The organism is Litorivivens sp., from assembly GCF_041624475.1.
Lineage (GTDB): Bacteria > Pseudomonadota > Gammaproteobacteria > Pseudomonadales > Spongiibacteraceae > Litorivivens.
The window spans coordinates 1-57671 of the sequence record NZ_JBFJUX010000001.1; the positions used below are offsets into that span (position 1 = coordinate 1).

Here is a 57671-nt window from a genome sequence, read left to right on the forward strand (position 1 = left end):
AGAGTGTCGGCGACGTTGCCGCTTAACAGGTGGTGGGAGTAATCCTTGAGTAACCATTTTAGGTGTCCACTTAAAAATAGGTGGACACCATCATGTTGATCCCACGACGGCAGTGAAAGGTGAGTTCACCGGACGCTTACACTCCGAGTGCTGAGGAGCAGGTACTGCGGCAGAAGATGATCGATGTGCATGCCGCCAGTAATGGTTCTGCGGGGGCTCGCAGCGTGGCAAAGATGGTGACTCAGGCAGGAATACCGCTGAGTCGCTATCGTGCCGGTAGGCGAATGAAACTGCTCGGACTGGTTAGCACTCAGCCACCAAGTCACGCTTACAAGACGGCAGAGCAGCCTCACCTGGATATCCCGAATGTGCTCGACCGGGAATTCAATGTAGAGGCCCCTGTAATCCCCCCATTACTAACCGTCTTTTTGAGTAGAGGGTTAAGCAGCCTGTAATAGCTGCACTGGCGGCACACCTCCTATCGCCATGTTCGGTCGCTCGTTATTATATTCCCAGAGCCACTTGGTCGCTAATAACTGAGCATGCGCAACACTAGTGAATTGATGGAGATCCAGCCATTCATGCCGCGCCGTGCGATTGAAGCGTTCAATGTACGCATTCTGTGTTGGTTTGCCGGGCTGGATATACATCAGCGTAATCTGATGACGATTTGCCCACTCAACCAACGTTTGCGATATGTACTCAGGCCCGTTATCACAACGAATCGCAGCCGGCTTGCCACGCCACTCGATGACCTGTTCCAAAGCTCTGACTACGCGTGCCGAGGGCAAAGATAAATCCACTTCAATACCCAGCCCTTCACGATTGTAGTCGTCGATGATATTGAAGGTTCGCAAACTACGCCCATCCATCAGCTGATCGCTCATAAAATCCATCGACCAGACCTGATTCAGCGCCGTAGGCACCGTCAGCTCCCCTGGATACTCTCGCTTTATTCGCCGCTTGGGTTTGATGCGCAAGTTCAGCTCCAGCTCTCGGTAAATGCGATAGACCCGCTTGTGGTTCCAGCCGTAGCCCTTCACATTGCGCAGATACAGGAAGCAGAGACCAAAACCCCAGCGCTTATGGGCCTGCGTGAGGCGCAGCAGCCAATCTGCGATCAAGGCATTCTCACCATCCAACTTCGCCTGGTAGCGATAGCAGGTCTCACTGATACCAAATACCACACAGGCCAACCGGATACTGATGCCGCGATCAACCGCTTTCTTCGCCATCTCTTTACGCTGAGACGGCGCTACAGCTTTCCCTCAAGGGCTTCCTGGCGCAGCTCGGCTTTGATGCGTTCTTCGGCATACATCTTCTTGAGCCTGGCATTCTCAGCGCGCAGCTCCTTCATTTCCTTCATGAGGGAAGCGTCCATACCGCCAAATTTAGAGCGCCACTGATATATCAACGCGGAGCTGACGTTGTGCTCTCGGGCCAGCTCCGCGACGGACACGCCGCCCTCATGTTGCTTCAATATCGCCAATATCTGGCTGTCGGTAAAGCGTGATGGTTTCATAGATGACTCCTTTGATCTTCATCATAAAAGTCTCTACTCAAAACCTCGACTAATTTCTGGGGGGATTACAGCAGCATTGATGTAATCCGGCAAGCACCTGTCATCAAAAAGCTCCGAAAATCGCATAGTACAATTTTTCGAATACACCTCCCTCAAGTCCGAATTTTGCAGCAACGCATTAATGTTTCTTGCGATATCGGCCGGATCATCGCAATCATGATAGCTTCCCGTTACACCTTCTATATTGACGTAGTTGGCGCCACTCCCTGGCAATCTTGAAGTGAGAAGCGGCTTAGCATGCGAGAGCGCCTCGATGAGCACCACTCCAAACGCCTCAGCCCTAGTATTAGAGTTCAGTACGAACGCATCACACTCACTATACAGCGCATTTAACTCAGAAGCGGAAACGCTACCGAGGAGTTCAACCTTACCCCTCAACCCAAGCTCATGTACCAGACCCTCAAGTTGAGCCCTCAAAGGACCCTTACCAACAATTTTAAGCTTTACATCACCTTCGACTAACCGCATAGCCTCTATAAGTTTTTCCAAGCCCTTATACGGCACTAATCGTCCAACAGTAAGCAAATACCTATCGCACCGACGGGCAATGATTTCTTCAGTTTCGTTTGCACGACAAGTTAGTGGAGCAATAAATATTTTTGACTTAAACTTCCTCACAATATCCGAGGATTCAGCGTATTGAGGAGATGTCACAATAATTCTTTTTGCCCTCTTACACGCCAACCTTAAGATTGAGCCACCAACCAACAAAAAAAACTTATTTTTATTCAGCAAGTCTGCGTGCCAATGAATAAGCACTTCCTTGCCAGCCGGCGCAAAAAGGAGCAACAGCGCAGCAATAATATTGGGGAAATGAGCATGCAAAATATCGCAATCTCTGACGTTACGAAAGTACTCAACACAATACCCAAACGATATAGGCTGGGTATTAATATGAAATTGGGCAGGCGCCAAGCATTCCCCTTCTGCCGCAAGAGGCTCGACTTCCGCCGAACTTTTTGTTGCTATATAACATACCTTGCCAATATCCTCATGTTGCCGCAGGTGCTGCAGCCACTTCCTACTAACTTGCTCTACCCCCCCATTGTAGTTGAGTTCATATTTCCCGAGCACTAACACATTCTTCAAGAAAGTATCCCCAATAATTCCATACCGTACTCCGCATCACATCGCCCGTGAAAAACAGGGCGACCGTCTGGCTGGAGCAAGCGCTCAACGTCTACCCCCGCCCCGATGACAAAAAAACCACGGTACTGTGACCATAAAGAGATCATTTGCGGACAAGCCACCGAGCAAACGAGGCCTCCTGCGGCCAACCATTCACCTATCACCAAAGAAAATGTTTCTGAATAGCTAAAGTTAAACAAAATATACTGCGACACATCTAATCTTGGGAGAGAATCATAACTTCTGTAGCTCGCAACTCCCGCTCTGTCGAAGTCAGATGTGTCGCTTACAAGCACAATATTTGTTATTGTCTGCGACTGATCCTTCAAGAACTGAAGCCCAAACTCCAAGCGCTTTTCTGGAGAGCTTCGACCTATGACAATCGCCCCAAATTTACTTGCAACAGCTTTCGAATTAAAAAAGCAGGCATTGCTTGTTATGGGTTTTACAGGATTTTCGACTACCGCCACTTTATTTGTATCTAGAGAAAAGTGATTCAAAAATTTTTCCTTAACAGCCGGATTAACAACAATAAGCTGTTTTGCATTTTTTATTGCTCTTTTATAAAGCATAGAGCGCAGCCTGCTTTTTTCTAACGAAACTAAAACAAACGGGTCTCCATGCTCATAAAGATATACGTTCGATTTTTTTCTTGATAAGCCATAAATTAGTATCGGACCAGTTAAAACAACTAGGGTAGGCCTGTGATTTCGGAACTTTTTTAGAAAATAGAAAAAAAATGAGGTCTTCCACGAACGGCATATAGTCTCTGACACGCCACATAAATCAGCCTTCTGCTGCGAATATACTCTAACATTAACCCTACTTTCTGAAGCAACAAGATACTCTACAAAACGACGAGTAAGCGCCTCCCCTCCCCCCAGCTTAAAGTCTGGAATAAGCACATCTAACGAAAACATCGTCTTAAGTCCCCGACAAATCGCTCGAAGCTGTATTCTAGGGCGGCCTTAGCGCGGGCGTCTACAGACGCAGAAATCATATGCGGTGAGAGAGACTGTATAATCTCTACGCAACTTTGAGGGTCTTCTGAGTTAAAGACAAGTTTATCACCCTCCAACAACAACTCTCTATGACCATTGCAATCAGAAAGTAGTACTGGAATTTTCAAGGCCGCCATCTCTAATACTGCATAAGGCAACCCTTCGAATCGACTAGGTGCCACAAACAACATATCACCACGAAACTCAATTTCGCTGATATGGCGGTAGCCGCAAAAATCCACATCAAGCCCTTTGCTACCGATCAAGCCCTCGCAATACTGCCTCATCTGCTCAGACTCCCAGTCGCCGTAAGCCTTTATTGGTAATCCAGTCAACTCTGCCACTCTAAGCAAAATGTCGAATCCTTTTTGATAAGAAATACGACCAAAAAAAACTAAACTTCTGGCACGCCTTGGTCGCACTGGAAAAGCTTCAAAAGATGACGCATTTATTCCGTTTCGAACCAAATAGCACCTATTCCAAAGACACATTTTTTTATTTAACTCATGCTCTTGCAACCCGCATCCAATTACTCTTAATCTCGGGATATTCATACTTAGCCTATATAGCACTCTCCTAAAAAAGCTCTGGTGCTCAAGACCATTTGAAAACCCATGAGTCACATAATAAGCCCCCCTGAGGAACGGAATTAGAAACGCAAGAGATAAAAGCGTTCGCTGAGAGTTAACCAAGAACACTCTTCGTGAATTACGAAGCGCTGTAAAAAAAGACAATTTTAAAATCGGAACTCCCAAATTTCCGCAAACACGAATCTCTTCTATAGAGGGGTCATTCGTTAAGACAAGTATATCGGAAAAAACCTGACTCTCGATTACGGCCTCAAGATAGCGTCGACCACCGCCATATGAAACATCCGTTATTATGAAGCAACACTTCAATACTCTAGCTCCCACGCACATCCATTCCAGCCGCCCCCGCCCCAGCTAAGCCACGATAAATGGCTAGAGCCGTAGAATACACCGAGTTAGTATGACTCCTAGTGTAGTCATATATAACTTCCAGCTTTTTTAGATAATCAGCGCGCGGCATATCCAAACAATAATCAATGCATTCACTGATCGAGCTAAAGTTATCAAGCAAAACGAACGAGCCCTCAGGAACTATCCTGGAAACATTAGAATCACCTGAATAGATAGGAACGACTCCTGCCATAAAGCAATCGTGAATTTTTTCTGATATATAACCGTCACTGCCACGATAATTTTCAATGGCAAAAGAAAACTTATAGCGCGCCAAACAGTCAATTTTATTATCAGCCACCCCCTTGTAAGAAGTTGGGGGCGTGTGCCGCAAAATCTTCTTTAGCCTGTTCGTATACGGAAGACCAAAGCAATGATGATTACCCCATCCCGGGCCAAAAAGGTGAAACACTTCTCTTGATAAATACTCAAATTCCTTTATCACTTTTCTTCTAAGGCTATACAACTCGTTAGAACTAGACGAGTACTTGTTGGCAGCCATCATAGAAAAATCGAAGCGCTTAAAATTAAGACATTCTTCTACACTACTAAAATAAAATTTATCCGCTTTCGGGTACGGTAAATACTCATGCTTCTCGTGATTTACATCAAAATGCCATGACAATAGCAGATCAACATTTGTCAACAAAAATTCCATATCTGGCTCTACGATGGCCGGGCTCTCCATCACAAAACAAACCTTTCTCGCATCAGAGAAATCACGTTGGACTGCTTGAAACTGCTTACCAGTAGGCGCTTCCACAAACAGAACTGCATCTACTAGACCAGATGCCGAGCCGAAACAAACTTCAATGCCGCTACCTGTCAGTAGCCTGTACAACTCCCTCAGTATTTTCGCTCCATCGAATACGCCCAACGGCTGTTCACCTGTAAAGTACCCTCTGTTGCAGAGCTCCTTGTCTCGCGGAGAAATCATCACTCGCTGCATTATCAATCGTCGCCTTGACCAAAATAACAAAATATATAAAAAAATCTGTCCGCAAAAGATCACCACCAACCAAACAACTCAGTATCCACCCCGGCACGAAATAGTTTAGCGCTTTCGATAAAACAACTACGAAATCATCTAACCCATTCGTCCGCGAAACAAAAGAGAGTTGAAGAAGCAGAAACCCCACCACCCCAAACAATCCTAATTGGACTGCAGCGGTAAAATACAAGCTTTCAGAATTAGCGAATCCATGCCTTAGGAATTGAATAGATTCAGAGTATCCGGTACCAAAAAGAAATGCAGGCACATTACTAAATAATATCTTTACACTTTCAACCCAGTAGCCAATTCTGATCGAAGAACTCGAATCAGAGAAATCACTAAAGCTAGCGAGCTTGGATACGACACCCAAAGCATCGCCGTACTGATAAACAATCGGGAGCAGCGAAAAAAAACCTATCAGCATCCGTATCGAAATAGAGAGCCTGCCGGCAAGAAATATAGCTTTCAAAATAAAGTAAACTGCAATCACCACGATCCCACTACGCGAATAGGTAAAAAGTGTCGCTGCAAGCAGAATCACGGTAGCAAACAAACTCATCATTGGCTTTAAGCGGTACCACTCAAAGGAGATTATGACTAGGAAACTGAGATATACACCAAAAGCAACTGAGTTGTTTCCAATCGTGGTTAACCCTCCCACGCCCAAGGAGAGCCCAGTCATTCCAATCACTCTCGAGTCATGAGCATAGCCCCACATTGCATCTGCCACACTCACCCCGCCCATAAAATAGCTCAATAAGACGTACAAAAAATTCAAGACTACAAGGAGAATTAATACTAACAATGAAGCCTGGTTGAAGCTAACCCTCTCCATTCGCAAGATGCTATATAGGAATACTGGCAAAAGATACTTAACAAGAAGTAGAAATTCCTCTATGAAAAACACATCTAGAAAAACAGAGGCGACGATTAAAGACACAAGAGAATACAAGGTGACAGCCACAAGTATTTTTGTATACATACAAATAACTAAGCTACGATAAAGTGGCAGTAAAAGAACAGTAAGCAACTCTAACGGATAAAGTGGTATGCCAACATCAATCTTTGGCATAAACGGCGTTAGCAATATTAATCCGCTAAGACCTAGAAACATATAAAGCCCCAATCATTCCAACCGAGGCTCCAACAATCGATCCGATAGCAACGCCAATGGCACCCAGCCAGGCCCCTATTACAATAGAAAAAATTAGATTTACTCCTGCTTCCGAAGCAGATAGCAGAGTAATCTTAGCGAACCCCTGAAGAACAATAAGCTTAGAGACCAAAACAGAATTAACACTAAAGATTACGGCATAAACCATAATCAATAGCGCAAGTAAAAAATCTACACTTCCCTCGCTAGATATTAACCACTGGACGACCACGTCTACAAACAGCAAAACCACGGCTCCTATACTCAAGGTAGTAATCGCAGCCTTAAAAATGTAGGACCGTGCCTTGCTTATTTTTTCTTTCATACCAACAAGCATGACTGGAGCCAATAGGGTCGAGACCGAAGCGACTAATATGAACACTCTAAATAAAGCATTATACTCATTTATACTTTCTCCCAAGCCTAGCGCCGTCAACACAAAGTTGTCGCTATTCCAAACTAACGCCGCTGCAAAACCGGCCGGGAACAGCTGCACCCCACCCCTGCCTATCTCGCCCCACCACTCACGAACGACACTTCTTTTAAAGATGGACTTCGAAAAAATTGACTCACATCGGAATGCAACCCGAAACCATATTAAGCCAGAGAGAAATATTCCCCCACCCGCGCAAAGCAACGCTAGAACGAAATCGGCCAAGCTAAGATTGAAAAAATACAGCAAAAAAAATGGCGCGCTAAATCCAATTACAAATATTAGGTCATATGTTTTAGCCTCTATTACTTTTCCTCGACTTAAGGATAGCGATTGCATAACTTGAAACAGTGAGCGAGAGAAGAATACCCCCCCCAACGCTAAAACAAAGAGAAAATTGCCTTCAATAAAAATTGCAATCCCTAGCAAGTAAAAAGCCAAAAAACCGATGGCAGCGAACGCACCGAGGAAGATACTAGCGCCAACGATATTATTATGTATATCTCGCTTTGCGCTAATTACACTGGATACAGACCCAGTTGAAGTTAGTATATATTGTGCGCCGCTAAAGACTAGAAACCAAGTAGTGAGTACAATCTGACCGTAACTTTCAGAAAGAACCCGAATACTCAAAACTGAGAAAGCCAAGTTTATAGCCGATACAAAGTATATGAACAGCGAGGATTGCATTTATCGCCAATATACTTTTGTCAGCATAGCTATATCAAAAGAGCTTTCGCCCTTTATAATCGACTTGAAAACACGCCACCATATTCTCGAAAAAATATGACGATCTATTATTTTTTGAGCTATTTTTGACTCATTATTCGCAGAATATTGCGACATATCAGTTGCCGCCCATAGCGCGCTATTAATTTCTTTGCGGCCTGTTTCATTAATCCATCGTTTTGCCGTATCTAGCTCTACAAAACCCTTTTCAGCCAAGGCTATATAGCTAACTTTATGATTAATCGTAGAAAATAGCACCCCTAAATGGGGCCAGAATGCCCAATCTTTCTCTTTACCCTCTACCCAGAAAATTTCCAAACATGTGCGACCAAAAATACTGGCTGCTATTCCACCTACGCGGAACTCGACATACTCCAAAAGTTCTGACAATTTTTTTGTTTCTAAAATATTTTTTACCGTTGTTTTTTGAGTGTAGCCCCCTACATATAGGTAATCCGGCTGATGCTCGATCAGTGTTTCCACGATCACTGGTAATACTCCATCGCATATTTGGTCATCATCGCCAATCACCCACGTGTAATCACACTGATTTTTCAATAGGCCTAAATAGTTACCATCAAAACCAATATTTTCAGGCCTGACAAATATTTCAAATTCATATTTAGATTCGCGAGCTATGCTCTTTAAAGCATCGAGGTAATAAAAACCATCCTCACCGTTTACATGAACTGCAATACTAACCAGACTCCACGATTGATATTTCTCACAAACTTCGCAGACCTGCCTATCAAGCTCTCTAATTATTGTTATAAATTTCGAGCTTGCAGCTCTAGTTGGTATGCCTATTCGCAGAAGGTTCTTCAAGTTCATTACTTCCAAAAGATAGTTGCTAATTGATCAGACTCTGAGTAACGCACTTTCAATTCTTTCCATTACACGAGAACAAAATCTAAATCTAACCTTAAACAAAATAACCAGTTTTAGCTTACCTTTACTTAAGGAAGCCAAGGTCCTTTTGTACCCATTTGGATATTTTTTAAGGAATATTGTCTTGTCAGCATCATAACGTGTGGTTGTTGAAACACTGGTCGTGCACTTTCCAAGGTGCGTAAAGCTTCCTAAATCTACCATAAGAATCCGCAACCCGAGCCCTACAGCACGGATATGGTAATCACAGTCATTGAAGTATCCACTCATTTTTTCGTCTAGAAACCCTATTTTTTCGATCGCTGATTTAGGAAGCACATTGAAGTTGAATGTGTATCCTGTTGCGATACTAGCTTTGGATTTAAAGACATTGTAATCAAAGATTTGGGGGCGATGATCAGAGTTGGAAAGCAAGGGGATGTATAAAGCCTCACCATATTCTTCAATGTAATTCTTAACTTTCAAATCCCAATTGCTAGAAACGAATATGTCATTTGCCATAGTAACAACGTAAGCCCTATTAGTCTTGGTTATACCTCTATTGTAAGACTGAGCCATGTTTTCTTTAATGCTGGCTGGCATGTACTCAACGCCTAGATCCTTAAGAAAATCTCGAAGTTTGCAATCTTCCCACCCGCTGCCGTCTACTACTACGTACTGGTTATCTAGCACCGAACTCTTTATTAGCCTGAAAACTACGCTTTGAGTGAGAATCCTTAGGTCTGCCTGATCGGTTGGGTTGAAATAATTAATAACAACACTAAACATTTTTAAAGACTCTTAATGACAAAATCAATCCGGAAATAGAGGCTTTCAAGCACCTTCTTAAGCCAACAGAGAACAACCTCTGAAAAAGATACCTCCTACATTTTTTTTTAGCCAGAATATCTTCATTTTGTGAATCTTGGTCACAATGAATTCTGTAAGCGAAGATAGCACTTGGTAGTATTGTCAACTTCTGAGATGCGAGCTCCATCATAAGCTTTACATCTGAATACTTCCCAAGTTCCTGGTCAAGAAAGTTAATTCTATTTAGTAGATTAACGTTGTATATTACCGCCGGAAAAGCAACAGCGTGCCTACCTAAAAGATATGAAAAGGCTAACTCTTCAGCCTTGACTAACCTAGGTTTATCGAATGCCCATACGGGCCATTTAAGCCTTCCACGAACACTAACTGCATCTAGCAATGCGTAGTGAGATTGCGCATCCAAAGTCGCACGCTGGAGTTTCGGCGCAAGACTTTCCAAGAAGTAGTCATCATCATGCAAGGCAATAAAATATGGCGTATTGCAACAATCATTGATCTTAGCGAAATGCTCAAAAAATGAATTGCATGCATTCCAGAAAAACTCCATCCCAGAAGTAGCAGAAAAATCGCGAAGGAAAGCAGCCTCTTGTGCATCGAGCCCGTTATATGATAACGCCACTTTACAGCCTCGAAGCGTTACCGCGTAATTTTCGAGCGAAGTATTTGTAATATCACGCAACTTATTAACCAATATATAGGCGGTTACATTTTCGATATTACTCTCCACTTAAACACACCTATATTTTTCGCCGATTGTTAAATATCACACTAGACGGCAGAGATGAAGAAAGCTCGGACTGTGGCTTGTAAGCTAAACTTCGAAGGGATAGCAGAGAGAATACGCGCAAGAAAATTAGGTTTAACCTGCGCTTATCACACCACAATGGAGCAGCCTTGGCAGATAGCTTTCTGATGAAAATTTATTACGCCTTTTTATTGCTTTTAATGCTCACTAAAACATGTTTAACCAAATTAAAAGAATCGCAGCTCGGCGAGTAATTCAGGCGCCCTAGGCTCCGATCTTTAGGTTGATAATCGTAACGTTTTTTTGCTGGCTCATAGTCTACACGCTCGTCCGTATACTCTACATTGAGCTTTAGCTGATTTATCAACTCTGACTTTTTTACAGCACCCATACTGTATAATTCGAACGGCCTATTCAAGAAACCGGAGTGCTTATATATGCATGAAATAGCATTAAACACATCCCTTTCGCCTACGTAGTCCCTTACAATTTCCACCTTAGTTGTTTTTAACGCACTACCCGTGGCGTACGCCCTATAAATATCGCCTAGAAAAAAGCTTGACGTAGCGTCAAAACCCAAGCTGAAGTAGCCGTATATTCTTAAATCAACGACCTTGAAAGCATCCAACATCCTGTGTCTGCATTCGAGTGAAAACTTTGAAAGCGTATAGGGGTCAACGTTATCGAAGCCCATCGTTACTGCAGAAAAATTAAGTTCAGACCCCTCGCTAAACTTAATCTCTTCTATTTCGCGAACAGCCCCAGAGCTCATATTTATATATAGCGTCTCATTATTCAGAGCCAAATAATCAATAAGCATTTGGTCATACGCTAGAGACGCGCAAAATATCTCACGCCCCTGCTCTCGCACTCGGTAGGGATCACCGCCGCCAATAAAGTTAAGAAGCAAATTGTACTTTATCCCACTATTGAAGGATGCGTAGTCTCTTACCTCAAACCTGTTTGAACTATGTAGTAAAAAATTTATCTCTTCTTTAAAACCGCTTGTATTACGAACGTACAAGTGACAACGCCCAACAAAACCAGCTGCATGCAAGTTTTTGAGAAAATCCTTGCATATGGTCGAATTAGCTCCAAAGCAAGCAATGCTAGCCTCATTCATCTAACGGTTTCACTATCATGTTATCGGAGAATACTTTTCGGTCTAGAAATGGGTACATATCCTCTAGAGGTTTTGAAACCATAGAGCCGTCTTCTCTCTTAAGAGCTGAAACGTTGGGGATTACCTCTTGAAACTCAGGACAAATAACCTCGATTAGCACCGGTCCGCTGGCATCTAAGATCCCGCGCAACTCAGCTCGCAACCGAGACGGCGTGGATATGCAGTGATATGGTATCCCGTACGCGTCTGCTATTTTTTTAGTGGAAGGAAAGGAAAGACCACTATTTGTACCGGTACCTGCAAATCGATCACTGAAGAATTTTCTTTGCGTAGTTTTTATAGATAAATAACCACCATTATTCCAAACTACTAATTTAATATTTGGCTTATGGTGTGCGAGCAGCTGCAACTCTTGTAAATTCATCTGAAGCGAACCATCGCCTGTTATAGCTATAACGGCTGCTTCTTTTTTAGCCATTGACACACCTATAGCTGCCGGCAAAGTAAACCCCATATCAGCCTGGGCGCCCGATGTATGATAGCGCTGGGTCTCTGATAATTGTATGGCTTGAGAGCTGACGTAATATGCCGACCCTGCATCAGAAACAAAATGAGCATCATCAGGGGAAAACTCCCTAAGCGCATCTACGAATTCATACATGTTTACTTTTTCTTCTTGAGCATACTTCTTATCGTAAACAGGCCACTTCTTCTTCCATACTTGGCATTTTCTCAGCCATTTAGGATCTGCATGGTCAAATTCAAGTCTCTCTACTTCGAAAAACTCCCGCAGATCACCTTGAATGAAGCTATCTATTCGAACCGTATCTTTCGAATGTTCAACAGGGTCTATATCGATAACAATAATTTTAGCTTCACGAGCAAATAACTTATACTCGAACCCTGTTAACGGAATACTTAGTCTCGAGCCCAAAACTAGAACCAAATCGGCATTTTGAATTGCAAAGTTACCTGCCCGATCACCCTTAGTACCAAGCCTACCGATATTCAACTCATGGTTTGATGGTAGCAGGTCTATAGAGAGGTACGAGAAAACGGCGGGCACATTAACTCTTTCAATAAATTCTTTAAATTTTTCTCTTTGACTGGCCAAACGAATCCCATTACCAGCCAAAACAATCGGCCTGGCCGACTTGTTTAATTCATCTTGCAAATTGGCTAACGCTTTCGGGTCTAGACTTATTTTTTTATCTTCAGGTGAGTATGGTTCTAATTCATCCCATTCTACTTTGGCCCCCTGAATATCCTGAGGGATATCAATCCAAACCGGGCCGGAGCGGCCATTCTGGGCAATGTGCGAAGCTTTTTCGAGTTCATATCTTATTTTCTTAGGGTCACTCAGCATAACCGAATATTTCGTTATACTTTTTACAATCTCGATGATATTTGCTTCTTGAACCCCAAGTTGCCGTATTTTTTGCTTCGTACCATAAGTCGTGTCTCTAAATTTAACCTGTCCAGAGACAAAAATCACCGGGACGTTGTCCTGCCAAGCGTCGAGGAGACCTGTTATCGCGTTTGTACATCCGCAACCTGTTGTAACACAAACGGCGCCCAACCCATCTCTTGCCTTAGCATAACCTACTGCAGCCATCGCAGATGCTTGTTCGTGGTGATTATAAACTGCTTTGAGGAAGTCATGGTTGCCAAACGAATCATTAAGAAACATCGCACCGCCACCAGTGACAGAAAAGATAGTATCTATCGCCAATGTGTAGTAAAGGTAATCTGCTGTATGATCTGCAACCGTTTTGTTAGCCATTAAATTTTCCTCTAAGCGACTCTAGCGCTTTTTCAATCTGGGTTCTGCCAGTCACGACAGAAAATCTCACAAATCCTTCACCATTTGCGCCAAAAAAATTACCCGGAGTGACGGCGATCCCGCAATCTTCCAATATCACCCGAGAAAAATTTTCGCTGCTCAGTCCTGTACCTCTTATATCTGCAAAGACATAAATTGCACCATCAGGCACTTCACATTGAATCCCTTTAACTTCATTAAGGCCATTAGCTAGCATGTGTGCCCTCTTGGAGTATTCAGCAATCATTTTGACTATTGAGTCTTGAGGCCCCCCAATAGCGGCGACTCCAGCTTCTTGTATAAATGGTGGTACACATGAAACTATCGTCGAAACCAGCAACGACATTTTATTAATTAACTCGCTCGGACCGATCGCGACCCCAAGTCGCCAGCCGGTCATTGCAAAAGCTTTGCTAAACCCATTTAACACTATCGTTCTGGACTGGCATTTATCTAAAACCGACGGTGAGAAGAAAGTTTTTCCGGAAAATAACATACGCGCATAGATTTCATCACTCAGAAGAAATATATCTCGCTTTTCACAAATTTCGTAAATTTTTTCGATACTGCTTCTTGAAATAACGGCCCCAGTAGGATTACTTGGTGAATTTAATATCAAGAGCCTAGTTTTTGACGTTATTTTATTTTCAACCTCGGCGGGATCAAGCGCAAAACGATTCTCTTTGTCCAGATTAAGAGCAACAGCTTTAACGCCACACGCCTGAGCAGCCAAATAATAAGTTGGAAAACCCGGATCTGGGACTAAAACCTCGTCACCCGGATTCACTAAACATTTCATTGCCAAATACACCACCGCATTAGCGCCTGGTGTTACCGCTACCTGATTTGCATCAGGGCGGAACCCTCTTGATGCCTCAGTGGCGCTTATAATGGCTTCTTTAAAGCTGTGCAAACCGCTTGAGGGCGCGTAATGTGTATTGCCAGATCTCAATGAAGATACACATGCATCAACAATGTGTTCTGGTGTATCAAAATCTGGCTCACCTAACTCGAAATGGATGATTTCTCTTCCAGCTCTCTCAAGCTCCTGAACGCGTTCAAGTATTTTGAACATAGGCTGGCCATCGATGTGCTCAGCTAAGTCAGCTAATTTCACGCTAGAATCCCAAACCAAAAAATTGCTCGAGCTTTTCACCCACAAACTCAAAGTGCTCTTTATTTAAAGAAGGCTGCACCCCAAGCCAAAAAGTCTGATTCATCGTTCTGTCCGTATTAACCAAGTTACCAACAACGCGGTGCTCTACGTCTTTAAAATATGGCTGTCTCGTTAAGTTACCTGCGAATAATAATCTGGATCCAATTTTATGCTGGTCAAGGTACTTAAGTAGATCAACTCGCTTTATGCCACTACTTTCTCTTAAGGTTACCGGGAAGCCAAACCAAGACGGGTCAGATCCAGGCGTTGCTTCTGCCACCTCCAAAAAGTCAGTGAGCACTCCCAATCTTTCTTTTAGCAAGGCAAAGTTACGTTTACGCTTCGCGATAAAGTCTCTGGCCCGCTCTAATTGAGCTAATCCGCATGCAGCCTGCATGTCGGTAATTTTCAAGTTGTAACCCAAATGAGCGTACACATACTTGTGGTCATATCCTGACGGCAATGTTCCAAATTGCTGGCCGAATCGCTTTCCACACGTATCATCACAGCCGGGCGCACAGTAGCAATCCCGCCCCCAATCTCTAAATGACTCAGCTATCACCGCGAGCTCTGGGCTATTTGTAAACACGGCACCACCTTCGCCCATCGTGATATGATGCGCAGGATAAAAGCTCAAAGTAGCTATATCACCCCATGTGCCAACCATTTTTCCTTCATACGTCGACCCGAGAGCATCACAGCAATCTTCAACAAGCCAAAGACCATGCTTATCGCAAATCTCTTTCACCTTTCTGACATTAAATGGATTACCTAATGTGTGGGCCAGCATGATGGCTTTGGTTTTTTTCGTGATAGCAGCTTCAATGAGCTCTACATCAACATTGTGCGTCTTCAAGTCTACGTCTACAAAGACAGGAACTGCACCAAATTGAACAATAGGGTTGACCGTTGTCGGAAAACCAGCGGCAACTCCTATAACTTCATCGCCTTTTTTTATTGCTCGCTTTCCAAGCTTAGGTGACGTCAAAGTGCTAAAGGCCACTAGATTTGCTGAAGACCCCGAATTCACAGTAATAAGGTGATCAACACCTATAAACTCTGCCAATTTAATTTCGAACGCATCATTATATCGGCCAGTTGTTAACCACCCATCTAATGAAGCGTCAACCATCATTTGAAGCTCTAAAGCGCCGATGACTTTGCCGGAAGGAGGTATGACAGACTCCCCTGGAGTAAAAGGCTTAGCCTCTAATGCGCTCTTGGCATATTCGCCAACCAATTGACGTATCTGTTGACGTAAGGACTCTTCACTCATGCTATACCCACTTAATCAGTATTTGTTTAATACGGCCTTTAGCGCTGATATTGCGCTATTTGGTCCATAGTTAAAGTTTTAATATTTACATGGTCTAGCCAGCCTTGGTGCCATTCAACAATACTGTCAAGGGCCCTAGGCAATCTCCATTTTGGGTGCCAATTCAAGCGCGATATAGACTTGCTAATATCGAGTTTCAACGACTGAGCTTCGTGAGGCTGCGAGCTGGAATCGACTATCCAACTAGCGCCTTCACCCCATTTTCCAACCATGTAATCAAGTATCCATTCGACTGGTAAAACATCCCCGTCTTGTGGCCCGAAGTTCCATCCTTCGGAGTAGCTTTTTCCATCGGAGAATAATTTTTCCGCTAATATAAGGTAACCAGCTAGCGGCTCAAGGACGTGCTGCCAAGGACGTGTCGCTCTTGGATTTCTAATCAAAACAGGCTCACCTTTTTGAAATGCTCGCAATATATCAGGTATCAACCTGTCTTTTGCCCAGTCTCCCCCACCAATGACATTTCCTGCGCGGGCGGACGCAACAGAGGCAACATCTGTTTTATTGAAGAATGATTTTCTATATGCAGTTGTTACCAATTCAGAGCAACCTTTACTACTGCTATATGGATCATCCCCACCCATCGGCTCATTCTCACGATAACCCCAAACCCACTCACGATTTTCATAACATTTATCAGTCGTCACATTGACGATAGCCTTAACATGTGTGCATGCTCTAGCCGCCTCTAAGACATGAACTGTACCCATAACATTAGTCGCGTATGTGTCGACGGGTTCGAGATATGACAGTCTAACTAGCGGTTGCGCAGCCATATGAATAATTATGTCTGGATTAAAAGACGTCATCGCTTTCTTCACAGCAGATAGATCGCGAATGTCACCAATTACCGAATCCATCTCTTTAGCGATGTCGGCAAGTTCAAATAACGAATCTGGGCCCTCGGCATCAAGGGAAAAACCTTTTACTTCCGCCCCCATACTCTGTAACCACAAGGACATCCAACTCCCTTTAAAGCCAGTATGTCCAGTTAAAAACACTTTTTTACCGACCCAAAAGTCACGACTACCGGAATAACTCATCAACTAATCCCACACTTTCCAAGGCGCCCTACCATCACTCCATAATTGATCGAGAAGGTGCTTGTCACGGAGAGTATCCATTGGCTGCCAAAAACCATCGTGGTGATACGCCATCAGCTGACCCTCTTCCGCTAATTTCATCATTGGTTCTTGTTCCCATACTGTTTTATCGCCATCTAAATATGACAAAACGCGAGGCGACAAAACAAAAAAGCCTCCATTTATGCGCGCGCCATCACCTTTCGGCTTCTCCTTAAAGCTGACAACCTGATCACCCTCAACATCTAAGGCACCAAACCTGCCGGGCGGGAAAGCCGACATCAAGGTAGCGACTTTACCGTGTTTACGATGAAATGCTATGGATTCGCGGATATCAATATCGCTCACACCGTCCCCATAAGTGAAACAAAAGGCCTCTTCATCCTTAACATAATCTGCGACGCGCGCGAGCCTTCCTCCTGTCATTGAATCTTCACCAGTATCTACTAGCGTAACTCTCCATGGCTCTGCCCGTTTTTCATGCACATGCATTTCATTTGAAGTCATATCAAGTGTGACATCCGACATGTGAAGAAAGTAGTTCGCGAAATACTCCTTAATTACATAGCCCTTATAGCCACAGCAGATAACAAAATCATTAATCCCATAATGCGAGTATGTCTTCATAATGTGCCACAATATTGGCTTACCGCCGATCTCCACCATAGGTTTTGGGCGAGTATCCGTTTCTTCACTAATACGAGTTCCCAGACCACCTGCTAATATAACCGCTCTCACAATTTCTCCTATACTCTCTTCTAACTCGAACTAACAAAAGCATCTGAATAAAAATTACTACTGTGTAGCCCAGCCGATATTAAAAGGCTACTTGCGCTACGTATCATGTCTTCTGATCCACATGCATAGACAACTGAATCATCAAGACTTATTTTATCGTCCAGCACCGCTTGTTGCACATAACCTTTCCGCCCGCCCCAACTTTCCCGCGACAGAGTTGGTACAAAGCTCAATGGTAGCGTCTCAAATTCTGGAGCCCAGTAAATGTCTTTTAAGTAGCGCCCGCCCCAGTACACAAAGATTTGGTCAAAATGATTTGCATCACCCGCAATTAAATATTGCTCTAGCATGGCTTTAATTGGGGCTATGCCTGTGCCTGTCGCCAAGAAAATCAAACTTCTGGCTTTACTCTTACGAAGACAGAATGTACCCATTGGGCCTTCCAAGCGTAAAAGGTCACCCACCCTAGCATCGGAAAACCAGTAATTGCTCATCCTTCCATCTTGCACTCTCCGCACATGAATGGAGACTTTACCATCGACCCTAGGGGCATTCGCTATCGAGTAACTTCGTCGCAGCCCTTCTGCGCCAATTATTTCAATATACTGACCCGGCAGATAATCTAGGCTACTATCAGGAGGGGTTCTAAAGGTTATGCATAGAATGTCATCAGCTAGATAATTCATTGAATCAATGCGACAGGGTAGTGTTTTCGCCTCTTTAATACCAAGCGCACCCAAGTCCTCCGCTTCTAAATGCAATGTGGAGGCAGCAGCCCGACAGCAAGTTAGAATATAACCTTCCTCGCTCTCTGAATGAGAAAGCGAGTCTTCACTCTGAATAACCGATGTTTCGCCCTGAATGACTTTAGTCTTACAAGCACCACAGCGACCGGTTCGACAGCTGTACTCCATTAAAATGCCATTCTTGCGCGCAGCGTCTAATATTGATTCTTCAGTCGTACATTCGAACGAGCTTGAGTCTACTAATTTTACTGTAGCCATACTGATTCACTTCTAATGGTAATACGTAAGCCGATAAGCCCATTCACCGGCCCTAAACAGCTCCGACTTGACCCTAAAATATCTCCGCACTTACTTATGGTCGTGAAAAGTATCTGATCAAAACGAAAAATATTGATACCAGCCCTCCCAACATTCCACCGAGAATACAGATGATCGCTCTTTTTGGACCGTATTTAATTTCTGGAACTACCGGAGGGTCGATCACCTTAAAAACATATTCATCTTTAACTTCCGCCAGCATCACGGTTTTCATTTGCTGCTCAATCAATTGAAAGAAAATATTTTGCATTTCAGCTATAGGAGTTTTCTTTATCTGCCCTGAAAGATATTCAATTATTGCGTTAGCCTCCTGAATATCACCTCTTCTCATATGTTCATTTAAATCTTCAACCAACATACTCAGCCATCGCTTGCTTTCCAGCGGCGACTGCGAAACTATAGCAATATTCACCAGCCCAGTTTCCTTAGACTGGCTTATCGACAACAAGCTAATAAATTTTCTGTACAATTGTGAAGACGAGGGCTCAGCGAGCTTTTCATCACCAAAGCCAAGCCAAGATTGCTCCGCTTCGTTATAAATCTCTGAATCAATGATCCACTTTTCCGAATTGGCATCCCAACCGCTGGACGCAGCAAGAGGAACATGCAGCTTATGTTTTTCGATAAACTCAGCAATAAATGCTCTGGATCTCACAATTTCTAATGCCAGCACTGCCTTGTCAGCCCTGCCGCTAGATAAGTTGAGCCCCGCTAGGCTTGCCAAACCTCCAAGACCTGAAAACGGTGTTATTCCAGATTGATCCGAAGTTGAAACTGGGGCCAACAATACTTCCGAGCGATATATATTTGGCATAGACAATGCGTAAATCATTGCGGCTATGGTAAATAGCAATGTTGTACCAACGATTATCCCTCTGCCCGACCAAACACCAGCCCAGACAGCCCTCAAATCGAGGACATCTGTGTAGTAATTGACACCTGTTCGATCTTCTGTATTTTCCCCTAAACTCTCTCTCATCTCACCGCAACTCTAGAACGTCAATCTTTAATGACATCATAGGCAATCCCCAACTGATACAAAATTTGCGTTACGCTTGCGAAGAGGCTTAGTTTATCTGTGTATTGCGCATCAATCGGTACAACAACTGTATCACCCTCGCGAATTTTACTTCCGAACCAGCTGTTCTTCGGCACGACCACTTCTCCGTTAGCTCTAATAACATAAACACGCTGTTTATCCGCTCTTGCTCGCACACCACCTGCCTTTGACAAATAGTCTTTATAGGATAACCCCTCTTCAAACAAATGACTTGAGGGGTACTGTACTTCGCCTACTACCGTCACTGTATCGACTTGAGTAGGGATATAGAGGTAATCATTATTATCAAGCCTTACATTATTGACGTCTTCATTTGCCAGCGCGGAGGGCAGATCTATAACCAGACGTCCCAAAGCTTCAATTTCACTGAGTGCATCTACGGCGCTGAGCGCTTCTACTGGTGATACGCCCAGTCCAGACATTGACGTGGTTTTTTGCAGAGACAGACTGGCCACCTCCTGCTTGAGATTCTCTCGTAGACGAAGTAGTTCTTTCGCTTCTTTTTCTTTGAGACTCTCACGCGACAGTACCGCTCCAGCCGGGAAAGCAAACTCTGTCAACCCTCCGGCACGCTCCACTACATCCACTAGTGTTTCACCTCGCTGAATCGCGTAGCGACCGGGGAAGCGAACTTCACCTGCAAGTTCTACCGTCAGGTCATTACGCCAGTCCGGGTGCTGGAAGACGTTAATTCGGTCACGTGGCTGGAGCATTGATTGCGCTAGGGTCTCGTTATCCAGAGCCATACTGGAATGGCGCAACTGCAAGCGCCCACCTTCGCGGTGCACGCGTGTAAGCTCCACTTGTTGCTGATAGGTGCTTTCTTTAGTGCCGCCAGCCAACTGCACGAGCGCGCCAACACTCATACCGTGTGAATAGGGGTAAATGGCGGGGAACTTTACATCGCCACGAATTTCTACAATGCGCTGAAATTCTTCACCATTCGCCTGCACTCGCAGTTTGGTGAGCAAGGGGGCGAGAAGAGCTTTGCGCTCTGCGCTGATAAGCGCCAAAGCTTCGTCCTGCAGTTCGGCAAGACGGGTGGAACCCTCCTTTTGTAATTGCGCGTAATCACGTTGAAAAGCCAGACCGGGGTTGTAGTTTGAACGCAGGCCACAATGTACGCGCTTCAGAGCAAGCTTTTCTTTTTGCAGCTTGGCGTATTGCTGCTGGCGTGCAAGCTCTTGCGCCACATCTATATTCTTTGATACTGGTTGCCCGGTTCGAGCCGAAATCATTAGCGCTTCTTCTTGCTGAGCTGCGATTCGGTTTAGAACGTTTTCAATTGCCTGCTCATCGAACTCACGCTGTTTTTCACCGTAGAGGTCATCCGCGGTACACCGCAAGAAACCTGTGCCAGGCAGAACAATCAACTCGTCATATTGATTTAGCATGTAGTTCGTTGAGTGCTCGGGGTTGACCAACACCTTAGCCAATTCTACGTAGCGCACATGAGTGTGCTCGCCATTATCGGAACTCACAAGCAAAGCGAGTTCGGTATCAGCATCATCACGCAAGGCATCCGCCGCTACTATGTCTGAAACACGCATGCCCTCAACAAAGCCTCGACGCCCACCCTCGGCAAAGGCCCCTGAGAGGGTTACCGCCCCGGCATAGCTTCGAGCCTTGCGATGCACTGCGACTGAATCGCCTGCCTGAAGGGTGAAGCCCGCAGACTGGGATAAGCTGCGCGTAATGACTTTCACTCCAGTATCTGCGGGGCGCTTGATAGTAATATTACTGTGCATCGCTGTCGGCTTTAGCCCTCCAGCAATGCGCACGATGTCGGTCAGATTGGTATTTGGCGTGATTTCATAAATCGCCTCACGAACCACTTCCCCCTCTACCCTTACGCGATTGCCCGCAGGGCGGATAAACACGGCATCACCGCTGCGCAGTCGAACATCGCTGGTGTTGTCGCCGTTAATCAGCAGATCATACAGATCAACTTTCTGAACAAGCTGCTTGCCCCGGCGCACTTCGATGTTTCGCAAAGAGCCTGACTCCGCAACGCCACCGGCGGCAATAATCGCTTGTATAACCGTAGCAAGCGAGGAAAGGTTATAGGCACCCGGGCTGTTAGCATCGCCTAACACATAAACCTGCATCAGGCGCAGTTCGCCCATGGCAATGGCAGCGTCGGCGCCGATGATCTGTTTTTTAATGCGGAGGGTTAAATCGTCGCGCACTTGTTTAAAGCTTTTGCCGGCGACAGAAATAGGTCCCAGCTTTGGCATGTTGATGAAACCATCGCGCCCAACCGGCAAGCGGTAGTGCTCATTCTCCTTACCATAGAGTTGAATACTGAGTTCGTCGCCAGGGCCAACAATATAGTCACTGGGCACGGGCAGATCCGCGATAGGCGTAAAGGAGGTTGGCTGGCCAGCGAAGACATCGTAGCCAAAAAGCGGAAGCGCATCGTCATCGCCTTGTTTTTTAGGTTCATATTTGCGCGCATAACCGTCAGTAGGCTTTTCTATCGTTTGAGGCAGCTCTTTGCTTTGTTGCTGTTCGCCGCGACTCCGTGGAATATCGACGCCATACTGTTTCGCCAAACGCTGCTGATCTGCTGGGCTCATAGAACTGAAACGGGCAATCTGCTCAGGACTTAAACCCTGCCCAACAACAACAGATGAAAGGCCTGCCGCGATGAGCAAAGTGGCGATAATTCTAAGTGATGTCATCTTAATCATTCGCTTTTTTGTCACAGGATCGAGGTGCGTTTTTTAACAATGGTCGCGAGCCGCCTTGCTTTTAACAGCCAGCCTTACCATGTGTATTCCATCGTAGCGGCAACGGTATCGTCACCTGTATCCAGGCCTCGCAGTTGCAGGCCATCGTTGTAGTGTTCATAAGCAACAGACGCACGCCATCCCGCTGCACTGTAGGTGTACTTAAGAGTTGCTGAATAGTCGTTGCTGCCACCAAAGCTCACGCTGTTGCCATTGGCAAAGGCTATCCCCCGACCGTCCGTATTGAGATCAAACTGGGACAACCGCAGGCGCAGGCTTTGTTGTGAATCCATCAGCCAATCCAGAACCACATGGTGGGCACGAGAGTCATTATCAATACTTGCTCCGATGGGCCGGTTGCGAAAACGATAGCCACTGCGATAGATACTATGCTCATAAGCTACGTTGTATTCAGCCTCACCCTTATCGAACCTTCGGGTCGCGGTATCGGCGGTTTCAAACACTAGCCTCAGCTCGGAATTTGGCAAGGCAATAACCGTATCAATACCCAGCATAACAATACGCTTTGACGGCTGGTAACCGGCCTCGTCTTCGCCAATCATCTCGCCGTAAATGGCCGCGGGCAACTTGCCATCGATAGAAATACGCCAGTCGAAGCCGGCCAATTGATTTCCTGGTTCGTTATTAAGATTAACGCCGCTGCTACCCCGATTATCGTTCCCGAGAACCAGATCCTTAAACGAAGAGAAAGCCTGAGGCCGCCCCTTACCGCCCCACTGAGCTGTGCGCGAAGCCCCAAGCTCTAGCCAAGGTAAAGGCCTGAAGCTGAGTCTCGCTCCGACGAGTTTCGCATCGGGTATAACACGATCACTTTCCAACTTTCCGGCAAAGGCCGTAAATTGCCAGGGCCCTATCCAGCGCAACCAACTCCAACTGAAGGGCTCTGAGTTGTTGCGCTGGAAACTGATGCCTGGCACAGGCCGTGCGCTGTTAGAGAGAATAAGCCCCGACTCCCAGGCAGGCCCCCACCAGCGATCGATGGCCCCCACAGTAAAAGCCCAGTTACCCCAAAGACCAGTGAGATAGCTACCATCATAGTGAGTGTACTCACCGTCGAGCGGGTCGCCGATATTGTTAACTTGCAGCTTCCCGGCCCAGCGCTCACCGATCACTTCACCAGCCAGGTAACCCTGTACTTCATCGCGGCGACTGTCGCCAAAGCCCCTGATCGGGTTCACTTGTTCGGCGTAGGCATAGCCTACAGAAACGTTTGTTTCAGTCTCGCGATCAAAGGCCTGCTCTATATAGACCACAGCCCGGCGCTGGGCGGGTGTAAGCGACTTGTTTTTGACACGTTTGACTTCTGATATGACGCCACTCCACATCAGCGGCCAAGTGTTAACCGGCACTCGAATGAGCGCAGCATCCGCCAAAACGTGGATGTGATGACGCAAGCGGGCATCGTCCGGGGTAATCCAGGGAGCAGCCTGCAGAGAACCCGCCAACAGCAACGTGGCCGCACCCAGCAGCCAGGAGGAATGATTTGTGATAAAACGTAACAACGTAGAGGCCCCAAAGGTCACAGGCAATGCCATGGCATTGCCTGCAAATACTTTATTCTGAGCGAGGATTATAGGGCTGCGGGGATGAAAATGCAGCGATTAGGGGAGTTTTCTTTGGTTGCCCTCGCTACATTACAGTATGAGAGACGTTGCATCTTCCGTTACTCCCGTCATTGCGAACACAGAGAGGCAATCTCATCATGTATGGCAGCGGAGTCAGGAGATGCCGCGTCGCGTTGCTCCTCGCAATGACGCACGAAGTGCTTTGGGTACGCGACGACGAGGGCTCAATCAATCCTCCGCGTCTTTATACTTCACCCGCGTACACCCCAAACACCGAATAAAGGTATTCGCGGCCGGTTGCACCATCAGGGTATCGGCGGCTTGGCCGACATTGCCGCCCAGCACCGAAAACGGCAGGCTGACCACAAAGAATGCGGTGCCAACGACAGTAACGGCCAGCATCACAGGGCGCACCAGCACGGTGTCGCTGACCATGGCCAGGGCACTAGGCTCTTCCTTGACGGTTTCAGCCAGTGAAATCTGGGGGATGACCAGAGCAATGGAAAGGCACAATACGTTGAGCCAGCGGGTAAGCTGTTGGCGGGCAGTCATGGGTGTTCCTCCCTGTTCTTATCTCGCCGCGCGGCCTGTTCGGTTTAGCGGCTGCGCGTGGGTATACTTGCGCTCATAATAGCGCGATGATTTGGAGCTGTCTGCAGCTAAATCGAGAAATGGCTTGCATATCACAGGATTAGAAGGGAATGTTTAGAGGATACCCTCACTCTCTCTAGGCGAGACTTGAGGTAAAAGCCACCCCATGCAGCTACTCAAAACCCGGCTCGGCCGCAGCCAAGCCGCTGACACAAAAGCAGTTTTCCGGCGTCTGCAGCACTTTAACCAGCAGCGGCTGGAGCGTGCGCGCTCGCTTTTAGGGCCGCGCCAGCAGCTGTTTCTCGATTTTCTGCCCCTGCTTTTGCACAGCAATCACCCGTCCCTGCCCGGCTTCAAAAGTCTTGCCTGCCCTGCGGGGATCGTTCAGTTTGATCCGGGCAAGGAGATGGTGGAGCGGGTCAAACGCCACCTGAGCCCGAATTTTCGATTGTCGGCGCCGACCGAGCGCCCAGCGCTGGAAGCGGTCTATCTGATGGGTTCACTGGGCAGCATTGCCCATGCCCCGAGTTCGGACATCGATGTGTGGGTGTGCCACCGCCCGGAGCTCACCTCGAAAGAGCGGCTGGAGCTGCGCGCCAAGTGCGATGCGCTGAGCGCCTATGCGGCCTCGGCACTGGGCCTGGAAATGCACCTTTTTCTGATGTGCGCGGAGGAATTTCGCGCCGGTGAGCGCAAGGCCCTCAGCGGTGAAGACTGCGGCAGTACCCAGCACTTTCTGTTGCTGGATGAGTTTTACCGCAGCTCAATCCGCCTGGCGGGCAAATACCTAGCCTGGTGGCTGGTCCCCCCGGACGAGAACTACAGCCTGACCTTCGAGCGATTACAGCACGGCCAGCGGCGTCTCGCCGCAAACCTGCTGGATCTGGGCAACGTGCACAGTATTCCGGCGGGCGAGTTTGTCGGCGCGGGTATCTGGCAGCTGTTCAAGGCCATTAGCGCGCCCCACAAAAGCCTGATCAAGCTCCTGCTGATCGAAGCTTACGCACGCGAGCACCGTCACCTGCCGCCGCTCTCGGAAGAAGTGCGCAGCGCGTTGCACAGTAAAGCCACAAAGGAGCCGCTCGACCCCTACCTGCAGATCTATCGGCGTCTTGAGGCCTATCTGCTGGCGCGCGAGGAACACGAGCGGCTGGATCTGCTGCGCCGCGCCTTTTATTTCAAATCGGAACTGCGGCTCAGCCAGCAGCGCGACGAGCTGAGCTGGCGCGAAAAAGAAATGCGCACGCTGGTAAGCAGCTGGGGCTGGAGCGACGATCAGTTGCGCAATCTGGATATGCGCGATACCTGGCATATTCACCGGGTGCGGGCTGAACATCAGGCGCTGGTGCGCGAACTGACCGGCAGCTACCGTTTTCTGCAGGCCTTTGCCTCGGAGCACAAGGCGGACCAGCTGATCAGTTCGCGCGAGATGAGCATTCTCGGGCGCAAGCTGTTTGCCGCCTACGAGCGTCAACCGGACAAGATTGACCGGGTGGATGGCGATCTGACGCCGACACTCAGCGACAACACGCTCAGCTTCTGCTATCTGGGCAAGGCCGATGCCGACACACCGAACTGGGCGGTAATCGAAGGACGCGTATCGCTATCGCACTGGTCGCAAAGCAAGGCCCTGCGCGAGGGCGACAGCCTGACCGCGCTGATCTGCTGGTGCCTCGGTAATGGTCTGATCAACAGCGATACCCGCTTTCACCTCGCCTCCGACCACCCCGAACACCATCGCGGCAAACTGGAATCGCTGGTGCAGATATTAAAAAGCCAGCTGCCCGCTTATACCTACGCCGCCCACGCGAATGAACATCGCCGCTTTGAGCATGCACGGCAGGTAGAAGGCATCATCTGCTTTGTCGGCAACGCCAGCCAGCAGCAGCCGCATGGCGTTGCGATTGTGCGCCATATTGATGTGGTTAGCGTTACCAGCTGGGGTGAAGTGTTCTGCAAGGCCCACACCGGTGATCACGCGGTTGCTGAAGCCCTGCAGCATATCGCCGGCAGTGTGGTGAGCCAGAAAGCTGAAATCGCTCTGAGTATTCGCCCTTTTTCAGCCACGGCCGAGCACAGCAGCCAGCGCTTCGCCAGCGATCTGCAGGCACTACTGGCGTTTTTTCAGCACGGTAAGCACGGAGACCGTTATATTTATGAATGCGGTCGTACCTATTACCATTTCCAGTTAAAGCAGCAAAACCTGCGACTCAACAAGGCTGCAAGCTTCAGCCAACTGGCCACATTGCTGGCCCAAAGCGCGAGCGCATCCAGCCGCATTGAAGTGTGCAACCGCAACCCGCGCCTGAGCGCGCTCTGCGAGGTCGCTAACTTGCAGCGCGAGGGAGAATTGCAGGTCGTTTTTCAACGCCGCGAGGAAGCGGCCGATATCTACCTGCTCGACGGGCACGGCGCCATTCACTACCAGCCCCTGCTCTGCCACCACAGCAATATTATGCTTACCCATCTGAACTACTTTCTTAAACCGCTGCGGCAGCAATATCTGGTCGCCAGCCCACTGCGCTGGTTTGAGCTTTTCGAGGAGAGCGGAAAGTGGAAGCTCGCGCCATTCAAGCCAGAAGCCCAGTCAGACAAATTGCGTATTACCGTAAAAATGCTTGCCTATCAGGCAGGCAGCGAAGGCCTGCGCTTTGATATCCAGATCAACAACAAAACCCTTCACTTTGCCCAGTACGGCGAAGACATCCTTAAACACGCCGCGCGCTACATTCGCGATTTGCTGCCGGAGGAGGAAGGCCTGCGCTTCTGCTATTTAAGCCGCATTGAGCACGCGGGCCGAAACAACAGCAAGGCCGGTTTTAGCGAACGCTCGGCGGAGGAGCTGAGCTTGAAAGCGTCGATAGAAGAAGCGCTTAACTCCGCGCTTCTGGCAGGAGCGGACTGATAGTCGTTATAGCGCACTCAAAGCACTTCGTAACGAGCGCCACGATGTGACGATCTCGTGACGCCCCTGCCACGTTTCAATAGATTGCTTCGCTACACTTCGCAATGACAAGACCTCAGCCGATTTTTTTCTGCAGCCGAATCGCCTGCTTGCTTTTGCGCATTTTGATATTCAGCAACTCCACCGTCACAGAAAAAGCCATCGCGAAGTAGACGTAGCCTTTGGGCACATGCACATCAAAACCTTCGGCAATCAGGGTCACGCCGATCAGAATCAAAAAGGCCAGCGCCAGCATTTTAATCGTGGGATTGGCGTCGACAAAGTCGGCAATCGATTTGGACGCCAGCAACATCACCAGCACGGATACCACTACCGCAATCACCATAATGGAAATCTGATCGACCATGCCCACGGCGGTAATCACCGAATCCAGCGAAAACACAATATCGAGCAGCATGATTTGAAACAGCACGGAACCAAAGGTTGCCACTACCGGGCCGCCGCCCTCATCATCGTCAAGCTCAAAACTGTTGTGAATTTCATGAGTCGATTTGAGCAGCAGAAACAGCCCACCCCCCACCAAAATCAGATCGCGCCCGGAAATACTTTCACCAAACACGGTAAACAGCTCCGCCGTCAGGCCCATCACCCAGCTCAGCGCAAACAACAATGCCAGCCGCGCAAACATGGCGAGCCCGATGCCGATACGCCGCGCGCTGTCGCGCTGATGGGCCGGCAGACGCGCCACCAGAATCGAAATAAAAATAATGTTGTCGATGCCGAGGACAATTTCCAAAGCGATCAGCGTTGACAGAGCCACCCAGGCTTCGGGGCTGGCAAGCCATTCCATCGTTTATCTCCAGTCAGCGATATAGAAGGCGCAGGTTGCGCACAGGCCGTGCAAATTGCGTGATTTGAAGCAGCCCGTCAACAGCCGGCTGTGTGATTACTGCTCATCGGGCACCGCTGCGCTGCTCGAAAGTCGGCGGTGCAGGTAGGACAGTCCGAGCAGCGCCAGACCAAGCCCCATAAAGGACGCCACCCGAAGCAAGCCGGCAAGATCTGACATATCGACCACAAAGATTTTCGCGATAACCGCCAGCAACATTCCCATGCCGGCCTTGTACAGCGCAGCTGAATTTTTTCGCGCCGCCTGCACCACAGCGCCAATGGCAATCAACAACCAGACCAGCGAGTAAGTATAGAGCTCGCCACTGGAGGTCACCCGCGACGCGCTGACGTCGCCGTTCCACAGGTGCCGGATTTCCAGATTCACAAACACAAAAAATGCCAGGGCAAAAACACCCAAAGCAAAACGGCGAGACCCTGGCAGATAGTAACGCGCTGCCAGCGCCGCCATCACCACCGGCAGCCCGTAGGCCAGCAACAGGCTATTGACTATCGGGGTTTGGGCGACACCCTGTGACAGAAAGTAGGGGTTATGCACAGTGAGCAACAGCACATAAGCCCCCAGACTCATACAAAACAAAACTTTCGCCGCCACGGCGTAAACGCGGGCCAAATGCTGTGATAGTTGCCCACGATAGTGGTATACCAAAGCCAGCGCCGCCCACAGGTTGGCGTTGATCGCGGCCTCAAGGTAGTTAAAAGTGTGCGCAAAGATGTTGCCATCGTAGAGCCAATAGCGAATTTCCGTGGCCAGTGTCAGCACCAGCAGATGCAGTGCCGCTGCCTCCAGCCAGCGCCGGATGGCCTGCCCGGAGTGCAGCATACGCGCGGCAATCACACAGCAGGCTGTCGCGGCACCGTAGGTCCACAGCGACCAGTGCACAGTGTCCGGATAACTCAACAGCCAGGGGTTGAAGGTCAGTCGCGCCACCACCACGGCAACCAACACTTTAATCAGCCAATCGACACCACCCAACTGGTACCGCCGAATCGCCCAGGTCAATGAAATCAGCTGCAGGGCCAGTGCCAGCGTCAGCCCCGCCTCTTCAAAAGCAATCGCTACCGCCACTGAATAGGCCGCGTGACCTGCCAATAACAGCCACAGCGCCGAAACATCACTTTTGCCGCCGGACAGCCGCTGGGAGCTGACAAAAACATACCCCGCCCCCAATAACACCGTGACCGCCGCCCAGTAGGCGTCATTAAGCACGCCCGGAAATAACAGGTGGCATGCCGCAATCCAGATGACCGGGGAGAGAAAGGCGAGCGAGGCCCACAGGGCAGCATGGCGACCTTGCCGCAATAACCAAAGACTGCCGCCACTGAACACGGCCGCGGTAACCGTAAAGGCGAAGGCGATATCGGCAAAGGCCCCGATTGGCGGTTGTGCGCCGTCCAGCAGCGGCAGCAGGGCCGGAACCAGCAAGGCAAACAGCGACAGCCAAGGCAGAATCGCCAGGTCATCCCTGCGGCGCGCCGCAATAAACAGCACAGCCACAAAGGGCAGATGTATCAACATAGCCGCGCTGGATAGCCCGGACCCGGACACCGCCTGTTTTGTCTGTGACAGCCCCAGCAGCACGAGCAAGCTGAGCAGACTCAACAGGTCGCGTTGCCAAGGCGGCGACAACAGGCTTCGCCAGGGAATGGATGACAGCGCTTCTTGTCGCGTCAGGCGCCAGTCAAACGCGGGCAGTGCGAGTAATGCCCACGCCAACAGAGCCAGATAAAAAGGCCTGAACAGATCGGCACTATCAGCGGACAACGACAGCAAACCCCAGATCACCATGCCCGCCATGGTGCCCAACCAGAGCCACGACCGGTACACATAGTGCAGCAGCACCAGCGCGGCGGCCGATACAATCAATGCGTAGATCAGGGCGGCGGTCAGATTATTGCTGCCGGTTGAGACCAGTAGCGGTACGCCATAGGCGCCGAGCAAACCAATAGCCGCCAACATCGGTCCGTGGCGCAATGCCAGCAACATGGTGGCAAAGGAAATCACCGCCAGCAGGCTAAATACCCAGGTCGGTGACAGTAACTGGTAGAGATGCAACGCGGCGAGCAGCCCGGCGTAGAGGGTAATACTGGCGCCGCCGGCCAGCGCCGCTATGGCTGGTTGCGCGCCGAGACGGCGCCGTAAAAATTCTGCTGCGCCGTGCAGCACCAAGCCGCTGAGCACCGCCAGGGTAATACGCGCCGCCGGACCCAGCAGGCCCTGCTCAATCCCATAGCGCACCATAAAAATACCGGCGAGCCCAATGCAGGCCCCGCCCAGCCAGATCATCCAGTGAGTCTTAAGTGCCTCTAGCCACAGCGCCACCGGCGAGGGCTTTGTTGCGCGCGGCCGGTTTGGCGCAGTCTGCGCGGGCACGGTCGCAGTCTGAACGGGCTTCGGTGTTTCAGTCGACGGCGACTGCTCAGTGCGTGGCGGCGCTGACGACGGGCCGCGTTGATAGAGCAGCTCCTCCTTTAATCGCCAGATCTGCTTTTGCAGCTCGGCGACGCGCTGCTCCAGCGCGCGGGTGCGGTTGAAGGCAAGCCAACCCAGCACCGCACCGATTACCAGGCCACATGCAACGATTGCCAGTATCAGGAATCCCATGCCTTCGCTTCCTTTTTATTTTCCCCTTACTGTACAGGCAGTGTGCTGCAGGTAACAGCGGACCTGTCACGACAAGGTTCCACCCTTTCGGGCGGCGAAGTCATGCTAAACTCGCCAGCCGAAAACGCCTATAAACATTTGCTTGAGAATGTTTTATAAAGAGACCTTCTCCAAGCGGCAACACCACGGGTTAACAGGATGACAACGGACGACACCGGCAAGCTCGGCAAACAGGCCCAGAAAACGCTCATCGCGCGGGAAAAAATTCTGAACGCCGTGATCTCCCTGATCAATGAAGGGGGCTTTGGCGCGGCCAGTTCAAGCAAGATCTCGCGCCGCGCCGGCTTGACCTGGGGTGCGGTGCAGCACCACTTCGGCTCCAAGGAAGATATTCTGGCGGCTATCCTCGATCAGTCCCACCAGCGCTTTACCGAGCTGATGGACAGCGATGCAAGCACCGCCGGTAGCCTGAAAAACCGGGTTGACCAGTTCGTCGAACGCATGTGGCAGCACTACCAGAGTGATCTGTATGTGGCGACGCTGGAGATTCTGCTGGCCAGCCGCAAAAACCCGCTCACCGCCGCCGAATCTAAAATCCAGCAGCAATCGAGCAGCCACGCCGACACTATGCAGGCCTGGTTCGGCGACTGTTCACTGAACGACGAGGATCTGCTGGAAGCACTGATCTACACCCACACCTTTCTCACCGGGCTGATGATCGAGCAGGTGTTTGAAGGTGAGATCGCCAACGAGCAAGCCCACCTGGATCGCATCAAGCGCAGCATGCTGATGATGCTGCGCGGCAAAAAACTGTTGGCCTGAACCACTCAGGCCATGGACGGCCGCTGCGGGAAGTAAACCCGAAAGTTGGCGCCCTTGCCTTCTCGGCTGTCCACATCGATGGTGCCGCCGTACTTCTCAATGATTTTCTTGCAGATCGCCAGACCAATACCGCGCCCCTCACCGTCGCGGCCCTCGGCAAAGCGAAAGATCCGCTCGCGATCGGCCTCGGCAATACCGATACCGTTGTCTCGCACATGGAAGCCCACCAGGTTTCGGTCGGCCGGGCGCAGCGGCCCAATCTCAATCACCGGGGCACGCCCTTCCGCCGTATATTTCAGCGCATTGCTCAGCAGGTTCAGCAGGATCTGATGCAGGTGGTAGCGCTCCACGGGCAGCTCGGGCAGTACATTTTTAATGACAGACACTTCGCGCTTGCGAATCTGGATCGCCAAATCACGCAACACTTCCTCGGCCACACTGTTAACATCGGTGTCTTCGGCCGGCACTGTCACCGACTCGACCCGGGCGTAGGACAACAGGGAGTCAATCAGCTCGCTCATGCGCTCGCTGGTGTCCGCAATATCCAGCGCATTGCTTTTCAGCTCCGCCTCGTGCTCAGGCCTCAGCTTGCTGCTGAGCAGCCGCGCCTGGGCGCGAATTTTTTTGAGCGGTTCGCGCAGGTCGTGGGCGGTAATGTTGGCGTACTCATTCAGCTCGCGGTTGCTGGCTTCCAGTGCCCTGTTGTTGGCCACCAGCAGACGCTTGGCATTTTCCAGCTCGGCGGTGCGCTCCTGCACCTGAATTTCCAGCTGGTTGGACAGCGTTTCCAGTTCTTTTGCCTGCTGGGCGTTGCGGGCTGCTTCACCGGCCAGCTGTTCATTCAAACCCTGAAGTACTCGGTTGCTCGGTATCGCTAGGGCCTTCGGTATCAGCGGCCACACCAGAACGGCAGTCCCGATTGAGGCGACTGCCGTAATTGCCTTGATGGAGCCGCTCAGCCAGTAGGCGCCATACCACACGTTGTAAATGTTCACGAGGTGGGTGGTGCCGCAGGCAAAAATGAAAATGGCGAACATTACGAACATGTAGTTGAAGCTGAGGTCATCGCGGCGGCGCACCAGATAGACCAGCGCCAAGGGAATGGTGAAATACGCCAACACAATAATTGCATCGGTAATCACATGCAGCGATACCAGCCGGTCGTCCCACAGATAACAGTGGCCGTGGGGGGGCATCTTGTTGCCGAAAAAGGTGTCGAAGAAATTGCTCATAGCAGCTCCGGAAGGAAGAGGTGTAATCTGGCAAGGATTCGCCTGCCCAGTGTAGTTCAATAGGACAGCCTGCGACCAGCAAAGGGCCCAGCGTCATTGACAGCGGCAGTGTCCAGACAATAACATTTCTGACAAAATGTTTTTGAGAATAATACGATGACTGCTCCCGGCTACTGGTTCTCCCGCAACCCCGACAAGGCTTGGGGCGAGAAATTTTTCCTCGCCTATATTCCAGTGTTTTTTGCCTACAACGCCCTGATGCAGCAGACCGGCTGGCTGGATGCGGGCAATTTCTGGCATATCACCCAGAACCTGATCATGTGGTTTCCATTTTGCGTGATTCTGCCCTGGGTGCTGCGACGCAACAGCGGTGTGCCCTGGCAGCAGAGCTATTGGTTCAAGCTGAACCTGTACATGGCCGTGTTTATTTTCTTTTGCACGTACTTTCATACCGAGTATTTCTTCGATGTGCTTGGGCTGCGCTATCGCTTCAACGATGTGAGCCTCTACTTTGACTCGGTTCTGGTCGGCCCCGATGAAGCTACTGCGCTGGCCCAGCACAAGAAAGTACCACCGGGCATGTACCTGAACTCCATCGCCTTTTTTATCGTCTATCACACCGCCGCCGTGGTGCTGATGCGCCGCATTCGCAGTATGACCGAAGGCTGGGGCGGAGCCATGAAGCGCATCGCCTGGGTGGTCATCGTCGCGGCTACGGCGCTGTTTTTTGCCTGGGCCGAAACCTACTTCTATATCACCGACGATGCGGCAGCCAATGTCTGGTACGTGGATCTGGAGCGCATGCTCAAGTGGGGCTCTATCTATTACGCGATGTATTTTATTGTCAGCTTCCCGAATGTGTTCCGGCTCGACGAGGAGCAAAACAACTGGAGCCTGTCGCGCACGGTGCTCGAAGCTTGCGCGGTGAGCGCCATCAGCCTGCTGTTGCTGGATCTGTGGGCCCTGATTCTGGGACCTGTCGTTGCGGCATGAGTCGCGGACTGAATGGCGCCCAAGGAGTTACAACAATGAAGGTTCTGGTTACCGGCGGTACCGGTCTGGTTGGCGCGCACAGTATCCGTGCGCTGATTGCCAGCGGTCACAGCGTGCGCGCTTTTGTCAGAAGCCGCGACAAGCTTGAGCGGGTGCTGTCGCCTCTGGGTTTACATGTCAGCGACTGCGAGATAGTTGAAGGCGAGCTGGGCAATAGCGACGCGCTGCGCCAGGCCCTGAGCGGTTGCGATGCGGTGCTGCACACTGCCGGGCTGTTTTCCAACCGGCTCGAAGATCAGGCTCTGATGGAACGCACCAACGTTGACGGTACCCGTTCGGTGCTGACGCTGGCGAGCGAGCTCGGCCTCGACCCGATCGTGCATATCTCCAGCATTCTGGCCCTGTTTCCGCCGCCCGGTGCCGTACAGACCGCCGATGACCCGGTGCGCTCACCCAGCTCGGTGTACGCGGCAACCAAGGCGCAGGCGGAAACCATTGCCCGTGAGTTTCAGAGCCAGGGCGCGCCGGTGGTGTGCGTCTATCCCGGCGCGGTGCAAGGGCCTTTTGACCCAACCTTTAGCGACGGCCCGAAGTTGATTGCGCGCTATCTCAAAACCGGCAATGTGCTGGTGACGCAGGGTGGGCTGGTCTATACCGACGTACGCGATCTGGCGAAGGTGATCAGCCGAACTTTCGAGCCCGGTCGCGGACCGCGCCGCTATATGTTCGGGGGCAATTACGTAGCACATACGGAGCTGCACGATCTGCTCAGTACAATCACCGGACGCACTTTGAAAGCACAGCACATACCCGGCTGGCTGCTGCGTTTAATGGGAAGAGTCGGCGATGCCCTTGCAAAAATCAGCGGCCGGCGCTCACCACTGACCTATGAGGCAGCTAGCGTGCTGACCACCAGCGTACCGAGCGATGACTCGCCGGCGCTTACTGAATTCTCTATAAAGGCTTGCTCTGCCGAAACGTCGTTTCGCGATTTATTGCAGTGGATGCTGGCAGCGGGACATTTGCGTGAGGAACATGTGGGCGCGCTGGCAAAGCCAGCGACTCCGCCGAAAACGATCAGTTAAGTACCGCACTGGGTTTGTCGAGATAGGCGCAGACGTTGGTGATCGCCTGCATAAAGTCCTTAAAGTTTTCCGGCTTGGTTATGTAGTCGGTACTACCCAGCTCGTAGGATTCGTTAATGTCCTTTTCGCGTGAAGACGTGGTCAACATCACCACCGGAATATTGGCGTACTCTTCCTTGGACCGCAGCAGTTTCAGGGCCTGCTTGCCGTCCAGTCGCCGCATATTGATATCGAGCAGAATCAGGTCCGGCTCCGGATAGCTGACCGTGTCCTTGAAGGGAACCTTGCGCTCGATGTAATCCACCAGCTCTTCGCCGTCGATTAATTCCACCAGCTTGACGTCGCGCCGGGTTCTTTCGAAGGCACGACGGATCACCAGCCTGTCGCCGCTGGAATCATCGACAATCAATACTGTCTGACCGCCCATCTCTAAACCCTTAATTGCGATAGTTGCGTAATCCTGTTGGGTTACCCGTGTTGCCACTTTTGAGTCTCCTAGACCTGAATATAGGCCAGAGCGCTGAAAATAGCAGCCCTTGTAACCGCAATTTGAGTTTACTTGTTGGACGTCTGCTTGACTCTACGTAGTTACCACTAGCGTGGAAAGATGCCAGGCAACCACTTATATTTATTAGCTTTTGTTCGATTTCAACAGCAGCCGACCAACACCGTAAATTAGCAGTCCGGCCAGAATACCGGGCATGCCCTCGTAAACCAGTTCGTGTAAGCCCTTATAGCGCCACAACAGCGCGGTCAGCAACCCGCCAACCACCATCGCAATCGATAATCCCTGGGAGGGTCTGCCTCCCATCACTAGCACCAGCAGCAACGGTGCAAAGCTGCTGGCCATACCGGACCAGGCCAGCACCACAAGGCTGAACACCGACTGTTTGTTCCACAGGGCCCAGGCCAGAGCAAACAGTGTGACCCCGAGAGTCGCAGCCTTGATCAGCAACGGCCGCTCGATCCGATGTGGCAACAGGTCGTGGGTAATGGCTGCCGAACTGCTCAAAATCAGTGAGTCGGCGGTAGACAGGGTTGCCGCAAAAATCCCTGCCAATACCAGCCCCACCAACAGGGGTGGCAAAATCTCGATGGCCATGGTGGGTAGAGCCAGTTCCGCGTCAAAGCTTCCGGGGTCACTGATATAGACCCGCGACAGCATACCGACACCGGTCGCCAGCGCATAAAAGCCAGTGTACCAGAGGTAGTACCAGATGCGGGCCCGACGCATCAGCCCCGCATCGCTCAGTGCCATAAAGCGCACCATGATATGTGGCTGACCAATCACCGACAGCCCGGCAAACATCCAGCTCAGAGCGAACAAGACCCCGCCGGCCAGCCCTGGCAGAACCAGGTCGCGCGGAAACAGATTCAGAAAACCGTCGATAGCGGACATATCCACCAGCATCGCGTCGAAGCCCCCCAAGGCTTGCGTGCCCATCACCAGCAACAGGGCCATAGCCGCCACCATCACAAAAGACTGGGCCGCATCGGTCCAGATCGAGGCGCGGATGCCACCGGCAAAACAGTAGACCATCACCAGAATCGAGCCCATCACCGCACCGGCCCACAGGGGCCAGTCGAACAGTGCGTGCAGGGCTTTGCCACCGGCAACCAGCTGGGCGCTGGCGTAGGCCATCAGAAACACCACGGAGATGAGACCAATCAGTTTCTGCAGGGCATTGGAACGACTGTACCAGTGGCTGAGTACGGCACCATAGGAGGCCTCAGAGCTAATTTCTGTGGCATCGCGCAGCCGCTTGTGAACATAGAGCGAGGCGAGAAAGTCACCGGCGATCCAACCCACCATCAACCAGATCGCCGCGAGACCGGTGGCGTAGGTGTAGCCGATAACCCCGATAAACATATAGCCGCTGTTGTTGGTCGCCATCGCCGACAAACCGACCAGCCAGGGTGGCACGGTGGAGCTGGCCAGGTAATAGTCTTCGCGCTGGCCAGTGGCGTGACGCATGGAGCTGACGCCGATAAGAACAAAGGCTGAGAGGCAGATCAGGAAGCTGATGGTGGCCATAGAGGGTTCAGAAGTGTTCCCCTCACCCTAACCCTCTCCCAGAGGGAGAGGGAACTTGCACCCCCTCTCCCTCTGGGAGAGGGTCGGGGTGAGGGTAGATTTTACGCTGCGCAGATCGCCAAGCCGTGATTATGCGGCTCAACCAGGCAACGGTGCAGGCTCTGAATCGCCTTGTTGTAATCATCTTCATTGATCACAAACTGCATATCCACCTGGCGCATGGACTGATGCATGGCCAGCACACTGATATTACTTTCTGCCAGCGCCGCCACGGTTTTGGCCAGCATGCCCGGCACCTGCATGTCGCTGCCGATGGCAGACACAATCGCCACCTTGCGGTAGGAGATTTCGGCCTTCGGATAGGAGGCCTCAAGCTCGCGAATAATACGCTTCACGGTTTTGAGGTTAGTACCCATGTAGGTGGTGATCGTGTTGGCGTTCAAATCTTTGGTAATGATCTTGGCCTTCAGCTTCTTCACCAGCGCCAGAAAGGCCTGGTCGTAGCTGTGCACGTCGCCGACCATTTCCTGGTCGAACAGCTCAACCGCATAAACCACCTGCTTACCGGCGATGATCTCCACACAGGGCGAATCACTCACGTAATCGCGGGTAATCAGGGTACCGCTGTGTTCCGGCTCGAAGGTGTTTTTCACCCGCAGCGGGATGTTGTTCTGACGCAGGCCTTTGGCGGCGCGGGGGTGAATGGCTTCCATACCCAGGTTGGCGAGCTGGTCGGCCACGTCATAGTTGGTGCGACCAATCGGCACAACTTTTTCCTCGTCGACCACGCGCGGGTCGGCGCTGCTCAGGTGGTACTCTTTGTGGATCACCGCCTCGCGGGCCTCGGTAATCACGGCGATGCGACTGAAGGTCATCTCGCTGTAGCCGCGATCAAAGGTGGCCATCAGGCCTTCCTCACAGTGAGCATAGCCGGTGACAATGGCGAGCTCCTTGTTCAGGTCGACATCCTTGAATGCTTCGCGGATATGCTCATCCAGCGGCAGCGTCGTTTCGGCGCGCCAGCCGCTCAAGTCCACCATCCGCGCGGCAATGCCATCGCGCTGAAGCAGGTGAGTCATATTCCAGGCACTGTGTGCCTCGCCCAGGCTCGCCAGCATTTCGCGCACAGTCAGTAGCTGGGTTTCCAGCTCAAAGTGGCCGTGCTGGCAGAGGCGATCAAGATCATTCAAACAACGCTCGGCCTCGCCGATGCGCTCCTCGATATAGGCGTTAGCCTGATCCAGCAGCTTACCGCTTTCAAACAGGGATTCGTTAATGGACAGCATGGCCTCGCGCACCGTTGCCAGCGCTTCACGCCACTCGCCTTCATTTTCTGAACCCGCAAACAGGGCGTAGACACCCGCTTTGTTGCCCTTCTTGGCCTCAAGCAGTTTGTCAGTCATGCCACCGTAGGCTGATACAACGAAAACCCGGTTGTAGAGTTCATCAGCCTCACGCTGTCCGATAATGACATTGTCTCTAACGGCGGTGTATTGGCTCATGGATGTACCGCCGATTTTTTCAACGGTATGTGACATAGTGTCCCCCTGCTTGCGTTCGGTATGGCTACTCATAGGTGTATTGACGGTGCCCTACTCCACGGTGTCCGCTTCAAGCGGATAGACGCCGTTTTCGTCGTGGACTTCCTTGCCATGCAATGCCGGATTGAAAACGCAGGCAAATACGATGTCTTCGCCTTTATCGGCGCGCAGCAAGTGTTTGTCGTGCTTATCCAGAATATAAATGGTGCCCGGCTCGATGCGGTGAATCTTGCCATCGTCACAGGTTTCCACTTCGCCGCTGCCGGAAATGCAGTACACCGACTCCAGATGGTTCTGGTAGTGAATAGGCGTTTCCGTGCCGGCAAAAATCCGGGTTATATGAAAGGAAAAACCCATGTTGTCATTCTTGAGCAACATGCGGGTGCTTTCCCAGTTATCGGACCGCACGTGGCGGTCGCTGTTGATGCAGTCCTGCAGTGTTCTTACGATCATGACGGTTCCTTAAATCTGTTTCGGAGTTCCTGCTCTCACCCCTCTCCCAGAGGGAGAGGGGTCAGGGGTATCAAGACGCTTTCTGGTAGCGCTTGGTCATAATGTCCTTAACACTCTGCTCAATAATATCGAGCGCCTTGTTCAGCTCATCCTTGGTGATAGTCAGCGGACACAGGCATTTCACTACCTGGTCGTAAGCACCTGAGGTCTCAATCACCAGACCCAGCTCAAAACAGCGGGTAATGACCAGCTTGGCAAGGTCGCCATCTTTACAGCTCAGACCCTGCATCATGCCCCGGCCTTTCGGCTGCATGTTGTTGGGGCCGGCCATATTGGCAATTTCCTGAAAGCGTTTTGACAGCAGTGCCGCCTTGTCCTGCACTTCCTTGGCAAAGTTGTCATCACTCCAGAAGTGACGGATGGCTGTCGCCGCTGTGACAAAAGCGTGGTTATTGCCGCGGAAGGTGCCGTTGTGCTCACCCGGCTCCCAGATATCCAGTTCGGGACGCATCATCACCAGCGCAAAGGGCAACCCAAAGCCACTCAGTGATTTGGACAAGGTCACGATGTCGGGCTTGATACCGGCAGGCTCAAAGCTGAAGAAGGTGCCGGTACGGCCACAACCCGCCTGAATGTCGTCGACAATCAGCAGCATGTCGTGCTTCTTACACAGTTTCTCAATGCCCTGCAGCCACTCAAAGCTGGCGGTATTCAAACCACCCTCACCCTGAACGGTCTCCAGCATCACGGCCGCCGGCTGATCGACGCCGCTCGACGGGTCTTCAATCAGCTGATCGATCATGGCAATGGTGTCTACATCGTCGCCAAAGTAGTTCGAGTAGGGCATGTGGGTTACGTCGGGCAGCGATACGCCGCCGCTGCCACCGCGGTGGTGACGGTTACCAGTTGCCGCCAGGGCACCCAGCGAACAGCCGTGGAAACCGTTGGTAAAGGCGATAATTTCACTACGGCCTTTTACCTTGCGGGCAATTTTCATGGCCGCTTCAACGGCGTTGGTGCCGGTCGGGCCGGTAAACTGCAGCACGTATTCCAGATCGCGCGGCTTGAGAATGCATTCGTTGAAAGCGTTCAGCAGCTCTTCTTTGGCACGGGTGTGCATGTCCAGACCGTGGGCGATGCCATCAGCCTGCAAGTACTCGATCAGCGCCTTTTTCAATACGGGGTTGTTGTGCCCGTAGTTCAGCGTGCCGGCACCGGCCAGAAAGTCGATATATTCCTTGCCCTCGGTATCGTAGAGCTTGGCACCCTGAGCCTTGTCGAACGTTACCGGGAAAGACCGGGCGTAGCTCTGCACTTCGGATTCCAGTTGGTCAAAAATAGTCATTGTTGTGTCCTCAGTCAGGTTCAAGATGCTTGCTGTTTCGTTGAAGCGGTAAAGGGTCCCAGTCGGGCCAGGTGCTCGCTGTCATGCTTGCCGCCAAAGTGGGCGTCGCGCTCAAACAGCGGGCCACAATCTTCACACTCGGCGCCGCGCTTGCGGGCAAAGCTGCGGAACATGCCCCAGGAGGCACCGTTATCGGGTGTTACGGTGGTTTCCATCCACTGCACGCCGGTGCGATCCACTAGGTGGCCGAGCATTTTGCCGCCCAGACCCTGGCCGCGCATGGACGAATCCACGGCTACCTGCCACACAAACAGGGTGTCGGGTTTGCCCGGCGGGATGTAGCCGGAGATAAAGCCCACCAATTCGCCTTCGTATTCAACCGCCACAGCGGTATCGGCAAAGTGAGAGCACTGCAACAGATTGCAGTAAAGGGAGTTCGGATCCAGCGGCGGGCAGTTCGCCACCAGCTGGTGAAGTGCCGCCCCATCGCTTGCACGAGGGACGCGGAAGCTCAACGCCTCCTGCACATTTTCTGTAGAGGCCTGAGTACTTTTACTAGTCAAAATATTTAGGACTCACTATATCCACTGCGCACAAAAACCGGGCAAAAACACATAACTAATTGTTTTTACACGGATTACAGCGGATATTTCGCAAGCCCACCCTTAAATAATCAATTGTGTACGAAGCATTTTAGCGTATATTCCCCGGAATTATCAAGAAACAATCCATAGCACTCTAAGGAAATATTCCCCAAAATATAGGGTCTTCGGTCACAATCGTTTAAACTTCCGCCGCCCAGCTCACAGACAAAAAGACTTATGGATCACATTCAGGACGTTCTGGTCGCCTTGCGCCGCGTTATCCGCGCTACCGACCTGCAGTCAAAACAACTCGTCAAAACCGCCGCCCTCACCGCGCCGCAATTGATGATCATGCAGACCCTGCGCGACAAGGGAGCCGTGCCGATTGGTGAACTGGCCGACGAGGTCAGCCTGAGCCAGGCCACCGTAACCAGTATTGTCGATCGACTGGAAAAGAAAGAGTACGTGGGGCGGGAGCGTTCTAAGCAGGATAAGCGCAAGGTGCTGGCCTTTATTACCGACACCGGCCTCGACAAGCTGAAAACCGCGCCCACCCTGCTGCAGGAAAGCTTTATCCGGCAGTTTAAATACCTGCAGGAGTGGGAGCAGACCATGATCATCAGCGCCCTGCAGCGGGTGGCGCAGATGATGGACGCCCAGCATATCGACGCCTCACCCTTTCTGGATGTGGGCGCGCTGGACCGACAGACTGAGCAGCGCACGCCGCTGCCCTATGACGATAAACCCGAAAAATAAAACACAGGCTCGGCCGTCAGCAGCCGAGCCTGTCTCTGCTACGACTATCAGTGATAGTGCCGACAGCAGTTAACGATACGCTGCGCCAGATCACCGTCTTTGCACTCCCTGGCAATATCACTCAGCGCTACCACACCGACAAACTCCTTGTTCTTGGGATTATTCAGCACAGCCAGCCGCTGCACTCCCTGATCATTCATATTCTGCAGCACTTCAGCTATTTCATCGCCCTGATAACAGTACAGCACTTTGCTGCTCATCACCGAGCTGATCGGGTCGTCCGGGGTTTTACCTTCGGCAATGCCACGCAGGGCAATGTCCCGGTCGGTAACAACGCCCACCAGCTTTTCACGCTCACCCACCGGCGTAAAACCGCGATTGTGTTCGTGCATGCGAATGGCCGCCTCGCGAATGGTTGCGCTGGCTTCGAGGTATTCCGGTTTGCTGGTCATGACATCTTTCACTTGCATAACAATCTCCTTGTGAGCGTTTTCTTTAAACGCCAAATGTCGCGTTGAGAAGCGCGTGCCGACAAAATTGTCCGCACTCACTACTCACGACAGGAGATCACCGCGTTAGTTGCAGTGAAGATTACACAGCTAACGGATAGAATCAGCTGCTTTTGGGAGTGAAGGTTACCGGCACATGGGTGAAGCCGCGTACGTTCGGGTTATACGTGCGCTTCAGGCCGGCCTCATCGATTTCGTAGTCCGGGATCAGACGCAAAATTTCTTCCATGCAGACCTGCACCTCCAGGCGTGCCAGATTGGCACCGATACAGGAGTGAATACCTTTGCCGAAGGCCATATGATCGCGACTGCCGCGTGTTATGTCATAGCTGTCGGCGTTCTCATACTTCTCTTCATCACGGCTGGCGGAGATAATGCACAGCCCCACCCGTTCGCCCTTTTTTAAGGTTTTTCCGCGAATAACGACGTCCTTCATCACCTGGCGGCCGATCATCTGGGTAGAACCGTCAAAGCGCAGGGTTTCTTCCACCGCCTTGCTCATCAGCGACGGATCATCCAGCAACATCTGTCGCTGATCCTTGTGCTGCCAGAGGCGGTAACACATATTGCCGATCAGCTTGGTGGTGGTCTCATTGCCGGCAATGGCCAGCAGAATGCCAAAGCCGATCACGTCTTCATGGGTCAGCTTGCCTTCGCGCTCAGCCTGCAGCACCGCACTGAAAATATCATCCACGCCCTCGAGTTTGTCCGACAGCTCCGTTGCCAACTGGTCAAAGTATTTACCGAGGTTGAAATAGGCATTGATATTGCGCTCGTTCAAACCGAACTGACCGTCCTCGCGATAGATCAGATCATCGGCCCAGCCCCGCACGGTGTCCTGATCTTTCTCCGGTACGTGAATCATGGTGGAGATTACATCCATCGGCAGCAGGGCCGCGAAATCCTGGGTCAGATCCATGTAACCCTTTTCCAGATGCGGTGTGATCAGACTGACGGCCTTGTCGCGAATGTACTGCTCCAGCGCATAAATCCGCTTGGGCAGCATTAAAGACTGAATCAATTTGCGAATGCGGGTGTGGTCGGGCGGGTCCATATTGATAAACATGGGGTAGCCGGCGTTGGCATCCTGCTGCGCTTCTAGGGCGGGGCCGGCGGTGCTACTGAAGGTCTCGACGTCGCGGAAGGCCTCGTAGCAGTCGTCCCATTTACTCAGCAGCCAGTAGCCGTGCTCTTCGTTATAGTACACTGGCGCATGCTTGCGCAGCCGGGCGTAATAGGGATAGGGGTCATCGTGGACCTCGTGTGCGTAGGGATCAAAATGAACCTCACTGCCTTTTGTAGCCGACATCGCCTGTCCTCGTCGTGGTCGCTCACTGAAACTGCATTACTCGAAAACATTACGCTAGCACGGCAGCATTACAATAGTAAATACATGTATTACATTTGATAAATAATTGTTACCATTATTCCACTCATTGCGGGATAGACCTGTGCCACTGACTGCTGAACAGTTTGCGCCCGTCTGGGAGCGCTACCGCTACAATTTCATGCGCTACCTCACGGCCATCTCGCGCCACGCGGAACGCCGCGCCATGGAGCGCCTGCTAGAGCGCGGTTACCCCCGCCTGGCCATGAACTTTGCCGCGCCCCTGTCGCTGCTGGCCGCCCGCCCGCTGCGCCTCACGGAGCTGGCCGAGGCCCTCGGTGCCAGCAAGCAACTGTGCCTGCAGAGCCTCAAGCCGATAGAACAGGCCGGCTATATCCGCCGCGAGCCCGACCCTCAGGACAAGCGCGCGCGGCTGGTCACGCTTACCGATTCCGGACAACAGCTTATTACGCACGCCTTTGAAGAAATGCAGGCGATTCAGGATGACTACGAAGCCCGCATTGGCCCGGAGCGGGTAAAAGCCCTTGGCGAATGCCTTCGCGGCGCGGCTCAGGCCATGCAGGTGCCGGGAGAAGGTTTGCGGCGCGACCGCGGCCTTCCGGTGCCGGCACGGCTGAGCCCGCTGTCGCGCAACCTGCAGGAACGGCTGATGACCCTCACCGCCAGTCAGGGCCACAATTTGCAGTATTCGTTCGCTCAAGTATTGAGCGCCATTGATCTCAACGGCACGCCGGTGGCCGCACTGGCCCAATTGAATGGCGTTACCACTCAGGCCATTTCACGCATTGCCGGGGAACTGGAAAGCCAAGGCTATATTGAGCGCTCCACCAGTGGCAGCGACCGCCGCGCGCGGCATATATTCTTCACCCCACGCGGCCTGGAACTGATTCGGGATTCGGTTACCAGCGTGCAGCGCCTTGGCGCGGAGCTGAGCGAGAGCCTTGGCAAAAAGGGGCTGTTGGAAATGGAAGCGCTGGCCCGCCAACTCTACGAAGCGCTGGCGCTGGAAAGCGGCTTACTCAAACCGTTTGCTCCGGCCACAGACTGCAGGCTGTTCCAGACCAATGCCGCGACCGCCGCGCCACGTCGACCATCGCCTCAGGCCATGCTCCTGTATCTGGCCGAGCAGATTGATGGCGATCTGCTGCAGCGCACTAACGACCTGCTTACGCTGCGCGAAAACCCAAGCTGTTCGCGCGGCGAGGTCAGCGCCCTTGAAGACACCCTGTCGCCCGGTCAGCAGAAGCAGCTGCGGCATTTGCTGTCGCAGCTCTCCGGCGACGAGTGATAGACTGCTCATCAGGGGGAGCGATGCAAAGCGTCAACTGGTCGGAAATCGTGCTGAACAAACAGTGGCTGGAGCAATTGGAGCGACAGGCATCGCGCCGCTTTGTTGAACCGGTGACCGCAGAAGAAGCCAGCACCTTCGTACTGACCAAACTCGCCGAAGACGACTGGGCCCGCTGCAAAACCTTTCGCGGTCAGGCGCGCCCCGCCACCTTCCTTTACAGTCTCAGTGCCCGCCTGTTTGAAGAGTTTTCCCGCCAGCGCTACGGCCGTGCCCGGCCACCCCAGTGGCTGCAGCAGCAAGGCGAGCTGTGGGTGCGTCTGTGGAAGGCGGTGTGTCTGGAACGGCACAGCACCGAGTATGTAATAAACCGTCAGCAGAGCCACGACGCCACAATTATTAGCAACATCATTCGCGCCATCAAGGCGCGCCTGCCCTGGTGCGGCGCCACTAATCTGCCCGTACCGGAAGAATATCTCGGCGAAAGCGAAAGCCTTGCCAGCGACAGTCTGGAAGACGCGCTGTCAGCCTCGCACCTCGAAGACACCCTCGCCCTGCTTGCCGCACTGCTCGGTGATCAAGAGGCCTTTGCCGAGGTGGAAACCAGCCAGATCGAACAGGCCCGTAGCGCCCTGACCCTGGATGACGAATCCCTGCTGATGCTGAAAATGCACTTTCAGGACGGGCTGAACTTTGCCAGCATTGCCCGTGCTCTGAACGTCCCGAAACACCAGCCTGGCCGTCAGATAAAGCAGGGTTTGATCAAGATTAATCAGGCGCTCGAAAGCGCCGGCTTGCATCTGCGCAGCGCGGCGCAGGCATTGGAGGACCGTTTGTGAGCAAGGCCGATCAACACAGCGAGGCCCTGCTGGGTATCAACCTGGCACAGCACGGGCGGGCGGCGAAAGGTTCGCCACCCAGCGATGAGGAGCTTGCCCTGCTGATGGAAGGCGGCCTCAGCAATGAGCGCCGCTCCGAGGTTCTGTCGCATCTGGCAGCGCGACCGGATCGCTATCGCCAGTGGTTGGAGTTTGTGGAAATGGCTGGTCAGCCCGCCGCCGAAACATCCCTGCTCGCGATACTCAACCGAGGGCTCAACAACTGGTTGATCGACTGGCGCTATGCACTGGGTAGTTTTGCGGTACTCGGCCTGACCCTCTTTGTGTTTCAGGCCACGCAGCAAAGCCCGCAATCATCAATGCCCGCTATAGAGGGGCACGCTGGCGCGCCCGCGCCGGCCGAAGCCGATATGGCGGCCCCGCCACCCGCGCGGGAGCAGGCCGCCAAACGCCAGGCAGCCGAGCAGCAGGAAGCAATGGCAGCCAGTGAGAGTTTCACCACCAGCGCAAAGGTGTGCACGTCCTTGCTGCATCCGGACAGCGCGCAGCCGGGCCTGCTGTGCAGCGTTGCCGGCAGCAGCGGCAAATCGCGCTTGATGTGGCAGGCGCGCGGCGAGGCTGTTCGCCACCCGCTGGGCAGCGTGCATGAAAAAGCCCTGCAGCTGCGCGTCTCTTCCGCTCAGAACTGGGTGGCCCTGCAGACCGCGCAGGCGATCTACGTGCAAGCCACCGCCGACCTTTTTGGCGAAAACCGCAATCGCGCGCAACTGCCGTTTAACTCCGCCACTGCCACCCTCGCCTGGGAGGGAGAGGTTCTGGTGATCTCGGTAATGCAGGCACTGGGTGACAGCGACGACGATCTCAAGTATCGCTATCTGCCGGAGAGCGGCGAGCTACAACCCCCTCTTTGATCAACGCAATTCCTTACCCAGCTCAGACTCCAATTGGCGGGTCACCGTCAGCGGGGTATGGGTATTACGGGCCAGCAGGTAGTAGGCCAGCGGCACCACAAATAGCGTCAAAACTGTCGCCAGACTGACGCCACTGGCCACCACCACACCAATCACAAAGCGTGCCTCGGCGCCGGCACCGGTGGCCAGAATCAGCGGCACTGCACCCATGATGGTGGTGATCGAGGTCATCAGGATCGGCCTCAGGCGCTGACCCGCCGCTTCAATCAGGGCCTCCTCAAACGTCCGGCCCTCGTCGCGCAACTGGTTGGCAAACTCGACGATCAGAATGCCGTTTTTGGTCGCCAGCCCCACCAGCATGATCAGGGCCACCTGGGAGTAAATATTGATGGTCTGGCCAAACAGGCTGAGGCCGAGCAATGCGCCGGCAATGGCCAAGGGCACCGTCAGCATGATCACAAAGGGGTGAATAAAACTCTCGAACTGGGCCGCCAGCACCAGAAACACCACCATCAGCGCCAGCGCGAAAATAAAATAGATATCGCCGCTGCTGGTTTTCAGTTTCAGGGATTCCCCTTTGTAATCGATAACCGCCTCCGGCGCCACTTCGCGAGTAAGCTGTTCCAGATAAGTCAGCGCCTCGCCGAGGGTGTAGTCGCCCGCCACCGCCGCGTCGATGGTAATAGCGCGCATGCGGTTATAACGGTTCAGCGTTGCCGCGTCGGCGCGATCTTCCAGCGTTACCAGATTCGACAGTGGAATCAGGCGGTCGGTGGTCGTGGAGCGCACATAAATATTGTGCAAGTCACCGGGTGAGCGCTGGGCGTCCGGTTCCCCTTCCAGAATCACATCGTATTCTTCACCGTCGCGCATAAAGGTGGTCACCCGGCGCGAGCCAAGCAGGGTTTCCAGCGTGCGGTTGATGTCTATCAGGCGCACGCCCAGCGAGGCGGCCCGCTCGCGATTGATCGATACTCGCAATTGCGGCTTGCTTTCCTGGTAGTCGCTGTCGATTCCAACCAGCCCGGGATTGGCACTGGCCTCGCTGATGATCCGATCGCGCCAGCGCGCCAGTTCGTCGTAGTCGGCGCCGCCAATCACAAACTGTACCGCCTTGTTGGCGTGGCCGCCCAAGGCCTGAGGCATGATCGGAAACACCATCACACCGCTGATATCCGCGACCCGCTCGCGCGCATCGGCCATGATGGCATAGGCATCGCGACGGCCGGAGTCAAAGGGTGTCAGTACGATAATCCCCATCGCGCCACTGAAATCTTCGCCGCCGCCGAAGCCGCGCGGCGCCCGCAGCAACAGGCGCTGAATATCGCCGCCATCCACCAGCGGCATCAGTTTTTCTTCAATTTCCAACACCCGCTCAGAGGTATAATCAAACGAGGCGCCTTCCGGCCCCTTGATAATCATAAAGAACACACCGCGATCTTCCTTGGGTGCGAACTCCTGCGGGATCTGTTTGAACAGGAAATAACAGCCGGCCAAGGCCGCCACCAGCACCAGAGCCATCGCCAGCGGGGCGTGCAATGCTCGCTTGAGCCCCGCGTGATAACGGCTTTGCAAAGCGGAGAAAACCCGGTCGCCGAGACGGCTGACCCGATGTCGCCCATTGTCGGCCTTGAGCAGTTTGGCGCAGATAACCGGCGACAGGGTCAGCGCGACCACACTGGAAAAACCCACCGCCGCCGCCATGGCCACCGCAAACTCACCAAACAGCCGCCCCGCATCATCCTGCAAAAAGGTGATGGGTACGAAGACCGCAATCAGCACCAACGTGGTTGCCACCACCGCAAAGCCGACCTGGCGCGCGCCGCGGTAGGCGGCCACCAGCGGGCTTTCACCTTCATTCATGCGGCGGTGAATGTTTTCCAGCACCACGATGCCATCGTCCACCACCATGCCAATGGCCAGCACCAGCGCCAGCAGGGTAAGCAGGTTAATGCTGTAACCCAGGCCGTAAAGCACCGTGAAAGTGGCGATCAGCGACACCGGCACCGTCACCGCCGGCACCATCATCGCGCGCCAGTCACCGAGGAACAGCAGGATCACCAGAATCACCAGACCGGCGGCAATAAACAGGGTGGTGTAGACCTCGGAAATCGCGCTTTCGACAAACACCGAGCTGTCAAAACTCTGTTTGATATCCATGCCTTCCGGCAGGGTGGCCTGAATGCGATCGCGCAGTTTTTTTGCTTCGCGGGTTACCGCCAGAGTATTGGCGGTGCTCTGCTTGATAATACCGAGGCCAACCATATTCACGCCGTTGCCGCGAAACAGCCGCCGCCACTCCGCCGGCCCCACTTCCACCCGGGCCACATCTTTCAGTCGAATCAGATACCCGTCGCCGCCGCGGCCGATCACCAGTTTTTGAAAGTCTTCCTCGGTGCGGTAATTGCGATCCAGTTTGACGATAAAATCGCGGTCTATCGATTTCACCGTGCCGGCAGGCAGCTCGACGTTTTCACTGCGCAGGGCGTTTTCGATATCCGTGGCGGTCATGCCCCGGGCCGCCATCGCCTTGCGGTCCAGCCAGATTCGCATGGAGTATTCCAGTCCGCCGCTGACCCGCACCCGCGCCACACCATCGATGGTTGAAAAGCGATCCACCAGATAGCGCTCGGCGTAGTCGGTCAGCTGCAGGGTGTCCATGGATTCGGACACCAGGTTGAGCCACATGATGACCCGCTCATCAGAATCGCTTTTTTGCACTTCCGGCGGGTCGGCCTCCTCCGGCAGATTGCCCAGCACCCCGGAGACCCGGTCGCGTACATCGTTGGCCGCCGCATCGATACTGCGATTGAGATCAAACTCGATGCTGATTGAGGACATGCCATCGACACTCGAGGAGGTGATGGTCTTGATACCCTCGATGCCGGCAATCCTGTCCTCGATTTGCTGGGTCACCCGGGACTCTACCACCGCCGCTGAGGCGCCAACGTAATTGGTGCGGATGGAGACGATCGGGGGGTCGATGTCCGGGTATTCGCGCAGCGCGAGGCGCTCAAAGGACACCAGACCAAAGGCCACCAGCAGCATGCTGATGACGACTGCAAAGACCGGCCGTTTGACCGCGGTATCGGACAGTAGCATCTCAGCTATCCTCGCCCTGATTTACGTCTTCCAGTTCTGGGGCGGTAACTTTCAGGCCCTCACGCAGGCGCGGAAAATTGGCGCGCACGATAGTTTCGCCAGCGGTAACGCCACTGATCACTTCCACCCAGCCCGGCTGGCGACTGCCTATCTGCACGATGCGGCGCTGCAGGGTATTGTCGGCAGTGATCACCCACACACTGTGCTGCTGCTCGCGGGTGACAATCGCCGCTTCCGGAATCAGCAGGGCCCGGCGCGGATTGCGCAGCAATTCCACCGCCATCAACAGGCCCGGCTTCAACAGACCCTCGCTGTTGTCGAACTCGGCGCGGGCGCGGATGGAGCGATCGGAGGTATTCACTCGGCTGTCCACCACCGTCACACGGCCGGTAAAGGCTTCATCGTAGGCGGCGGTTTTGGCGCGCAACTCCAGCCCCGGTTTCAGCGAACCGAGCAGAGCAGCCGGCACACTGAAATCCAGTTTCATCGGGTTGATATCGTCGAGGGTGGTGATGGCGGTACCGGGGGTAAGCAGCGCACCGGGGCTCACCAAGCGCAGCCCCAGCACACCGGCAAAGGGCGCGGTCAGGCGGCGGTCAGCAATGCGGGCTTCCAGTTCATCAATTTTAAAACGGGCTTTTTCCAGGGCTGTGCGGCGAGCATCCAGTTCGGTCTGAGCCGCCGACATGGTTTTCACCAGTCCTTCGAGACGGCGGACTTCGCGCTGCTGCTCGGCGAGGTCAGCCTTGGCCGCCGAGAGCTGGGCCTGCTCTTCCGCCTGTTCAAGGGTGACCAGTAGCTGGCCCGCTTCCACCCGTTGGCCTTCGCGAAAATGAATGGCGTCAACCGTGTCGGAAACATTGGCAGTAATGGTAATGGACTCGTTGCCGCGCAGACTGCCCAGAGCCTCGACCCGGTCAGAAAATTCGCGAGCCTCGACGGTGTACACACTGACTGACACCACCGGTGCCGCAGGGCGCGACGCATTGGACGGCGTTTGTGTTTGCCACCACAGGCCGCCCGCCAGGGCAGCGAGCAGTAACAGAGCGATTAGATATTTCATGGAAGATCCCAGACCATTGTTGTTGTGCTGGGGCTACAACGTGTTTTCTCGCGTAAGCTCCCCTCACCCTGTCCCTCTCCCAAGGGGAGAGGGGACCTGCTGCTCAAGTTCGGTGTTCATCCACGGCGAGAAAACACTGACCAGAGCAGTTCTGTGCGCACCCTCTCCCTATGGGAGAGGGCCGGGGTGAGGGAAGCATCTAGCGTGAAACAGTCTGCCGCCCCAAAACCAGAAGCCAGTGTGCCCCCGGGGTTGGACGGAGTAAATGAGAATTAGTTTCGTTCAGACAAAACTGTTAAACCGCGCGCGGCTGACGCCTTGACCTGAGCCGGCGCCGTGCCGCCGATATGGTCGCGGGCGTTGACCGAGCCTTCCAGCGTCAGCACATCAAACACGTCCTGTTCGATCACATTGCTGAACTGCTGCAATTCTTTCAACGTCATCTGCGACAGATCCTTGCCGCTGTCGATGCCATAGGCCACAGACTTGCCGACAACCTCGTGGGCATCGCGGAAGGGCACGCCCTTGCGCACCAGATAGTCCGCCAGATCGGTGGCGGTGGAGAAGCCGCGCATCGCCGCCTCGCGCATCACTTCAGCGTTGGCGGTAATGGCCGGCACCATGTCGGCGTAGGATTTGAGACAGTCACGCAGGGTATCGATGGTGTCGAATAAGGGCTCTTTGTCTTCCTGGTTGTCCTTGTTGTAGGCCAGCGGCTGGGACTTCATCAGGGTCAACAGGCTGATCAGGTGGCCGTTAACCCGGCCGGTTTTACCGCGCACCAGCTCGGGCACATCCGGGTTTTTCTTCTGCGGCATGATGCTGGAGCCGGTACAGAAGCGGTCCGGCAGATTGATAAAGTTGAACTGCGCAGACGTCCACAACACCAGTTCTTCGCTGAAGCGCGACAGATGGGTCATGATCAGCGCCGCGGCCGCGGTAAATTCGATGGCAAAATCGCGATCGCTGACTGAATCCAGCGAGTTTTCAGTGGCCCCGTCAAAACCCAACAGCTGTGCGGTCATCTCGCGATCGATCGGATAGGTGGTGCCGGCCAGCGCGGCGGCGCCCAGTGGGCTACGATTGACGCGCTTGCGGCAGTCCATCAAACGTTCGTAGTCGCGGCCCAGCATCGCATTCCAGGCCAGCAAATGGTGGCCAAACGTCACCGGTTGGGCGGTTTGCAGGTGGGTGAAGCCCGGCATGATGGTGTCGGCCTCGCGCGCGGCTAGCTCGCACAGACCTTTTTGCAAACGGGTCAACTCAGCGGCAATGCTGTCAATTTCATCGCGCAAATACAGGCGGATATCGGTCGCCACCTGATCGTTGCGCGAGCGCCCGGTATGCAGTTTTTTACCGGTGATGCCGATGCGCTCGGTGAGCCGCGCTTCGATATTCATATGCACGTCTTCCAGGCTCACCGACCAGTTGAATTCGCCGCGCTCAATCTCGCCGCGAATCGCTTCCAGGCCTTCGCTGATCTGGCGGTACTCGTCATCGGTGAGCACACCGACCTTGGCCAGCATCTGGGCGTGGGCCAGCGAGCCGTTGATGTCGTGGTGGTATAGGCGCTTGTCAAAGCCCACCGAGGCGGTAAAGCGCTCCACAAATTGATCGGTAGGCTCAGAAAAGCGCCCACCCCAGGGTTTGATATCTGAAGTGTTGTCAGTCATAGCTCGAGATTCGGTAATCCTGTCGGAGCCCGTCAGGGCGGTGTGCTGCTGCGATGCGGCGCAGTATAGCAAAAGCGCACTACCCTCTGCTGCCTTCATTAAAGCGTCATAGATCAACGGCATACTCCGCTACCGATAGCAAAAGGAACTTACTGATGACGACTTCAGAGATCACGTCCCCTCGGGCACAGCTGGTCGAGGGGCTTTGGCAGCTGAAACAGCTCTGCGAGCAGCAGGACGATCAGGGCCTGCGCCACCTGCACTTCAATACCCTGCTGAAAGACCCGGACTATCGTCTGGAAATCATCCGCCGCGCCAGCACCAGCCGAAACCCCAAAATCCGGGAGATGGCAAAGACGCTGGTAAATATGGATAGTCGCGATGTGCTGATTTCCCGCGACAACACCGAGGCGACCCGGCGCGGCCTGATTCCCGGAGTCAACCCGGACATTCTCGCCAGTCAGACAGCGCACAACACAAACCATCACCAGGGCCAGCACGGTTTTGTCGGCGTGGAAAAGCCCTCCCAGCGTCAAGTGCTGGTGCCCAGCCTGCTGACCCTGCTGTTTCTGATTGCCGCTGCTACTACCTGGCTGCTGCGCGACTCGCTGGGTCTGAGCAGTTCACAGATCGTCGTCAGCGGCTCCCTGTTTGGCGAGCAGCACTGGACCGCCGATAAAGAGTGGGTTCTGGACGGCATCGTCTATGTTGAAGCCGGTGGCCGACTGGTCATTGATCCCGGCACACAGGTGCTGGGCAAAAACGGCTCGGCCCTGGTCATCACCCGCGATGCCACCCTGCACGCACGCGGTACTGACTCTGACCCCATTGTTTTTACCAGCGCCAAGCCAGCTGGCAGCCGCAAGGCCGGCGACTGGGGCGGACTGGTCCTGCTGGGCAATGCCCCGGTCAATGTCGCCGACGCTCGCATTGAAGGCGTGCCCGCAGGCGATACCCGCGCAGCCTTCGGTGGGCTCGACCCACAGTCCAACTGCGGAGTGCTGGAATACGCCCGCATAGAGTTCGCCGGCTTTGAGGCCTACGCCAACAATGAGCTCAATGGTCTTACCCTCGGCGGCTGCGGCAGCAACAGCATTGTGCGCCATGTGCAGGTGCATCAGGCGCTGGACGACGGCGTCGAAGTGTTTGGCGGCACTGTCGACCTGAAACACATCCTGATCACCGGTGCCGGCGACGATTCTCTCGACTGGGATATGGGCTGGCGTGGTCGGGTCCAGTTTCTGGTGGTACAGCAGTATCCGGGCGTGGGCGACAACGCCTTTGAAGGCGACAATAACGGTGACGCCCATAACGCCACCCCGCGTTCTGAGCCCGTATTTCACAATGTCACCCTGATCAGCTCCGGCAACGCCGATAAATACCAGCGCGCCATGACCCTGCGCCGCGGCACGGGCGGCCACTTCAACAATATGCTGATTCAGGGCTTTTCCGGCGAGCTGATCGACCTGCGCGATACCGACACCGTTCGCCATATCGGCCAGAACCTGACCTTCTCCGGTCTGCTGGTTGAAAACATCGGCAGCGACGGCAAAAGCTTTTTCGCCGACGAAAGCAGCAAGGACGACGATGGCAGCTTCAGCGAAGAGCGCTACTTTGCCTCGCTTGAAGACGTGCAGCTCGGGGTTAATGTCGGCCTCACCGACAGCGCCACCCGCCGCGACACGCCCGACTATATCCCGCTGCTGCGCAGCCAAAACAGCAACATCAAACTAAAAAGCCCGGAAGGCGAGTTCTGGGACGAGGCCGCCAATTACCACGGGGCGATTCGTCCGGGCAGCAAGCAGGCCTGGACCCACGGCTGGACCGCCTTTCCCGAGGCCTGACCAGTCCTGCTATCATAGGCTTACGCCAGTTTTGGGGTAAGCCTATTGTCTCCTCTCGATAACCACCCGACACACCGCGATTTCTTTCTGCCCGACCTCTGCAACGCCCAGGCCCTGCTGTTGCTGGTGGTGCTGGCGGAGCTGCTGGCGCTGCTGGTGAGCGCCCTGCAGCGCGGCCTGCTGCCCTTCGACTGGAACTTTTTTTCGCTGGCCTCACTGTTCTGCCTGCTGGTGTTTCTCAGTACCGCGGCCCTGCTCTGCCCCCTGCGCCACTGGTTTGCCACCCTGCCACTGATCGCAGCCAGCAGCCTGATCTACGGTTCCGTGCTACTGCTGGTGGGTGGTTACACCCTGGGCGGCCAGTGGCTGCTTGGGCTGGGCACTGTCCAAGGCCCCCGGTTTGACCACAATACCCTACTGCTGAATCTGGTGGTGGCCGCCTTGGTAGCGGGCATCGGCCTGCGCTATCTCTACCTTAGCTGGCAGTTGCGGCTGCGCCAGCAGAGCGAAATAAGCGCCCGGGTGGAGGCCCTCCAGTCCCGCATCCGGCCCCACTTTCTGTTTAACAGCCTGAACACCATCGCCAGCCTGATTGACGAAGACAGTCGCAAGGCCGAGCGGGCCGTGGAAGATCTGGCCGCCCTGTTTCGCGCCAACCTGCAGGACGGCGCCGCGATCAGCCACTGGCGTCAGGAACGCGAGCTGTGCGAGCGCTATCTGCGCATTGAAGCCGCACGGCTGGGTGGGCGCCTGCGGATAAGCTGGGCCTGTGACGAACTCGACGACAATACCCCTGTTTTAAGCCTGAGCCTGCAACCGCTGGTGGAAAACGCCATCAGCCACGGCATTCAGCAATTGCCGGAAGGGGGCGAAATCCAGATCAGCGCCCGCCAGCGCAATGGCCGCTGTCAGATTGGCGTGCGCAACCCTCTGCCTGAGGGCGCCGACCGGCACCAGGGCAACCATCTCGCCTGTGACAATCTCAGGCACCGCCTGCAGGCGCTTTATGGCGACGAGGGCAAACTTAAACTGCAGCAAAACGGCGGCCACTTTGAAGTGACGCTGGAATTTCCAGTATCACGTGCCGGGGAGAGCGATTGATATGCGCACCCTGATCGTCGACGACGAACTGCTGGCCCGCAAACGCCTGCGGCGCATGCTGGAAACCCTGCCCGGTATCGAGGTGGTCGGCGAGGCGGAGCACGGAAAAGCGGCCCTGACGCAAACCGAGGCACTGACCCCGGACTTGGTCTTTATGGACATCCAGATGCCGGGCATGAACGGCCTCGACGCTGCCGCTGAGCTGGCCCGGCGTGAACCGGCGCCGGCGCTGATTTTCTGCACTGCCTTTGATGAGCACGCCCTCGCCGCCTTTGAGAGTGCCGCCATTGATTACCTGCTCAAGCCGGTGGAAAGCGACCAGCTCCGCCGGGCGGTGGCGCGGGCCGGACGGCTCAACCAGGCTCAGCTCAGCGCCCTCAAAGAGGAAGCCTCGCCCAGCCTGCTGGTGTCGAGCGGCCAAAGCGTAGAGAAACTGCCGATTCAGGAAATTTTTTATCTGCGCGCGGAACAGAAATATGTGGTGGCGGTACACCGCGGCGGCGAAGCCCTGTTGCGCGACAGTCTGCAGCAGCTCGAACAGGCCTGGCCCGAGCATTTTGTGCGGGCCCATCGCAACACCCTGATCGCCCGTCACTGCCTGCGCGGAATCGATCGCGACGGCAAGAGCCCGCGCGCAGTCCTGCAGGGCTTGCGCGAGGGCCCCGCGATCAGCCGGCGCCACCTTAGCGACGTGAAAAATGCGCTGTATCAGCGGCAATAGCTTGCGATGAATTGGCGTAGCCGTATGATAGTGGCCCCGCCATTACACTCACATACCGACACGAGGTCACCCCTTGAAGCGCACCATCCGCATCGCCACCCGAGAGAGTCTGCTCGCCCTGTGGCAGGCCGAATTCATTCAGGCCGAGCTGCAAAAACACCACGCCGGACTAGAGGTGGAACTGGTGGGCATGACCACCCGCGGTGACCAGCTGCTGGACTCGCCCCTTTCAAAAATTGGCGGCAAGGCGCTGTTCGTCAAAGAACTGGAACAGGCCATGATGGACGGCCGCGCCGACATGGCAGTGCACTCCATGAAAGATGTGCCCATGCAGTTTCCCGAAGGCCTGGAACTGGCGGTTATCTGCGAGCGCGAAGACCCCCGCGACGCCTTTGTCAGCAACCGCTTTGCCACCGTCGACGAGCTGCCCGAGGGCGCCGTGGTTGGCACCTCCAGTCTGCGCCGGGAGTGCCAGCTGCGCGCCCAGCGACCCGACCTGGTAGTACGCAGCCTGCGCGGCAATGTGCAAACCCGACTGCGCAAACTCGACGAAGGCGAATTTGACGCCATTGTGCTGGCCGCCGCCGGCCTGCTGCGGCTGGAGCTGACCGAGCGCATCGCCAGCTATCTAAGCCCCGAACAATCCCTGCCCGCCGTGGGTCAGGGCGCCGTGGGTGTAGAAGTACGCAGTGACGACGAGGAACTGAAAGCACTGCTGCAACCGTTGAGCCACGCCGACACCGAGCTGCGGGTGCGCGCCGAGCGCGCCATGAACAACCGTCTGGAAGGTGGCTGCCAGGTGCCTATCGCCGGCTATGCTCTGCGCGAAGAGGATCAGCTGTGGCTTCGCGGTCTGGTGGGATCACCGGACGGCAGCACCGTACTGGAAGCCGAGGCCCGCGGCAGTATCAGTGACCCTGAATCCCTCGGCCGCGCAGTGGCCGAAGCCCTGCTGAATCAGGGTGCGGGGGAAATTCTGGCGGCGGTCTATGGCACCGCGCCACGCTGAGCACAGCCTCAAAGGCTGGCGGGTACTGGTCACTCGACCCGCGGAACGCGCCGCAGAGCTGCTGGCTGCATTGCAGGCTCGCGGCGCGGAAACGCTGCATATTCCCATGCTGGAGATTGCTCCGCTACGTGAGCCTGAGCTGGCCCCGGCCCGGCAGCGAGTACTCGACCTTGATCGCTACGACGCGCTTATTTTTATCAGCGTCAATGCGGTGCACTACGGCGCCGAACTGATCGACTCCCTCTGGCCCCAGTGGCCGGCGCGA

At 53.1% G+C, this 57671-nt stretch carries 48 protein-coding genes and 1 pseudogene (1 of these 49 running past the window's edge); 14 read left to right on the top strand and 35 right to left on the bottom strand.

Features of this window, described 5'->3' with window-relative positions; genetic code table 11:
- Positions 1-164: 164 nt before the first annotated feature.
- Positions 165-401: pseudogene (locus ABY734_RS00005) on the top strand (IS3 family transposase); the annotation flags it as partial.
- A gap of 39 nt (positions 402-440) precedes the next feature.
- Here ABY734_RS00005 and ABY734_RS00010 read toward each other — a convergent pair.
- The 21 genes from ABY734_RS00010 to ABY734_RS00110 all read right to left on the bottom strand — a co-directional run bounded on the left by ABY734_RS00010 (position 441) and on the right by ABY734_RS00110 (position 24694).
- A protein-coding gene (locus ABY734_RS00010; protein ID WP_372776894.1) for an IS3 family transposase occupies positions 441-1522 on the bottom strand; the annotation gives its coding sequence in 2 pieces (ribosomal slippage) (positions 441-1261 and positions 1261-1522; 1083 coding nt in all).
- Between the two features lie 33 nt (positions 1523-1555).
- Positions 1556-2662, bottom strand: a complete 1107-nt coding sequence (locus ABY734_RS00015) for a glycosyltransferase (RefSeq protein ID WP_372777439.1) — start codon at positions 2660-2662, stop codon at positions 1556-1558.
- 5 nt (positions 2663-2667) lie between these two features.
- Positions 2668-3630 carry a glycosyltransferase gene (locus ABY734_RS00020; RefSeq protein WP_372776895.1) on the bottom strand — a complete coding sequence of 321 codons (963 nt, stop codon included), beginning with the start codon at positions 3628-3630 and terminating at the stop codon, positions 2668-2670.
- Positions 3618-4229, bottom strand: coding sequence for a glycosyltransferase family 4 protein (locus ABY734_RS00025; RefSeq protein ID WP_372776896.1), 612 nt, complete (start codon positions 4227-4229; stop codon positions 3618-3620). Before ABY734_RS00025 ends, ABY734_RS00020 begins: the two co-directional genes overlap by 13 nt.
- Before the next feature lie 385 nt (positions 4230-4614).
- Positions 4615-5640, bottom strand: coding sequence for a glycosyltransferase family 10 domain-containing protein (locus ABY734_RS00030; protein WP_372776897.1), 1026 nt, complete (start codon positions 5638-5640; stop codon positions 4615-4617).
- The gene (locus ABY734_RS00035; RefSeq protein ID WP_372776898.1) at positions 5576-6799 is read right to left on the bottom strand and encodes an O-antigen ligase family protein; all 1224 of its coding nucleotides are present in this window, start codon (positions 6797-6799) and stop codon (positions 5576-5578) included. The genes ABY734_RS00030 and ABY734_RS00035 overlap by 65 nt, the downstream gene beginning before the upstream one ends.
- Positions 6783-7961 (bottom strand): hypothetical protein, encoded by a 1179-nt coding sequence (locus ABY734_RS00040; RefSeq protein WP_372776899.1) that lies wholly within the window; start codon positions 7959-7961, stop codon positions 6783-6785. The genes ABY734_RS00035 and ABY734_RS00040 overlap by 17 nt, the downstream gene beginning before the upstream one ends.
- Positions 7962-8825: a hypothetical protein gene (locus tag ABY734_RS00045; protein WP_372776900.1), complete on the bottom strand. Its 864-nt coding sequence runs from the start codon at positions 8823-8825 to the stop codon at positions 7962-7964.
- Positions 8826-8858: 33 nt separating this feature from the next.
- Entirely contained in the window at positions 8859-9656 is a 798-nt protein-coding gene (locus tag ABY734_RS00050) for a glycosyltransferase family 2 protein (RefSeq protein WP_372776901.1), read from the bottom strand.
- Positions 9649-10425 carry a hypothetical protein gene (locus ABY734_RS00055; protein WP_372776902.1) on the bottom strand — a complete coding sequence of 259 codons (777 nt, stop codon included), beginning with the start codon at positions 10423-10425 and terminating at the stop codon, positions 9649-9651. The genes ABY734_RS00050 and ABY734_RS00055 overlap by 8 nt, the downstream gene beginning before the upstream one ends.
- A 196-nt stretch (positions 10426-10621) precedes the next feature.
- Complete coding sequence (locus tag ABY734_RS00060; protein ID WP_372776903.1) at positions 10622-11566, bottom strand: hypothetical protein; 945 nt, start codon at positions 11564-11566, stop codon at positions 10622-10624.
- Entirely contained in the window at positions 11559-13349 is a 1791-nt protein-coding gene (locus ABY734_RS00065; RefSeq protein WP_372776904.1) for a thiamine pyrophosphate-binding protein, read from the bottom strand. The genes ABY734_RS00060 and ABY734_RS00065 overlap by 8 nt, the downstream gene beginning before the upstream one ends.
- Positions 13342-14505, bottom strand: a complete 1164-nt coding sequence (locus ABY734_RS00070; RefSeq protein ID WP_372776905.1) for a pyridoxal phosphate-dependent aminotransferase — start codon at positions 14503-14505, stop codon at positions 13342-13344. The genes ABY734_RS00065 and ABY734_RS00070 overlap by 8 nt, the downstream gene beginning before the upstream one ends.
- A 1-nt stretch (position 14506) precedes the next feature.
- Positions 14507-15820: a lipopolysaccharide biosynthesis protein RfbH gene (rfbH, locus tag ABY734_RS00075; protein ID WP_372776906.1), complete on the bottom strand. Its 1314-nt coding sequence runs from the start codon at positions 15818-15820 to the stop codon at positions 14507-14509.
- A gap of 38 nt (positions 15821-15858) precedes the next feature.
- Positions 15859-16923, bottom strand: coding sequence for a CDP-glucose 4,6-dehydratase (gene rfbG, locus ABY734_RS00080; RefSeq protein ID WP_372776907.1), 1065 nt, complete (start codon positions 16921-16923; stop codon positions 15859-15861).
- Positions 16924-16926: 3 nt separating this feature from the next.
- Positions 16927-17700, bottom strand: coding sequence for a glucose-1-phosphate cytidylyltransferase (gene rfbF / locus ABY734_RS00085; protein ID WP_372776908.1), 774 nt, complete (start codon positions 17698-17700; stop codon positions 16927-16929).
- A gap of 20 nt (positions 17701-17720) precedes the next feature.
- Complete coding sequence (locus ABY734_RS00090) at positions 17721-18704, bottom strand: FAD-binding oxidoreductase (protein ID WP_372776909.1); 984 nt, start codon at positions 18702-18704, stop codon at positions 17721-17723.
- Positions 18705-18798: 94 nt separating this feature from the next.
- Positions 18799-19743 (bottom strand): Wzz/FepE/Etk N-terminal domain-containing protein, encoded by a 945-nt coding sequence (locus tag ABY734_RS00095; protein WP_372776910.1) that lies wholly within the window; start codon positions 19741-19743, stop codon positions 18799-18801.
- 20 nt (positions 19744-19763) lie between these two features.
- Positions 19764-22517 (bottom strand): SLBB domain-containing protein, encoded by a 2754-nt coding sequence (locus tag ABY734_RS00100; protein ID WP_372776911.1) that lies wholly within the window; start codon positions 22515-22517, stop codon positions 19764-19766.
- Positions 22518-22591: 74 nt separating this feature from the next.
- Positions 22592-24112, bottom strand: coding sequence for a capsule assembly Wzi family protein (locus tag ABY734_RS00105; RefSeq protein ID WP_372776912.1), 1521 nt, complete (start codon positions 24110-24112; stop codon positions 22592-22594).
- 258 nt (positions 24113-24370) lie between these two features.
- Entirely contained in the window at positions 24371-24694 is a 324-nt protein-coding gene (locus tag ABY734_RS00110) for a hypothetical protein (protein ID WP_372776913.1), read from the bottom strand.
- A 205-nt stretch (positions 24695-24899) separates the two neighbouring features.
- On the opposite strand from ABY734_RS00110, the gene ABY734_RS00115 reads away from it, so the two are divergent.
- Positions 24900-27638, top strand: coding sequence for a class I adenylate cyclase (locus tag ABY734_RS00115; RefSeq protein WP_372776915.1), 2739 nt, complete (start codon positions 24900-24902; stop codon positions 27636-27638).
- A 115-nt stretch (positions 27639-27753) separates the two neighbouring features.
- On the opposite strand, the gene ABY734_RS00120 is transcribed toward ABY734_RS00115, so the two are convergent.
- Positions 27754-28488, bottom strand: coding sequence for a TerC family protein (locus ABY734_RS00120; protein WP_372776916.1), 735 nt, complete (start codon positions 28486-28488; stop codon positions 27754-27756).
- A gap of 96 nt (positions 28489-28584) precedes the next feature.
- Positions 28585-31152, bottom strand: a complete 2568-nt coding sequence (locus tag ABY734_RS00125) for a DUF2339 domain-containing protein (protein ID WP_372776917.1) — start codon at positions 31150-31152, stop codon at positions 28585-28587.
- Positions 31153-31350: 198 nt separating this feature from the next.
- Here ABY734_RS00125 and ABY734_RS00130 point away from each other — a divergent pair, with 198 nt between their 5' ends.
- Entirely contained in the window at positions 31351-31974 is a 624-nt protein-coding gene (locus ABY734_RS00130; RefSeq protein WP_372776918.1) for a TetR/AcrR family transcriptional regulator, read from the top strand.
- A 5-nt stretch (positions 31975-31979) separates the two neighbouring features.
- Here ABY734_RS00130 and ABY734_RS00135 read toward each other — a convergent pair whose 3' ends face one another.
- Positions 31980-33206, bottom strand: coding sequence for an ATP-binding protein (locus ABY734_RS00135; RefSeq protein WP_372776919.1), 1227 nt, complete (start codon positions 33204-33206; stop codon positions 31980-31982).
- A 156-nt stretch (positions 33207-33362) separates the two neighbouring features.
- On the opposite strand from ABY734_RS00135, the gene ABY734_RS00140 reads away from it, so the two are divergent.
- Together ABY734_RS00140 and ABY734_RS00145 are read left to right on the top strand one after the other, a co-directional pair.
- A complete protein-coding gene (locus ABY734_RS00140; protein ID WP_372776920.1) occupies positions 33363-34199 on the top strand; it encodes a hypothetical protein in 837 nt (278 codons plus the stop codon).
- 35 nt (positions 34200-34234) lie between these two features.
- On the top strand, positions 34235-35284 hold the full coding sequence (locus ABY734_RS00145; protein WP_372776921.1) for an NAD-dependent epimerase/dehydratase family protein: 1050 nt from the start codon (positions 34235-34237) through the stop codon (positions 35282-35284).
- On the opposite strand, the gene ABY734_RS00150 is transcribed toward ABY734_RS00145, so the two are convergent.
- The 6 genes from ABY734_RS00150 to ectA form a co-directional block, all read right to left on the bottom strand.
- Positions 35277-35768 (bottom strand): response regulator, encoded by a 492-nt coding sequence (locus ABY734_RS00150; RefSeq protein WP_372776922.1) that lies wholly within the window; start codon positions 35766-35768, stop codon positions 35277-35279. The two genes, ABY734_RS00145 and ABY734_RS00150, sit on opposite strands and share 8 nt — an antisense overlap.
- Before the next feature lie 147 nt (positions 35769-35915).
- Positions 35916-37319: a sodium/proline symporter gene (locus ABY734_RS00155; protein ID WP_372776923.1), complete on the bottom strand. Its 1404-nt coding sequence runs from the start codon at positions 37317-37319 to the stop codon at positions 35916-35918.
- Positions 37320-37420: 101 nt separating this feature from the next.
- Positions 37421-38857, bottom strand: a complete 1437-nt coding sequence (locus ABY734_RS00160; protein ID WP_372776924.1) for an aspartate kinase — start codon at positions 38855-38857, stop codon at positions 37421-37423.
- 54 nt (positions 38858-38911) lie between these two features.
- Positions 38912-39313, bottom strand: a complete 402-nt coding sequence (locus ABY734_RS00165; protein ID WP_372776925.1) for an ectoine synthase — start codon at positions 39311-39313, stop codon at positions 38912-38914.
- Between the two features lie 70 nt (positions 39314-39383).
- Complete coding sequence (gene ectB, locus ABY734_RS00170) at positions 39384-40658, bottom strand: diaminobutyrate--2-oxoglutarate transaminase (RefSeq protein ID WP_372776926.1); 1275 nt, start codon at positions 40656-40658, stop codon at positions 39384-39386.
- Positions 40659-40678: 20 nt separating this feature from the next.
- Positions 40679-41173: a diaminobutyrate acetyltransferase gene (ectA, locus tag ABY734_RS00175; RefSeq protein ID WP_372776927.1), complete on the bottom strand. Its 495-nt coding sequence runs from the start codon at positions 41171-41173 to the stop codon at positions 40679-40681.
- Positions 41174-41479: 306 nt separating this feature from the next.
- Between ectA and ABY734_RS00180 the strand changes: the two genes are divergently transcribed.
- Positions 41480-41998 (top strand): MarR family winged helix-turn-helix transcriptional regulator, encoded by a 519-nt coding sequence (locus tag ABY734_RS00180; RefSeq protein ID WP_372776928.1) that lies wholly within the window; start codon positions 41480-41482, stop codon positions 41996-41998.
- 47 nt (positions 41999-42045) lie between these two features.
- Here the strand turns inward: ABY734_RS00180 and ABY734_RS00185 are convergent, their stop codons facing one another.
- Complete coding sequence (locus ABY734_RS00185; protein ID WP_372776929.1) at positions 42046-42468, bottom strand: CBS domain-containing protein; 423 nt, start codon at positions 42466-42468, stop codon at positions 42046-42048.
- A 142-nt stretch (positions 42469-42610) separates the two neighbouring features.
- Positions 42611-43816, bottom strand: coding sequence for a cytochrome P450 (locus ABY734_RS00190; RefSeq protein ID WP_372776930.1), 1206 nt, complete (start codon positions 43814-43816; stop codon positions 42611-42613).
- 142 nt (positions 43817-43958) lie between these two features.
- Between ABY734_RS00190 and ABY734_RS00195 the strand changes: the two genes are divergently transcribed.
- From ABY734_RS00195 to ABY734_RS00205, 3 genes are read left to right on the top strand one after another with little or no spacing between them, the layout of a single operon-like run.
- Positions 43959-45143 (top strand): MarR family winged helix-turn-helix transcriptional regulator, encoded by a 1185-nt coding sequence (locus tag ABY734_RS00195; protein WP_372776931.1) that lies wholly within the window; start codon positions 43959-43961, stop codon positions 45141-45143.
- 23 nt (positions 45144-45166) lie between these two features.
- On the top strand, positions 45167-45982 hold the full coding sequence (locus tag ABY734_RS00200) for a hypothetical protein (protein WP_372776932.1): 816 nt from the start codon (positions 45167-45169) through the stop codon (positions 45980-45982).
- Positions 45979-46893, top strand: a complete 915-nt coding sequence (locus ABY734_RS00205; RefSeq protein WP_372776933.1) for a hypothetical protein — start codon at positions 45979-45981, stop codon at positions 46891-46893. The genes ABY734_RS00200 and ABY734_RS00205 overlap by 4 nt, the downstream gene beginning before the upstream one ends.
- Here ABY734_RS00205 and ABY734_RS00210 read toward each other — a convergent pair whose 3' ends face one another.
- The 3 genes from ABY734_RS00210 to argH all read right to left on the bottom strand — a co-directional run bounded on the left by ABY734_RS00210 (position 46894) and on the right by argH (position 52731).
- Complete coding sequence (locus ABY734_RS00210; protein ID WP_372776934.1) at positions 46894-49995, bottom strand: efflux RND transporter permease subunit; 3102 nt, start codon at positions 49993-49995, stop codon at positions 46894-46896.
- 1 nt (position 49996) lies between these two features.
- Positions 49997-51058: an efflux RND transporter periplasmic adaptor subunit gene (locus ABY734_RS00215; RefSeq protein ID WP_372776935.1), complete on the bottom strand. Its 1062-nt coding sequence runs from the start codon at positions 51056-51058 to the stop codon at positions 49997-49999.
- Between the two features lie 272 nt (positions 51059-51330).
- Positions 51331-52731, bottom strand: a complete 1401-nt coding sequence (argH, locus tag ABY734_RS00220) for an argininosuccinate lyase (RefSeq protein WP_372776936.1) — start codon at positions 52729-52731, stop codon at positions 51331-51333.
- Positions 52732-52886: 155 nt separating this feature from the next.
- Here argH and ABY734_RS00225 point away from each other — a divergent pair, with 155 nt between their 5' ends.
- The 5 genes from ABY734_RS00225 to ABY734_RS00245 all read left to right on the top strand — a co-directional run.
- Entirely contained in the window at positions 52887-54575 is a 1689-nt protein-coding gene (locus ABY734_RS00225) for a hypothetical protein (RefSeq protein ID WP_372776937.1), read from the top strand.
- 45 nt (positions 54576-54620) lie between these two features.
- Positions 54621-55676, top strand: a complete 1056-nt coding sequence (locus tag ABY734_RS00230) for a sensor histidine kinase (protein ID WP_372776938.1) — start codon at positions 54621-54623, stop codon at positions 55674-55676.
- 1 nt (position 55677) lies between these two features.
- The gene (locus ABY734_RS00235) at positions 55678-56397 is read left to right on the top strand and encodes a LytR/AlgR family response regulator transcription factor (protein ID WP_372776939.1); all 720 of its coding nucleotides are present in this window, start codon (positions 55678-55680) and stop codon (positions 56395-56397) included.
- Positions 56398-56470: 73 nt separating this feature from the next.
- Entirely contained in the window at positions 56471-57406 is a 936-nt protein-coding gene (gene hemC, locus ABY734_RS00240; RefSeq protein ID WP_372776940.1) for a hydroxymethylbilane synthase, read from the top strand.
- A protein-coding gene (locus ABY734_RS00245) for a uroporphyrinogen-III synthase (protein ID WP_372776941.1) crosses the window boundary here: on the top strand, positions 57387-57671 show its 5' portion. Its footprint extends 531 nt past the window's final position; 285 of the gene's 816 nt are visible here — the first part of the coding sequence; the start codon lies at positions 57387-57389; its stop codon lies off the right edge, out of view. Before hemC ends, ABY734_RS00245 begins: the two co-directional genes overlap by 20 nt.

Bases quoted from the DNA above. Each gene is read 5' to 3' on its own strand.
- ABY734_RS00020 (WP_372776895.1), bottom strand. From the start codon at position 3,630: ATGTTTTCGTTAGATGTGCTTATTCCAGACTTTAAGCTGGGGGGAGGG.
- ABY734_RS00030 (WP_372776897.1), bottom strand. From the start codon at position 5,640: ATGCAGCGAGTGATGATTTCTCCGCGAGACAAGGAGCTCTGCAACAGA.
- ABY734_RS00035 (WP_372776898.1), bottom strand. From the start codon at position 6,799: ATGTTTCTAGGTCTTAGCGGATTAATATTGCTAACGCCGTTTATGCCA.
- ABY734_RS00040 (WP_372776899.1), bottom strand. From the start codon at position 7,961: ATGCAATCCTCGCTGTTCATATACTTTGTATCGGCTATAAACTTGGCT.
- ABY734_RS00050 (WP_372776901.1), bottom strand. From the start codon at position 9,656: ATGTTTAGTGTTGTTATTAATTATTTCAACCCAACCGATCAGGCAGAC.
- ABY734_RS00060 (WP_372776903.1), bottom strand. From the start codon at position 11,566: ATGAATGAGGCTAGCATTGCTTGCTTTGGAGCTAATTCGACCATATGC.
- ABY734_RS00065 (WP_372776904.1), bottom strand. From the start codon at position 13,349: ATGGCTAACAAAACGGTTGCAGATCATACAGCAGATTACCTTTACTAC.
- rfbH (WP_372776906.1), bottom strand. From the start codon at position 15,820: ATGAGTGAAGAGTCCTTACGTCAACAGATACGTCAATTGGTTGGCGAA.
- rfbG (WP_372776907.1), bottom strand. From the start codon at position 16,923: ATGAGTTATTCCGGTAGTCGTGACTTTTGGGTCGGTAAAAAAGTGTTT.
- ABY734_RS00090 (WP_372776909.1), bottom strand. From the start codon at position 18,704: ATGGCTACAGTAAAATTAGTAGACTCAAGCTCGTTCGAATGTACGACT.
- ABY734_RS00095 (WP_372776910.1), bottom strand. From the start codon at position 19,743: ATGAGAGAGAGTTTAGGGGAAAATACAGAAGATCGAACAGGTGTCAAT.
- ABY734_RS00100 (WP_372776911.1), bottom strand. From the start codon at position 22,517: ATGATTAAGATGACATCACTTAGAATTATCGCCACTTTGCTCATCGCG.
- ABY734_RS00105 (WP_372776912.1), bottom strand. From the start codon at position 24,112: ATGGCATTGCCTGTGACCTTTGGGGCCTCTACGTTGTTACGTTTTATC.
- ABY734_RS00110 (WP_372776913.1), bottom strand. From the start codon at position 24,694: ATGACTGCCCGCCAACAGCTTACCCGCTGGCTCAACGTATTGTGCCTT.
- ABY734_RS00115 (WP_372776915.1), top strand. From the start codon at position 24,900: ATGCAGCTACTCAAAACCCGGCTCGGCCGCAGCCAAGCCGCTGACACA.
- ABY734_RS00120 (WP_372776916.1), bottom strand. From the start codon at position 28,488: ATGGAATGGCTTGCCAGCCCCGAAGCCTGGGTGGCTCTGTCAACGCTG.
- ABY734_RS00125 (WP_372776917.1), bottom strand. From the start codon at position 31,152: ATGGGATTCCTGATACTGGCAATCGTTGCATGTGGCCTGGTAATCGGT.
- ABY734_RS00130 (WP_372776918.1), top strand. From the start codon at position 31,351: ATGACAACGGACGACACCGGCAAGCTCGGCAAACAGGCCCAGAAAACG.
- ABY734_RS00135 (WP_372776919.1), bottom strand. From the start codon at position 33,206: ATGAGCAATTTCTTCGACACCTTTTTCGGCAACAAGATGCCCCCCCAC.
- ABY734_RS00140 (WP_372776920.1), top strand. From the start codon at position 33,363: ATGACTGCTCCCGGCTACTGGTTCTCCCGCAACCCCGACAAGGCTTGG.
- ABY734_RS00145 (WP_372776921.1), top strand. From the start codon at position 34,235: ATGAAGGTTCTGGTTACCGGCGGTACCGGTCTGGTTGGCGCGCACAGT.
- ABY734_RS00155 (WP_372776923.1), bottom strand. From the start codon at position 37,319: ATGGCCACCATCAGCTTCCTGATCTGCCTCTCAGCCTTTGTTCTTATC.
- ABY734_RS00160 (WP_372776924.1), bottom strand. From the start codon at position 38,857: ATGTCACATACCGTTGAAAAAATCGGCGGTACATCCATGAGCCAATAC.
- ABY734_RS00165 (WP_372776925.1), bottom strand. From the start codon at position 39,313: ATGATCGTAAGAACACTGCAGGACTGCATCAACAGCGACCGCCACGTG.
- ectB (WP_372776926.1), bottom strand. From the start codon at position 40,658: ATGACTATTTTTGACCAACTGGAATCCGAAGTGCAGAGCTACGCCCGG.
- ABY734_RS00180 (WP_372776928.1), top strand. From the start codon at position 41,480: ATGGATCACATTCAGGACGTTCTGGTCGCCTTGCGCCGCGTTATCCGC.
- ABY734_RS00185 (WP_372776929.1), bottom strand. From the start codon at position 42,468: ATGCAAGTGAAAGATGTCATGACCAGCAAACCGGAATACCTCGAAGCC.
- ABY734_RS00190 (WP_372776930.1), bottom strand. From the start codon at position 43,816: ATGTCGGCTACAAAAGGCAGTGAGGTTCATTTTGATCCCTACGCACAC.
- ABY734_RS00200 (WP_372776932.1), top strand. From the start codon at position 45,167: ATGCAAAGCGTCAACTGGTCGGAAATCGTGCTGAACAAACAGTGGCTG.
- ABY734_RS00210 (WP_372776934.1), bottom strand. From the start codon at position 49,995: ATGCTACTGTCCGATACCGCGGTCAAACGGCCGGTCTTTGCAGTCGTC.
- ABY734_RS00215 (WP_372776935.1), bottom strand. From the start codon at position 51,058: ATGAAATATCTAATCGCTCTGTTACTGCTCGCTGCCCTGGCGGGCGGC.
- argH (WP_372776936.1), bottom strand. From the start codon at position 52,731: ATGACTGACAACACTTCAGATATCAAACCCTGGGGTGGGCGCTTTTCT.
- ABY734_RS00225 (WP_372776937.1), top strand. From the start codon at position 52,887: ATGACGACTTCAGAGATCACGTCCCCTCGGGCACAGCTGGTCGAGGGG.
- ABY734_RS00235 (WP_372776939.1), top strand. From the start codon at position 55,678: ATGCGCACCCTGATCGTCGACGACGAACTGCTGGCCCGCAAACGCCTG.